This is a genomic window from Telluria mixta, assembly GCF_029223865.1.
Classification (GTDB): Bacteria; Pseudomonadota; Gammaproteobacteria; order Burkholderiales; family Burkholderiaceae_D; genus Telluria; species Telluria mixta.
The window spans coordinates 173,015-229,016 of the sequence record NZ_CP119520.1 but is presented as its reverse complement, the minus strand read 5'-3'; the positions used below and the strand labels follow the sequence as shown (position 1 = coordinate 229,016).

At 66.0% G+C, this 56,002-nt stretch carries 55 protein-coding genes and 1 other RNA gene (2 of these 56 cut by a window edge); 29 read left to right on the top strand and 27 right to left on the bottom strand.

Annotated elements, in window-relative coordinates; all coding sequences use genetic code 11:
- The 13 genes from P0M04_RS01035 to P0M04_RS00975 all read right to left on the bottom strand — a co-directional run.
- Positions 1-87, bottom strand: partial view of a GntR family transcriptional regulator gene (locus tag P0M04_RS01035; protein WP_259452343.1) — the beginning only. 654 nt of this gene lie to the left of the window's left edge; 87 of the gene's 741 nt are visible here — the first part of the coding sequence; its start codon is at positions 85-87; its stop codon lies beyond the left edge, outside the window.
- 55 nt (positions 88-142) lie between these two features.
- Positions 143-1,210 (bottom strand): flavodoxin family protein, encoded by a 1,068-nt coding sequence (locus P0M04_RS01030; protein ID WP_259452344.1) that lies wholly within the window; start codon positions 1,208-1,210, stop codon positions 143-145.
- Positions 1,211-1,347: 137 nt separating this feature from the next.
- Positions 1,348-2,646, bottom strand: coding sequence for a tetratricopeptide repeat protein (locus P0M04_RS01025; RefSeq protein WP_259452345.1), 1,299 nt, complete (start codon positions 2,644-2,646; stop codon positions 1,348-1,350).
- A gap of 185 nt (positions 2,647-2,831) precedes the next feature.
- Positions 2,832-4,316 carry a glycoside hydrolase family 3 protein gene (locus P0M04_RS01020; protein ID WP_259452346.1) on the bottom strand — a complete coding sequence of 495 codons (1,485 nt, stop codon included), beginning with the start codon at positions 4,314-4,316 and terminating at the stop codon, positions 2,832-2,834.
- Positions 4,316-5,326 (bottom strand): SIS domain-containing protein, encoded by a 1,011-nt coding sequence (locus P0M04_RS01015; protein ID WP_259452459.1) that lies wholly within the window; start codon positions 5,324-5,326, stop codon positions 4,316-4,318. Before P0M04_RS01015 ends, P0M04_RS01020 begins: the two co-directional genes overlap by 1 nt.
- Positions 5,319-6,428: an N-acetylglucosamine-6-phosphate deacetylase gene (nagA, locus tag P0M04_RS01010; protein WP_371877390.1), complete on the bottom strand. Its 1,110-nt coding sequence runs from the start codon at positions 6,426-6,428 to the stop codon at positions 5,319-5,321. The genes P0M04_RS01015 and nagA overlap by 8 nt, the downstream gene beginning before the upstream one ends.
- Before the next feature lie 11 nt (positions 6,429-6,439).
- A complete protein-coding gene (locus P0M04_RS01005; protein ID WP_259452348.1) occupies positions 6,440-7,330 on the bottom strand; it encodes a glucosamine kinase nucleotide-binding domain-containing protein in 891 nt (296 codons plus the stop codon).
- Between the two features lie 64 nt (positions 7,331-7,394).
- The gene (locus P0M04_RS01000) at positions 7,395-8,513 is read right to left on the bottom strand and encodes an AI-2E family transporter (RefSeq protein ID WP_259452349.1); all 1,119 of its coding nucleotides are present in this window, start codon (positions 8,511-8,513) and stop codon (positions 7,395-7,397) included.
- Positions 8,510-9,379, bottom strand: a complete 870-nt coding sequence (gene htpX, locus P0M04_RS00995; protein ID WP_259452350.1) for a protease HtpX — start codon at positions 9,377-9,379, stop codon at positions 8,510-8,512. Before htpX ends, P0M04_RS01000 begins: the two co-directional genes overlap by 4 nt.
- Before the next feature lie 122 nt (positions 9,380-9,501).
- The gene (locus P0M04_RS00990; RefSeq protein ID WP_259452351.1) at positions 9,502-9,912 is read right to left on the bottom strand and encodes a GFA family protein; all 411 of its coding nucleotides are present in this window, start codon (positions 9,910-9,912) and stop codon (positions 9,502-9,504) included.
- Positions 9,909-11,837 carry a CocE/NonD family hydrolase gene (locus P0M04_RS00985; protein ID WP_259452352.1) on the bottom strand — a complete coding sequence of 643 codons (1,929 nt, stop codon included), beginning with the start codon at positions 11,835-11,837 and terminating at the stop codon, positions 9,909-9,911. The genes P0M04_RS00990 and P0M04_RS00985 overlap by 4 nt, the downstream gene beginning before the upstream one ends.
- Positions 11,838-11,893: 56 nt before the next feature.
- Positions 11,894-12,280, bottom strand: a complete 387-nt coding sequence (locus P0M04_RS00980; protein WP_259452353.1) for a hypothetical protein — start codon at positions 12,278-12,280, stop codon at positions 11,894-11,896.
- Between the two features lie 10 nt (positions 12,281-12,290).
- Entirely contained in the window at positions 12,291-13,658 is a 1,368-nt protein-coding gene (locus P0M04_RS00975; protein ID WP_259452354.1) for a GIN domain-containing protein, read from the bottom strand.
- Between the two features lie 218 nt (positions 13,659-13,876).
- On the opposite strand from P0M04_RS00975, the gene P0M04_RS00970 reads away from it, so the two are divergent.
- The 9 genes from P0M04_RS00970 (at position 13,877) to bufB (ending at position 20,651) form a co-directional block, all read left to right on the top strand.
- Positions 13,877-14,695: a metal-dependent hydrolase gene (locus P0M04_RS00970; RefSeq protein WP_259452355.1), complete on the top strand. Its 819-nt coding sequence runs from the start codon at positions 13,877-13,879 to the stop codon at positions 14,693-14,695.
- Positions 14,696-14,768: 73 nt separating this feature from the next.
- Positions 14,769-14,954 (top strand): hypothetical protein, encoded by a 186-nt coding sequence (locus tag P0M04_RS00965; protein WP_036238481.1) that lies wholly within the window; start codon positions 14,769-14,771, stop codon positions 14,952-14,954.
- The gene (locus P0M04_RS00960; protein ID WP_259452356.1) at positions 14,936-15,421 is read left to right on the top strand and encodes a hypothetical protein; all 486 of its coding nucleotides are present in this window, start codon (positions 14,936-14,938) and stop codon (positions 15,419-15,421) included. Before P0M04_RS00965 ends, P0M04_RS00960 begins: the two co-directional genes overlap by 19 nt.
- Before the next feature lie 15 nt (positions 15,422-15,436).
- Complete coding sequence (locus P0M04_RS00955; RefSeq protein WP_259452357.1) at positions 15,437-17,026, top strand: ExeA family protein; 1,590 nt, start codon at positions 15,437-15,439, stop codon at positions 17,024-17,026.
- A 1-nt stretch (position 17,027) separates the two neighbouring features.
- A complete protein-coding gene (locus tag P0M04_RS00950) occupies positions 17,028-17,666 on the top strand; it encodes a general secretion pathway protein GspB (RefSeq protein ID WP_281042296.1) in 639 nt (212 codons plus the stop codon).
- The gene (mobB, locus tag P0M04_RS00945; RefSeq protein ID WP_259452358.1) at positions 17,653-18,189 is read left to right on the top strand and encodes a molybdopterin-guanine dinucleotide biosynthesis protein B; all 537 of its coding nucleotides are present in this window, start codon (positions 17,653-17,655) and stop codon (positions 18,187-18,189) included. Before P0M04_RS00950 ends, mobB begins: the two co-directional genes overlap by 14 nt.
- A 95-nt stretch (positions 18,190-18,284) precedes the next feature.
- A complete protein-coding gene (locus tag P0M04_RS00940) occupies positions 18,285-18,485 on the top strand; it encodes a YjfB family protein (protein WP_036238469.1) in 201 nt (66 codons plus the stop codon).
- Positions 18,486-18,732: 247 nt separating this feature from the next.
- Positions 18,733-19,002 (top strand): BufA1 family periplasmic bufferin-type metallophore, encoded by a 270-nt coding sequence (locus P0M04_RS00935; RefSeq protein ID WP_259452359.1) that lies wholly within the window; start codon positions 18,733-18,735, stop codon positions 19,000-19,002.
- 20 nt (positions 19,003-19,022) lie between these two features.
- Positions 19,023-20,651 carry an MNIO family bufferin maturase gene (gene bufB / locus P0M04_RS00930; RefSeq protein WP_259452360.1) on the top strand — a complete coding sequence of 543 codons (1,629 nt, stop codon included), beginning with the start codon at positions 19,023-19,025 and terminating at the stop codon, positions 20,649-20,651.
- Positions 20,652-20,668: 17 nt separating this feature from the next.
- Here bufB and P0M04_RS00925 read toward each other — a convergent pair whose 3' ends face one another.
- The 3 genes from P0M04_RS00925 to fumC all read right to left on the bottom strand — a co-directional run bounded on the left by P0M04_RS00925 (position 20,669) and on the right by fumC (position 22,817).
- Positions 20,669-20,956: a DUF883 domain-containing protein gene (locus tag P0M04_RS00925; RefSeq protein WP_259452361.1), complete on the bottom strand. Its 288-nt coding sequence runs from the start codon at positions 20,954-20,956 to the stop codon at positions 20,669-20,671.
- A 135-nt stretch (positions 20,957-21,091) separates the two neighbouring features.
- Positions 21,092-21,304, bottom strand: coding sequence for an RNA-binding S4 domain-containing protein (locus P0M04_RS00920; protein WP_259452362.1), 213 nt, complete (start codon positions 21,302-21,304; stop codon positions 21,092-21,094).
- A 118-nt stretch (positions 21,305-21,422) separates the two neighbouring features.
- Entirely contained in the window at positions 21,423-22,817 is a 1,395-nt protein-coding gene (gene fumC, locus P0M04_RS00915; RefSeq protein ID WP_259452363.1) for a class II fumarate hydratase, read from the bottom strand.
- Between the two features lie 87 nt (positions 22,818-22,904).
- Between fumC and P0M04_RS00910 the strand changes: the two genes are divergently transcribed.
- Both P0M04_RS00910 and P0M04_RS00905 read left to right on the top strand, forming a co-directional pair.
- Positions 22,905-24,053, top strand: a complete 1,149-nt coding sequence (locus tag P0M04_RS00910; RefSeq protein ID WP_259452364.1) for a type IV pilus assembly protein FimV — start codon at positions 22,905-22,907, stop codon at positions 24,051-24,053.
- Positions 24,054-24,411: 358 nt separating this feature from the next.
- Positions 24,412-24,828, top strand: coding sequence for a winged helix-turn-helix transcriptional regulator (locus P0M04_RS00905; protein ID WP_259452365.1), 417 nt, complete (start codon positions 24,412-24,414; stop codon positions 24,826-24,828).
- Positions 24,829-24,834: 6 nt separating this feature from the next.
- Here the strand turns inward: P0M04_RS00905 and P0M04_RS00900 are convergent, their stop codons facing one another.
- A complete protein-coding gene (locus tag P0M04_RS00900; protein ID WP_091659394.1) occupies positions 24,835-25,119 on the bottom strand; it encodes a flagellar protein FliT in 285 nt (94 codons plus the stop codon).
- A 124-nt stretch (positions 25,120-25,243) separates the two neighbouring features.
- Here P0M04_RS00900 and P0M04_RS00895 point away from each other — a divergent pair, with 124 nt between their 5' ends.
- The 3 genes from P0M04_RS00895 to P0M04_RS00885 all read left to right on the top strand — a co-directional run bounded on the left by P0M04_RS00895 (position 25,244) and on the right by P0M04_RS00885 (position 28,350).
- Complete coding sequence (locus P0M04_RS00895; protein WP_259452366.1) at positions 25,244-27,325, top strand: M13 family metallopeptidase; 2,082 nt, start codon at positions 25,244-25,246, stop codon at positions 27,323-27,325.
- A gap of 121 nt (positions 27,326-27,446) precedes the next feature.
- Entirely contained in the window at positions 27,447-28,094 is a 648-nt protein-coding gene (locus P0M04_RS00890; RefSeq protein WP_259452461.1) for a class I SAM-dependent methyltransferase, read from the top strand.
- Positions 28,095-28,170: 76 nt separating this feature from the next.
- On the top strand, positions 28,171-28,350 hold the full coding sequence (locus P0M04_RS00885; protein ID WP_091659400.1) for a CsbD family protein: 180 nt from the start codon (positions 28,171-28,173) through the stop codon (positions 28,348-28,350).
- A 46-nt stretch (positions 28,351-28,396) separates the two neighbouring features.
- Here the strand turns inward: P0M04_RS00885 and P0M04_RS00880 are convergent, their stop codons facing one another.
- Complete coding sequence (locus P0M04_RS00880) at positions 28,397-29,467, bottom strand: AI-2E family transporter (RefSeq protein WP_259452367.1); 1,071 nt, start codon at positions 29,465-29,467, stop codon at positions 28,397-28,399.
- A gap of 121 nt (positions 29,468-29,588) precedes the next feature.
- Here P0M04_RS00880 and P0M04_RS00875 point away from each other — a divergent pair, with 121 nt between their 5' ends.
- Positions 29,589-29,768 (top strand): CsbD family protein, encoded by a 180-nt coding sequence (locus tag P0M04_RS00875; RefSeq protein ID WP_036237358.1) that lies wholly within the window; start codon positions 29,589-29,591, stop codon positions 29,766-29,768.
- A gap of 64 nt (positions 29,769-29,832) precedes the next feature.
- Here P0M04_RS00875 and P0M04_RS00870 read toward each other — a convergent pair whose 3' ends face one another.
- The 4 genes from P0M04_RS00870 to P0M04_RS00855 all read right to left on the bottom strand — a co-directional run bounded on the left by P0M04_RS00870 (position 29,833) and on the right by P0M04_RS00855 (position 35,678).
- Positions 29,833-32,055, bottom strand: a complete 2,223-nt coding sequence (locus tag P0M04_RS00870) for a S9 family peptidase (protein ID WP_259452368.1) — start codon at positions 32,053-32,055, stop codon at positions 29,833-29,835.
- Positions 32,056-32,295: 240 nt separating this feature from the next.
- A complete protein-coding gene (locus P0M04_RS00865; protein WP_259452369.1) occupies positions 32,296-33,702 on the bottom strand; it encodes an MATE family efflux transporter in 1,407 nt (468 codons plus the stop codon).
- A 64-nt stretch (positions 33,703-33,766) separates the two neighbouring features.
- Positions 33,767-34,672 (bottom strand): c-type cytochrome, encoded by a 906-nt coding sequence (locus P0M04_RS00860; RefSeq protein WP_259452370.1) that lies wholly within the window; start codon positions 34,670-34,672, stop codon positions 33,767-33,769.
- Between the two features lie 130 nt (positions 34,673-34,802).
- Complete coding sequence (locus tag P0M04_RS00855) at positions 34,803-35,678, bottom strand: hypothetical protein (protein ID WP_259452371.1); 876 nt, start codon at positions 35,676-35,678, stop codon at positions 34,803-34,805.
- 198 nt (positions 35,679-35,876) lie between these two features.
- Here P0M04_RS00855 and P0M04_RS00850 point away from each other — a divergent pair, with 198 nt between their 5' ends.
- The 8 genes from P0M04_RS00850 to P0M04_RS00815 all read left to right on the top strand — a co-directional run bounded on the left by P0M04_RS00850 (position 35,877) and on the right by P0M04_RS00815 (position 44,752).
- The gene (locus P0M04_RS00850; protein ID WP_259452372.1) at positions 35,877-36,824 is read left to right on the top strand and encodes a DnaJ C-terminal domain-containing protein; all 948 of its coding nucleotides are present in this window, start codon (positions 35,877-35,879) and stop codon (positions 36,822-36,824) included.
- A gap of 3 nt (positions 36,825-36,827) precedes the next feature.
- Positions 36,828-37,136, top strand: a complete 309-nt coding sequence (locus P0M04_RS00845) for a chaperone modulator CbpM (RefSeq protein ID WP_056129143.1) — start codon at positions 36,828-36,830, stop codon at positions 37,134-37,136.
- Between the two features lie 88 nt (positions 37,137-37,224).
- Entirely contained in the window at positions 37,225-38,556 is a 1,332-nt protein-coding gene (locus tag P0M04_RS00840) for an Nramp family divalent metal transporter (protein ID WP_259452373.1), read from the top strand.
- A gap of 101 nt (positions 38,557-38,657) precedes the next feature.
- Complete coding sequence (locus P0M04_RS00835; RefSeq protein ID WP_259452374.1) at positions 38,658-39,245, top strand: type 1 glutamine amidotransferase domain-containing protein; 588 nt, start codon at positions 38,658-38,660, stop codon at positions 39,243-39,245.
- Positions 39,246-39,322: 77 nt separating this feature from the next.
- Positions 39,323-39,901, top strand: a complete 579-nt coding sequence (locus P0M04_RS00830; RefSeq protein ID WP_259452375.1) for a helix-turn-helix domain-containing protein — start codon at positions 39,323-39,325, stop codon at positions 39,899-39,901.
- A 2-nt stretch (positions 39,902-39,903) separates the two neighbouring features.
- A complete protein-coding gene (locus tag P0M04_RS00825; RefSeq protein ID WP_259452376.1) occupies positions 39,904-40,419 on the top strand; it encodes a GNAT family N-acetyltransferase in 516 nt (171 codons plus the stop codon).
- A 338-nt stretch (positions 40,420-40,757) separates the two neighbouring features.
- Positions 40,758-42,629 (top strand): PAS domain-containing protein, encoded by a 1,872-nt coding sequence (locus P0M04_RS00820; RefSeq protein WP_281042286.1) that lies wholly within the window; start codon positions 40,758-40,760, stop codon positions 42,627-42,629.
- Positions 42,614-44,752 carry an EAL domain-containing protein gene (locus P0M04_RS00815; RefSeq protein WP_281042285.1) on the top strand — a complete coding sequence of 713 codons (2,139 nt, stop codon included), beginning with the start codon at positions 42,614-42,616 and terminating at the stop codon, positions 44,750-44,752. The genes P0M04_RS00820 and P0M04_RS00815 overlap by 16 nt, the downstream gene beginning before the upstream one ends.
- Before the next feature lie 67 nt (positions 44,753-44,819).
- Here P0M04_RS00815 and ssrA read toward each other — a convergent pair.
- The 5 genes from ssrA to ompA form a co-directional block, all read right to left on the bottom strand.
- Positions 44,820-45,178: a transfer-messenger RNA gene (ssrA, locus tag P0M04_RS00810) on the bottom strand.
- Between the two features lie 105 nt (positions 45,179-45,283).
- Positions 45,284-45,886 carry a glycine zipper 2TM domain-containing protein gene (locus P0M04_RS00805; RefSeq protein ID WP_281042283.1) on the bottom strand — a complete coding sequence of 201 codons (603 nt, stop codon included), beginning with the start codon at positions 45,884-45,886 and terminating at the stop codon, positions 45,284-45,286.
- Positions 45,887-46,130: 244 nt separating this feature from the next.
- Positions 46,131-46,829, bottom strand: coding sequence for an HAD family hydrolase (locus P0M04_RS00800; protein ID WP_259452378.1), 699 nt, complete (start codon positions 46,827-46,829; stop codon positions 46,131-46,133).
- A 10-nt stretch (positions 46,830-46,839) separates the two neighbouring features.
- Positions 46,840-47,547, bottom strand: a complete 708-nt coding sequence (gene ubiG / locus P0M04_RS00795) for a bifunctional 2-polyprenyl-6-hydroxyphenol methylase/3-demethylubiquinol 3-O-methyltransferase UbiG (protein WP_259452379.1) — start codon at positions 47,545-47,547, stop codon at positions 46,840-46,842.
- Positions 47,548-47,653: 106 nt separating this feature from the next.
- Positions 47,654-48,367 (bottom strand): outer membrane protein OmpA, encoded by a 714-nt coding sequence (ompA, locus tag P0M04_RS00790; RefSeq protein WP_281042281.1) that lies wholly within the window; start codon positions 48,365-48,367, stop codon positions 47,654-47,656.
- Positions 48,368-48,762: 395 nt separating this feature from the next.
- Between ompA and gyrA the strand changes: the two genes are divergently transcribed.
- From gyrA to P0M04_RS00760, 6 genes are all read left to right on the top strand, one after another.
- Complete coding sequence (gene gyrA / locus P0M04_RS00785) at positions 48,763-51,378, top strand: DNA gyrase subunit A (protein ID WP_259452380.1); 2,616 nt, start codon at positions 48,763-48,765, stop codon at positions 51,376-51,378.
- A 302-nt stretch (positions 51,379-51,680) separates the two neighbouring features.
- A complete protein-coding gene (locus tag P0M04_RS00780; RefSeq protein ID WP_259452381.1) occupies positions 51,681-52,235 on the top strand; it encodes a DUF2059 domain-containing protein in 555 nt (184 codons plus the stop codon).
- Between the two features lie 12 nt (positions 52,236-52,247).
- Complete coding sequence (gene serC / locus P0M04_RS00775; RefSeq protein ID WP_259452382.1) at positions 52,248-53,336, top strand: 3-phosphoserine/phosphohydroxythreonine transaminase; 1,089 nt, start codon at positions 52,248-52,250, stop codon at positions 53,334-53,336.
- A 155-nt stretch (positions 53,337-53,491) separates the two neighbouring features.
- The gene (pheA, locus tag P0M04_RS00770; RefSeq protein WP_259452383.1) at positions 53,492-54,562 is read left to right on the top strand and encodes a prephenate dehydratase; all 1,071 of its coding nucleotides are present in this window, start codon (positions 53,492-53,494) and stop codon (positions 54,560-54,562) included.
- 36 nt (positions 54,563-54,598) lie between these two features.
- Entirely contained in the window at positions 54,599-55,702 is a 1,104-nt protein-coding gene (gene hisC / locus P0M04_RS00765; protein ID WP_259452384.1) for a histidinol-phosphate transaminase, read from the top strand.
- On the top strand, positions 55,702-56,002 hold the beginning of the coding sequence (locus tag P0M04_RS00760) for a prephenate dehydrogenase (protein ID WP_259452385.1). It continues 608 nt past the right edge of the window; only the first 301 of its 909 coding nucleotides appear in the window; its start codon is at positions 55,702-55,704; its stop codon lies beyond the right edge, outside the window. Before hisC ends, P0M04_RS00760 begins: the two co-directional genes overlap by 1 nt.

The following is a 56,002-nucleotide window of genomic DNA, read 5'->3' as shown; positions in this document are numbered from 1 at the left end:
GTCGCGCAGGGCGCGCTGCAATTGCTGGTAGAGCGGCAGGTTGCTGGTGGCGGAAAGCTGATGCATCAGCTGCGCGAGGTGGGACATGCGGCGGGGGTCATTGGCAAGCGATCCCCGGATGATACCAAAAAAAGACCGCCTGTCACTTCGGCCGGGGATTGGCCAGCTTCCGGTCCGGCTGCAGCAGCTTGCCCGAGCGCACCGCCGCGACGGCCGCGGACACGGAGCGCGCCACGTTGCGCACTTCTTCCTGGAATGCCGTGTCCTTGTCCAGCGTGTCGTGGCTCCCGGCATACGATTCGTAATAGCCGACGTAGCGGTCGAGCAGGGCGGTCGGGCCCGCGTCGATGAGGCCCATCCAGTCGAGCCAGTCGGACAGCGAGCGCCGCGTCGATTCGATGCCGGCCACGTCGCCATGCACGACGAGCCCGTAGACGCGGCCCGCGAGATGCTTCGGATAGTCCCAGTCCTTCTCCAGCGCCTTCGCTTTTTCCGCGTCCTTGCCGTGCGTGGCGCTGGGATCGGGATTGCCGCCGTCGGCGCACACGAGCCGGTCGATCATCAGCTTCAGCACGGAGGGCGACTGGTACCAGTACGTCGGCGTGAGGATGATGACTCCGTGCGCGGCCACCCAGCGCTCGTAGATCTCGTTCATCCAGTCGTTTTCCTGGTTCAGCGAGTGGTTCGGGTAGCAGCTGCATGGCCAGTGGCACATCGGCATCGCCGTCGACACGCAGGCTTTACAAGGGTGGATGTGGCGGTCGTAGTCGGAAATGATGCGCGACAGGTCGAGCAGATCCGTCTCCACGCCCTCGGCCGCGATGGTCGCTTCGCACAGCTTCGCGAGGCGCCACGTCTTCGAGATTTCGCTCGGACAGCTGCCGTCGTTGCGCGCCGCGCCATTGATCAGGAGGACGCGGCTCGGCGTCGCCGGATCTTTCTGGCGGGCTTCGGCGGCCAGCAGGCGGTCGTGCGCCTCCTTCCATTCGACGGATAAATCGTAGTCCGGATCGGCGAAGCCGGGCCCGGCCTTCACCGTGATCGGGGCCTTGTGCGAATCGACGTAGGCCTTCCACGCGACCTCTTCGACGGCCGCCAGTTCCTTTGCGACGGCCTGGTAGGCCGGATCGTAGAAGTCGCGCGAAAAGACGACGTGGAATTCGTCGCGATTCAGCTTCGCGGGCGCCTGGCCCTTGCGTACGGTCGTCATGGCCGGCCTTTCCAGAAGAGGTGGACCGATTATCGGACGCCATGCCGAGCTTGCCCGTACGCTGATTCACACAGACGAAAAAAAAGCGGCGCGAACCGTGGTCCGCGCCGCTTCGTTCGCCGGAGGATCCGGCGGAATTACTTGGCTGCCACCGCACCCGCCGGGTGGTTCAGCAGCAGGATCCAGTACTTGGCCGTGTCGGACAGGCCGCCGCCGGCTTTCACTTCCTGGAAGGTCTGGATGGCTTTGTCCTTCTGGCCGGCTTTGGCGTAGGCCATGCCCAGGCGCAGCTTGGCTTCGTCAGGCGACTTCAGGCCGCCCTTCGCGATACCTTGCTGGATGAAGGGGATGCCCTTGTCGAACTGGTCCATCGTGACGTAGGCCCAGCCCAGGTTGACGAGGCCGGCGCCGGTCTTGGCCTTGCTGGCGCCCGCTTCGCCCGCGGCGATGTTTTTCGCATCGCTTGCAGCTTCCTTGGTGGCGCGGTCGCGCAGCTGGCGGTCCTTGGCGGCGCCGCTGCCCGTGCCCAGCACGCCGGCCGCGAAGCCCGCGTCGACGACTTTCTTCGCTTCGGTCGGGAAGCCGTCCTTCAGGGCCAGCTCGGCCAGTTCCGTGTAGGCGTCCGACGACATCGCCTTGACGGCCGCGAATTCGAGGCGCAGCACGTCCGGGATGTTGGCGTCCTGGAAGCCCGGCTTGCGCACGATGCCGCGGCTGATCAGGTCCATCCAGAAATCGTCGGTCGGGTAGTAGGCGGCCAGTTTTTCCAGGCCGCGCAGGTAGGCGGCGTCATCCTTGACCTTGTTCGCGGCCGACGCGTACAGGCGCAGGTCTTCCTGGGTCGGCGTCTTGCCGGCCTGTTCCGCCGCCTGCAGCACCGGTTCCTGGGCTTTCAGCGCCGACGCGAAGTCGCCGCTCAGGTAGTACGAGCGGATCAGCGCCGAATTGATCTGGTCCGTCGACTTGCCCGATGCCTGGATCTGCTTGTACAGCTCGATCGCCTTCGGATAGTTCTTGGCGTTGTAGTACATCGTGGCCAGCGCCTGCGTGAAGTTCCCCTTGTCCGCGTCCGGCAACTTGCCCGATGCCAGGATCGCTTCCAGGGCGCCGATCGCCATCTGGTCGTCACCCGTCGACGTGCCCAGCGACAACTTCATACGATTCAGCACATAGGTCTCGTACGGCGTCTTGTCCGGGAACGCTTCGGCTTGGGTGATGCGGTTCTTCACCTCGCCATAGTTCTTCGCGTCCATCAGCGGCTTGATCTGGGCCGGGTCGAGCAGCTTGTACAGATCCGGGCGGACCGTATCCGGCTTCGGCGCGGCGGCCTCGGCTTTCTTGTCCTGCGCCGACGCGCTGTGCATCAGGGCCGGCGCGGCGTTCAGGCCAAGGGCGGCCAGCATCATGGCAAGGCGGGCGAAACGGAATTGGGACATTGAAAAATCCTCTCTTAATGACGATAAAGTTGCACCGCTCAGTCGCTGCAAATACATACGCCGACGGTGCCGGAGCCGATCTCGGACAAAGCGTGCATTGTCCCACAAACTGCTGACGGGCGTGGCAATTGTGCCCCAGCCGTGCGACGTCGGTATGCGTCGTTACAATGCGTTACCGCCTGAGGTCAAAAGCCGGGCACCGGGCAGCGTCCTTCCGCGTCGATCCCGCCCGCCAGCCACGCCCGGACCGCGTCCAGCGCGGGCGGTGCGAAGCCATAGGTCATCAGCGCGGGCGCCGCGAAGTCGAGGGCCTGGTACGGGTTCCACAGCGCGAGGTGCAGGTCCGGCGTCCACGTGCCGCGTGCGTGCGGGCCGTAGCGGCGGCGCGAGGTCGACGCGAGGATCGTGAAGCGGCCGTCGTGCGGCAGCGCGGACCAGTCGAACGTCTCGGCATCCGCGAACGTGACGAGGTCGACGTCGAACAGGGATTGCAGCATTGCCGCGATGGCGCTGGCGGGCACGCCCGCTTCCGACACGCCATCGCTGACGACGTCCTGGCGCGCGACGAGGCGCAGCTTGCTGCCAGGCGCAGGCCGCTGCGGATTGCCGCGTGCCGTGAGCGCCCGGCGCCACGCGTCCGCCATCAGCGCCCGGTCCGCGTCTTCCGTCGCATACGGCGTGGCGCCGGCCGGATGTGCACGCGCGAGGCGGTCCAGGCGTTCCAGGCGCGCCTGCACCTCGGCCAGCGGCAGGCGGCCGTCGTCGATGGCGGAGGCGATCGCGGCAATGGTGCGTTCCTGTGTGTCGCGGCTGCCGATCGCCATCACCATGTCCGCGCCGGCCATCAGCGCGTTCACGGCGGCGTCGCCGGCGTCGTACCGGTGCGCGATCGCGTGCATGTCCATGCCGTCCGTGATGATCACGCCGTCGTAGCCCCATTGCCTGCGCAGCAGATCGTGCAGGATCGCGCGCGACATCGTGGCCGGATTGTCGGCGTCCAGGGCAGGGTAGACGATGTGCGCCGTCATCACGGCCGGCGCGTGCGGCGCGGCCGTGCGGAATGGCGCGAATTCGAAGCGCTCCAGTTCCGGCAAGGGTTTGTCGACCGTGGGCAGGTCGCGGTGCGAATCGACGTGCGTGTCGCCGTGGCCGGGGAAGTGCTTGACGCAGCACGCCACGCCTTCGCTGTCGCTCCCGGCCATCCACGCGAGCGCCAGCCGCGTCGCCGTGTCCGGATCGGCGCCGAACGAGCGCTCGGCGATGACGGGATTGCGCGGGTTGTTGTTCAGGTCGAGCACGGGCGCGAAGTTCCAGTTGAAGCCCATGGCGAGGATCGCACGCGCGACGGCCGCGCCCACGTTGCGGGCCAGCGTCTCGTCGCCCGCCGCGCCGAGCGCCATCGCGGACGGCGGCGGCGGCACCCACAGCGCGCGCACGACGGCGCCGCCTTCCTGGTCGAGCGCGATCAGGGAGTCTCCGCCCATCGCATCCTTCAAATCGCCCGTGAAGCGCGTCAGCTGCGCGGCATCGAGCATGTTCTGGCGGAACAGGCACGCGCCGCGGATGCGGTTGGCGCGGATGAAGTCGGCCGTGTCGGCGTCGAGTTCCGTGCCGAACAGCCGGATCATGATCAGGCGGCCGGCCAGTTGGAGAAGGTCGTTCGTGTGCATCAATGAGTCTTCGTGACTTTGTTCAGGTGGCGCGGCTTGTCGGGATCGAGCCCGCGCGCTTTCGACAGGTGCGCCGCCATCACGTAGAACGCGTTGATCGCGACGATCGGGTCCAGGTCAGCGCAGCTCGATACGGGCAGGTCGAGGTCGCGCGAGGCGATGTCCGTCGGCGCCGCGAGCAGCACGCGCGCGCCGCGGCCGCGCATCTCGTCGGCCAGCGCGACGAGGCCCGCCTGCGCAGGGCCGCGCGTGGCGAAGATCAGCAGGGGATAGCCCTCGTCGATCAGCGCCATCGGGCCGTGCTTGATCTCGGCGCCGGAAAACGCCTCGGCCTGCAGCGCCGACGTCTCCTTGAATTTCAGCGCCGCTTCCAGCGCGATGGGGAAGCTGATGCCGCGGCCGACGACCATGATGTTGCGCGCCGGCGCCAGCACGTCCAGCGCGGCCGACCAGTCGGCCTGTGCGGCCCGGCGCAGCGCGTCCGGCAGGGCGGCGAGGCCGTCCTTCAGTTCCGCGTCCTGCTGCCATTCCGCGACGAGGCGGGCGCCGGCCGTCAGGCTCGTAATGAAACTCTTCGTCGCGGCCACGCTCTGTTCCATCCCGGCGCGCAGCGGCAGCGCCCATTCGGCTTCGCGCGCGAGCGGCGAATCGATGTCGTTCACGAGCGCGACGGTGGTCGCGCCGCCCTGGCGGAAGTAGCGGATCGGTTCGACGACGTCCGGACTCTGGCCCGACTGCGAGATCGATACGGCAAGCGTGCCCGCGGCCTGCAGCGGCGCCTTGTACAGCGTGAGGAGCGACATCGGCAGCGACGTCACGAGACGGCCCATGCGCGCCATGATCAGGTAGGCGAGGTAGCTGGATGCGTGGTCCGAACTGCCGCGCGCCACCGTCACCGCGTTGTGGAAGGAGGCGTTGCGCAGGTGGTGGCCCAGCGCGGCGTAGCGGTCGGCGTCGTGCGCCAGCTGCAGGGCGACGCAGTCGGCCGCGGACACGGCTTCTTCAAGCATCAGCGAGGTCACACTGTTCTCCTTCGATATAAACGGTTTTCAGGTTCAGGTCGCGGTCGAGGACGACGAGGTCGGCGAAGCAGCCCGGCGCGATGCGGCCGCGGCGCGTCTCGCCCAGGTAGTCGGCGGCGTTGGTCGATACGCGCCGCGCGGCGTCGGCGAGGTCGAGGCCGATCGAGACGAGGTTGCGCAGCGCCTGGTCCATCGTCAGCGTGCTGCCGGCCAAGGTGCCGTCCGCGAGGCGCACGCCGCCCATGCATTTGTGGACGACCTGGCGGCCCAGCATGTACTGGCCGTCCGGCATGCCGGCGGCGGCCGTGGAATCCGTCACGCAGTACAGGTGCGGGATGCAGCGCAGCGCCGTCTTGATGGCGCCCGGATGCACGTGCAGCAGGTCGGGGATGATCTCCGCGTACTGCGCATGCGCAAGCGCCGCGCCGACCATGCCGGGATCGCGGTGGTGCAGGCCCGGCATCGCGTTGAACAGGTGCGTGAAACCGGCCGCGCCGTGTTCCAGCGCGCGCACGCCGTCGTCGTAATTGCCGTTCGTGTGGCCGATCTGCACGCGGATGCCGGCGTCGGCCAGCTGGCGCACGAGCGCGAGGTGGCCGTCGATCTCGGGCGCGACGGTGATCAGGCGCATCGGTGCCTGCGCGTTGAAACGCTCGACCTCTGTCATCGTCGCCTCGCGCGCGAACGGCGGCTGCGCGCCCAGCTTGCCCGAGTTGATGTACGGGCCTTCCAGGTGCACGCCGAGGATGCGCGCTTCGCCCTTGCCGCGCTCCGCGCACGCGGTGCCGATGGCGGTGAGCGCCCGGTCGATGTCGTCCAGCGGCGCCGTCATCGTCGTGGCCAGCAGGCTCGTCGTGCCGTGCTTCGCATGCAGGCGCGCGATGACGTGCGGCGCGTCGCCGCCTTCCATCATGTCGCGTCCCGCGCCGCCGTGCACGTGCAGGTCGATGAAGCCGGGCAGGATGTAGTCGTCGGCATTGGCGCCCGGATCGGCCGCGTCGCCTTCGATGGCGGCGATGGTCGTGGCGCCGTCTTCGATGACGATGCGCCCGCGGATCCAGCCGTCCGGGGTCAGGATGTTGCCTTGCATGGTAGATCCTTTCATGCCGCGAGGTGCAGCTCGCGCAGGTAAAGCTCAATCAAGCGGAGTGCCCCGCGCGCGGAATCGCCTTCCGGCGCGCGGGCGCGGGCCGCGAGTGCGGGCGGAAGCCAATCGCGCAGGGCGCTGCCCAGGCCGCCGCACAGCGCGAGCGGCAGGCTGCCGTCCGGGTCGAGCGCGCGGGCGATGGCGGCCGCTTCTTCGCCGGCCTTCGTCAGGATGGTGTGCGCGACCGGGTCGTCCGCATGCTGCAGCACGAGGGGTGCGAGCGCGGCGTACGTCGTCTGCGTGGCCTGGCCCAGCCAGACCTGGATCGCGGCGCGGTTGCCGCCGCAGGCATCGATGACGGCATCGGCGAACGCGCTGCCTGGGCGGCGTCCGTCGAGCACCTGTTCGATGTGGTTGATGGCGGCGAGGCCGATCCAGCCGCCGCTCGCTTCGTCGCCGGCCGGGAAGCCCCAGCCGCCCACTTCGCGCCGCGTGCCGTCCGGCAGCAGCACTTCGCCGACGCTGCCGGTGCCGATGGCGACGATGGCGCCGGGGTTGCCGCTGTGCGCACCGAGCAGGGTCGTAAACGCATCCGTTTCGAGGCGCAGCGCGGCGTAGCCGGGATCGGCGTCCACGAACGCCTGCGCCCATTGGCCGTTGTGCACGCCGGCGAGGCCCAGGCCGATGGCGATGCGGTCAAGCGTGGGTTGTTCGATGCCGGCCGTGGCGAAGGCCTGGGCGACGGCATCCTGGACGGCCGCCCAGGCGCGGGCGATGCCGAGCCCCAGGCCGGACGGGCCGCTGCTGCCCTGGGCCAGTTCGACGAAACCTTGGGGAGAAAACCGTGCGAGGCGCACGCGGGTGCCGGTGCCGCCGCCGTCGACGCCGATGAGATAGTCGATCATATGAGTGCTGTGCCGGAAAGGTCAGGGCACTATAGGCAGCACTGATAGGCTTGTCAACAGGTATTTAATTGGTATTGTCGCGCTGCCCGGTAGGTGCAGAATTGGTCTCGTTCGCTCTGCTTGAGCTGTCCGGTTCGAGCGGGGAATTGGTATTAAAAGCGGTATTGTCGCGCAGCCATTCGAACAGAATCGCCATCATGAACGGACCCACGAACAGGCCAATGACGCCCAGGGTCGAGACGCCGCCGAGGAGGCCGAACAGCACGGCGAGGAACGGCAGGTTCACGCGCCGGCCGATCAGCTTCGGGCGGATGAATTTATCGACGAGGAACAGCTCGAACGCGCCCCAGCAGAACAGGCCGAGCGCGGCGCCGGAATGGCCCTGGCCCAGGAGCAGCAGCGAGACGAGCGAGAACGACAGCGGCGCGCCGCCCGGCACGAGCGCGAAATACCCCGTGAGCACGCCCAGCAGCGCCGGCGCCGGCGCGCCCGCGATGGCGTAGGCGGCGCCGAGCACGCAGCCTTCCAGGATGGCGACGGAGACGAGGCCCAGCGCCGTGCCGCGCACGGACAGGGGGAACACGCGGCGCAGCATCGGATACTGGCGCGGCAGCGCACGCATGCCGGCCGTGTCGACGTGGCGGATGGCGGCGGGGCCGTGCAGGTACAGCACGAACAGGGTGAGCAGGGCGAGGAACAGGTACAGCGCGTTCGCGAGGATCGTCGAGCCCCACAGGCGCGCGGCGCCCGTCAGGTGCGGGGCGACGTCGCCGGCCGCGCTGCCGACGAGGCGATTCAGGCCGCCGGGCTGGGCAAGGTGCTCGTTCCACCACTGGACCGCGTGTTCGGCCACCATCGGCAGGTGCGCGATCCAGGCGGGGACGGGGATGCCCGTCTCGTTGGCGCGAGCAAGGAGGCGCTGCACGCCGGCCAGTTCGCCGCCCAGCGTATTCAGCAACAGGATACCCGGACCGACGAAACCGAGGATCAGCAGGCCCACGAGGAAGGCCGCGCTGGCGGAAGGCGGCCAGCCGCGGCGCTGCAGGTGGACGTGCGCGGGCCAGGTGATCACGGCGAGCAGGCCGGCCCAGGCCAGCGCGCCGAGGAAGTGCTGCAGGAGGACGGCCAGCGCCAGCGCGAACAGCGCCGGCACGAGAAGCCTGGACGCGCGCCGGTCCGTCATGCCTGCTGCAAGGCCGCGATGCGGTCCTCGCACGACGGGTGGCTGCTGAACAGGGCCAGCACGCCGCCGCCGGCGATGCCCGATGCGGCCAGGTTCTTCGGCAGGTCGGCGTGATCCAGGCCGCCCAGGCGACGGAGCGCGGCGATCATCGGACGGGGCGTGCCCATGATCTGGGCGGCGCCGCGGTCGGCACGGTATTCGCGCTGGCGCGAGAACCAGGCCACGATGATGCTGGCCACGAGGCCGAACAGCAGGTCGCACACGACCGACGTGATCGTGAACGCGATGCCGGGGCCGCGCTCCTCGCCGTCGCGGCGCAGGAACTGGTCCACAAAGTAGGCGACGACGCGCGCCAGGAAGATCACGAACGTGTTCACCACGCCCTGGATCAAGGTGAGCGTCACCATGTCGCCGTTCGCGACGTGCGCCACTTCGTGCGCCAGCACCGCTTCCACTTCATCGTGCGTCATCGACGTCAGCAGGCCCGTCGACACGGCGACGAGCGACGCGTTCTTCGTCGCGCCGGTGGCGAACGCGTTCGGCGCGCCTTCGTAGATCGCGACTTCCGGCATCGCGATGCCGGCCTTCTGCGCCTGGCGCGCGACGGTGTCGAGCAGCCAGCGCTCGGTGGGGTTCGAGGGTTGCGCGATCACGCGCGCACCCGTGGTCCATTTCGCGATGGGCTTCGACATCCACAGCGAAATGAAGGCACCGCCGAAGCCCATCAGGCCGGCGAAGACGAGCAGGGCGCCGAAGTTCAGGCCCTTCGCCGTCAGGTATTGGTTAACGCCCAGCAGGCTCGCCGTAATGCCAAGCACGAGCATGATGGCGAGGTTAGTGGCAAGGAAAAGCAGGATGCGTTTCATGGTCGTCTCTCATCAATAACAAGAATCGCGGCCGGGACGGCCGTTGTCAAGGCAAGAGAATAGGTCAATGACAGATCTTGAAAAAGCGAAGTAAACAGAAGGATTTCTTCGAAAAAATGGAATTATATATTGCGCACGTCGGCCGGGGGGTGATTCCAGTCGTCGTCGCGCCCGTTCAGGTATGTGACGGGCAGTGCCGCGCGTGCGTCGGCCGGCAGGTCGTCCAGGCAGTGTACGCTGACGGCGACGTAATCGCCCCAGCGCGGCGACGTCCCCGTGCCGAACGGCCGGATGCCGCACGCGCCGCAGAACAGGTGGCGCTCCGTACGGGTGTTGCAGCGGTATTCCGTCAGCGCGCCGTTGCCCTGCAGGAGGCGGAATGCAGCCGCGGGCACGATCGCGGCCCAGTTTCTCTGCTTGGTGCACAGCGAGCAGTTGCAGCGGATCGTACCGCGCGTGAAGTCGATATCCGCCGCGAAGCGCACGGCGCCGCAATGGCAGCTGCCGTGCCAGGTGCGCAGGCCGTCCGTCATGGCGCGGCTTTCACGAGGGGCAGTTCGACGTAGCTGCTGTGGTAGATGCGCTGCGTGGCCTTCCTGTAGTCGCCCGGCTGGGCAAAGAAGATGTTCGGTACGAAGGTCTGCGGATTGCGGTCGTACAGCGGGAACCAGCTCGACTGCACCTGCACCATGATGCGGTGGCCGGGCAGGAACACGTGGTTCGCCGTCGGCAGGCCAAAGCGGTACGCCAATGCCTTGTTCGGCGCCAGCGCCTTCGGATTGTCGAACCCTTCGCGGTAGCGGCCGCGGAAGATGTCGCCCGCCACCATCAGCTGGTAGCCGCCCAGCGCCGGCTGCGATCCCACCTGGTCCGGGTACACGTCGATCAGCTTCACGACCCAGTCCGAATCGGTGCCGCTCGTCGACGCGACGAGGTGCGCGACCGGCTCGCCGCTGATTTTCACGGGCGCCGTCAGCACGTCGGACACGAACGTCGCGACGTCCGTGCGGCCCGACGCCTCGCGCTGGTCGTCGACGAGCCAGCGCGGCCACGTCTGGCCCTTCGCTTCGTCGTAGCCGTACGGCGGGATCGGGCGCTGGCGGAACGGCACCGGCTTGGCCGGATCGGACACGTATTCGTCGTAGCCTTTCGCATCGGCCGCGCCGCCGAGCACGGCCTTCTGGTTGGCGGCCAGGCGCAGCGCGACAGGTTCGATGGCGCCGCCGGGCCACGCCGTGAGGTTGCGCCACTTGTTCGTGCCCGTCTCGAACGCGGTGACCGTCGGAATCGCGGGCACGCCGGCATCGCCCTTCAGGTAGCGCGCGAGGAACGGCCTCAAGACCTGCTGGCGCCAGTACAGCGCCGTGTCGCTGCCGAATTTCAAAGTGCCGAGCGTGGCGCCGTCGCCGATCGCGCCGCCATGCGACCACGGGCCCAGCGACAGGAACACGTTGTTTCCCGTATCGTGCGGCTTGATAGCCTTCCACACGGCGATGGCGCCATAGATGTCTTCCGCGTCCCAATAACTGTGCACCAGGAGGGTCGGCACCGTGACGGGTCGACTCGCCAGGATCCTGTCCATCGCCTGCTGCTGCCAGAAAGCGTCGTACGCCGGATGCGCGACGACCTTATTCCAGAAGCCGCTCTGTTCCAGGCCCCGTTCGCGGCCCAGTGCGCCCGCCGAGCCGGCCCGCAGGTACATGTCGTAGTCGTCGTAGTGCGTGATGGGCCACTTGGCCGTGTTGGCGCGCGTGACGACCTGTTCGAGCATGTACGACATATTGATCTGCCGGAAGGCGCCGTTGTGGAACCAGTCGTCGCCCATCCAGTCGTCCACCATCGGGTTCATCGGCACCGCGACCTTCAGCGCCGGGTGCGGATTCACGAGCGCCATCAGCGGCAGGAAGCCGTCGTACGAAATGCCGATGATGCCCACGCGGCCGTTCGTCTCCGGGACGTTCTTCGTCAGCCAGTCGATCGTGTCGTACGTGTCGGTCGAATGGTCGACGGGCGTCGGGTTCAGCGGGCCATGCAGCGGGCGGTTCATCACGTAGTCGCCCTCGGAGCCGTACTTGCCGCGCACGTCCTGCACGACGCGGATATAGCCTTCCCCGGCGATGACGTCGGCCGCGTTGTCGTAGCCCGTCAGGATCGTCTCCAGGTCCGAACTGTCCGAGTGGTTCACGAGGCTGGACGCATCGTACGGCGTACGCGTGAGCAGGATGGGCGCGTTCTGCACACCCTTCGGCACGATGATGATGGTGTTCAGCTTCGTCCCGTCGCGCATCGGGATCATCACCGTTTGCTTCACGTAGTTGAAGCCGGCGTCGGGCGCCTTGAATTCGGCCGGGGTCTCGGAAGGAAGTTCGGAATATTGCGGGGCCGTCTGCGCGTGGGCGAACCCGGCGAGCGCCAGGGCGCTGACGAGGGGAGCGAGGCGAACCAGGTGTGACGTCATCGGGATCCTTGGCGTGTCGTAGGCGGCGCCGCTACATTAGCACAAGGACCAGGCGTTCAGCCGTGGGCGGTACGGGGCGCAGAATGAGGACGGTCGAGATGGACTTCGCGCAGCGCGGCTTCGAACAGCACCACGCGGCGCGTGCGCGGCAGCGCTTCCCACCACGCGAGCGGGAAGGTCAACCGGCGGTCGGCCATGCGCACGAAAGCGTCGAAGCCGGGCTGCGTCTCGGCCAGCACGATGGCCTCCTCGAGATGTGCGGCACGCACCTCGATGCGCATGCCGTCCTCGTTCGCATAGGCCAGCACGCGGCTCACGTCGTCCCACGGCACGACGGTGTCGTCGGCGGCGAAGCAGTCCGGGAATACGCGGACAGCGGGCGCGGACGCCGGCGCGAGGCGGCGTTTCAGGCGGGCGAATATCGGCAACATCGTGGACAGCATGGCGACCTCCTTACCGGGTCGTGTGCGAACCGCTGCGGTCGACGAGCAGCAGCTGGCCGCGCGCGACAGTCTTCGTGTCCGCGCGGTCGTTCCTGTCGACGACGTTGACCGATGCGGTGCCCGGTCCGTGCACGACGATGTCCGCGTGACCTGCCGTCAGGCCGTGGCCATCGAGGCTGCCCGAGCCCGCGATCTGCGCATCGACCTGCGCGACGTTCCCGTCGATGCGGGCATCGCCCGGCCCGTTCATGCGCAGCAGCAGGCGCTTGCCGGACATGCTGGCCTTCAGGCCGCCGGAGCCGGACAGGGCCGCGTCCAGCGTGTCGCCGACGTTCGCCAGGGTGACGCCGCCGGGGCCGCGGGCGCGCACGGTCGCCTTGCCCGCCTTGAGACCGGCCGCATCGAGGTCGCCCGAGCCGGCCAGTTCCACGTTCAGGTCGCCCACCGTGCCGGCCAGCGCGACGTTGCCCGGCCCGTTCATGCGCAGCTGGGCCGTCCCGGCCTGCAGGCCGCGCACGGCCAGTTCGCCCGAGCCGTCCACTTCGGCGTCGAACTTGCGGATCGCGCCCGTGAGGCACGCGTTGCCCGGTCCGCGCTGCACGCTGCGCGCGCCGCCGTCGATGCGCAGGTCGCAGCCTTCGAAGTCGCCCGAGCCGGACATCTCCAGGTCCAGTTCGCGCGCGCTGCCGGCCAGCTTGACGCTGCCCGGCCCGCGCATGCGTGCCGTCACCTTGCTCGCGCGCAGGCCGTCCGCTTCCAGGTCGCCGGAGCCGCCCGCCTGCACGGCCAGCGTGCCGCTCACGTCGGCCAGCTCCACGTCGCCCGGCCCGTTCAGGGTCAGGTCGACGTCGGTGGCTTTCAGGTGCTGCAGTTCCAGGTCGCCGCTGCCGCTTGAGGTCACGGTCAGCTGGCGCACGGCGCCGCTCGCGTGGACGTCGCCCGGGCCGTTGCCGGCCAGGGTGAAGCGGTCGGCGCCGATGCGGTCGATTTCGACGTCGCCGCTGCCCGCCACCGTCAGGCGTTTCAGCGCGGCCGCGCCGATGCGGACGGTGACCGTCTCGCGGCGCTTGCCGAAGTTGAAGAAGAAGCCGTTGCGCTGCACGGGCCGCACGACGAGCGTGTCACCGCGCACGACGGTCTCGATCTCGGCCAGCTGCTTGCGCTCGCCGCTCAGTTCCAGCGACGGCTTCGCCTGGGCATCGATCACGACGTGGTACGGGCCCGCCAGCTCGATCGCGCTGAACGCCGATACGGCACGCTGTTCCGTGGCGACGGCATTGCCCGCTTCCTGCGGCTGGGCGAACGAGGCGGGCGTCATGACGAGGGCGCCGGCCGCGAGCGCGGCGGCCAGGACGGTGAGCTTGAGGGCGGTTTTCATGGTGTCGTCGTTGTTGTCTGCGGCAGCGCCGGGAGACTGCACGATACGGCAGGCAAGGCACCGGCGCAGCCGCCATTCGACGAATGCGCGAAAACGGGGAACAGGCTGCGAAAAACAGGGGGTGGAACGGATGCCAGTTATTTTCGAAGACATCCTCGATTGCGCGCACCCGGTTCGTGATAGTGTGACATGATCCAATGTCTATTTTGGAGGCTCCCATGCTCACTGTCCGCAAGCTGAACGTCGACCTGTCGCGCGGTTTTAGCCGCTTGTGGCTGGGCGGCGATGCCTGGCGCACCGCGTTCATGAATGCCCTGTCGATGAGTTTCCCGCTGGGCGAGCAGATGTTCATCGACAGCGTACGCGCCGTGCCGCCGGAGACCATCCGGGATCCCGCCTTGCGCGCCGAAGTGAAGGGCTTCATCGGCCAGGAAGCGAGCCACCGCTTCGTGCACGAGCAATACAACGCCGAACTGGCGCGGCAGGGGTATCCGTACACGCTCGAACCGCGCACGCGGCGCCGGGTCGGGTTCGCGGCGCGGCTGGCCGTCGCGGACCGCCTGGCCATCACGTGCGCGCTGGAGCACTACACGGCGATGCTGGCCGACTATGTGCTGCGCAACCCGGCGTGGCTGGAAGACGCGGAACCGCAGCTGCGCGTGCTGTGGTCGTGGCATGCGGCGGAAGAGACGGAGCACAAGGCGGTCGCCTACGACGTCTATCGCGCGGCCGGCGGCGGCTATGCGAAACGCGTGCTGTGGTACTTGCACGTGAGCGTCGTGTTCTGGCTCGACACGTTCCAGCAGACGGCCCACAACCTGCACCGCGACGGCCAGCTGTTCGCCCTGCGCACGTGGGCCAGCGCCGCGCGCAGCTGGTTCGGCCGGCGCGGCTTGGCGTGGGCGCTGGTCCGGCCGGCGCTGCACTACCTGTCGCCGCGCTTTCACCCTTGGCAGCATGACAACCGCGAGCTGCTGCAGATGTGGCTGGAGCGCAACGACGGGGCTTACCGGGCCATTACCAGCACCCCATCCTGACGCACGGCTGCGCCCGGCCGTGGCCGGAACGGAGGGCGAATGTCATAATGGGCGCCACGTCAAGGAGATCATCGTGATTCGCTACATGGGCACCCGCAAGAATGCGGAAGGTGCCTCCGTCTATATATTCATCGTCAACGGCATGGAAAAGGAAGTGCGCGAGCACGCGCTCAAGCAGCATCCGGGCTGTTACGAGGCGCTGCCGGCCTCGGTGAAGGCGAAGATCGCCGCCAACCGCGCATGGTTGGGAAAATTGTAGGGCTGCTGGCCCTCGCGCTGGCGCTCGCGACCCCGGCGCGTGCGCAGACGCAGGACAAGCAGCCGTCCACGTTCGGCCCCGTCATCGGCGCGGCGCTGCTGTGCCACGACCATCTCGACAACAAGTATTTCTATGGCTGGCTGAAGACCCATTTCGGCCCGGCCTACAAGCACGAGGGCGGCGCATACTGGTTCCGCACCGGCGAGACGAGCTTGTGGGGCGCGCCCGTCACCGAGGTGATGGTCAGCGACGACACGAGCGAATGGGTATTCGTGGGCGCCGTCGCCGAAGTGGCGCCGGACGAACTGGAACAGGCCATCCGCAAGGCGGCCGGCGTGCGCCACCAGGCCGCCGATGCGTCGCCTTACCCTTTGCGCGTATCCGTCCCCGGCAGCACGATCGCTTACTACAATGCCAAAAGCAAAATATACTGCGCGAAGTTCAAACCGCTGCCGCCGCGCCGGTAAGCTTTTGGTATTGGCATGTACACAAACTATTTCCATTTAAAGCAGGCGCCGTTCTCGATCGCGCCCGATCCGCGTTACCTGTTCATGAGCGAACGCCATCGCGAGGCGCTCGCCCACCTGCTGTACGGGGTCAAGAGCGGGGGCGGGTTCGTGCTGCTCACGGGCGAGATCGGCGCCGGCAAGACGACCGTGTGCCGCTGCTTCATCGAGCAGGTGCCGGACGACTGCCGCCTGGCCTATATCTTCAACCCGAAGCTGACGGTCGAGGAGCTGCTGCAGACGATCTGCGACGAATTCCGCATCGCCGTGTCGTCCGCGGCCGGGGTGAAAGCCTATGTGGATGCGATCAACGCCTATTTGCTCGACAGCCACGCGCAAGGCCACAACAACGTGCTCGTGATCGACGAGGCGCAGAACCTGTCGGCCCAGGTGCTGGAGCAGTTGCGCCTCCTGACGAACCTCGAGACGAGCGAGCGCAAGCTCCTGCAGATCATCCTGATCGGCCAGCCGGAACTGCGCACGATGCTCGCGCGGCCGGAGCTGGAGCAACTGGCCCAGCGCGTCATCGCCCGCTACCACCTGGGCCCCCTGTCCGCCGCGGAGACGGGCGCGTATGTCGCGCACCGCCTGGCCGTCGCGGGCGTGCAGGACTCGGGGCCGATTCCCGCCGCGCTGGCGCCGCAGATCCACCGCCTGACGGACGGCGTCCCGCGCCGCATCAACCTGTTGTGCGACCGTGCGCTGCTCGGCGCCTATGTCGAGAACAGCCGCGACGTCACGCCGGCGATCCTGCGCCGTGCCGCGCGCGAAGTGTTCGCGGGCGACGATGCGACGGCCGGCGGGCCGCGCAAGCCGCTGCGCTGGCCGTTGGTGGCCGGCGGCGTGCTGGCCGGTGCGGCGATCAGCGCGGCGGCGTGGCAGGCGGTGCCGCACCGTGCGGCGCCCGCGCCGGCGCCGGCGGCTGTCGCGATGAAGGCGCAGGCTGCGCCCGCCAAGGCGACCATGCAGCCAAAGCCGCTGGCGCTGGCCACGCAGGACGACGCGCTGCGCGAACTGGGCGCGCTGTGGGGCCGGCAACTGCCGCCCGCGGCCGCGTGCGACGCCGCGCCGCGCCTCGGCCTGCGCTGCTACCAGGGCCGCGGCGGCCTGTACGAACTGCGCCTGCTCGACCGGCCGGCCATCGTCGGCCTGCACGACGGCGCCCGGGTCGGCTATGCCGTGCTGACCGCTATGGACGACGACACGGCCACGCTGGCGATCAACGGCCAGCGCCACACGGTGAGCCTGGGACTGCTCGCGACCCGCATCGACGGCGAGTACACGACCATGTGGACGGTGCCGCGCGGTTTCCGCGACCAGGTGGGGGCGGGCGACAGCGGGCCGGACGTCGACTGGATCGGCGCCCGCCTCGCGGAACTGGACGGCAAGCGCGCGGCGCCGCCGGCCGGGCAGGTCCTGGACGAGCCCACGCGGCGCCTGCTCCGCGCGTTCCAGGTCAGGCAGAACCTGAAGGCGGACGGCCTGGCCGGTCCGCGCACCTACATGCGCCTGAACCAGCTGTCGGGCGTCGACGAACCGCGCCTGCTGGCAGCCACCGGGAAGTGATATGTCGTACATCCTCGAAGCTTTGAAGAAGGCCCAGGCCGAACGCCAGCTCGGCAACGCGCCGACGATCCATGCGCCGCCGGCCGTCACGCCAGCGCCGGCCGCCGCCGCCGCGAGCCGCAGGCCGCTGTTCATCGGCCTCGGCGCCGGGGCGCTCGTCGTCGTCGCGGGGGCGCTGGTGCTGTGGCGGCCCGCGCCCGCGCCGGCGCCTGCACCGCAGGCCGTCACGCAGCGTGCGCCCGCGCCGGCCGCGCCTGCGCCGGAGCCGCTGGTGGTGAGCGCGCCGCCCGCGCCCGCACCTGTGCCCGCGCCTGTGCCCACATCGGCGCCCGTGCGCGAACGCGCGCCCGCACCGCCGGTCGCGGTGGCCGCGCCGGCCCCCGCGCCCGTCGCCAAAGCAGCCCCGGAAGACAACCTGCCGTTCCTGCAGCAACTGCCTGACGCCCAGCAGCGCGACATTCCGCGCGTCACGTTCGGCGGCTATATGTATTCGGCCAATGCCGCCGACCGCCTGCTGATCGTCGACAAGGCGCTGCGCCACGAAGGCGAGGAGGTCGCGCCGGGCCTCGTGCTGGAAAAGCTGCTGCCCAAGACGGCCGTCATGAATTTCCGGGGAATCCGCTACCGTGTCGCCTACTGATTTCGCCGGGCGCGGGCCGGTGCTGGGCGTGATCGGCTGGTCCGGCAGCGGCAAGACGACGCTGCTGGAACTCATCGTCGCGCGGCTGGCGGCGTCCGGGCTGCGCGTCAACGTCGTCAAGCACAGCCACCACGACATCATGCTGGAGCCCCCGCACAAGGACAGCGCCCGCATGCGCGCGGCCGGCGCGGCCGAGGTCATGATCGCGTCGCCGTACCGCGTGGCCATCATGCGCGAGCTGCGCGGCGCCGCGGAGCCGTCGCTGGCCGAGCACCTGGCACGCCTTGCGCCGGCCGACCTGACCCTGGTGGAAGGCTATAAATGGGAAGCGCTGCCCAAGCTGGAGGTGTACCGGCCGGACGTCGGCAAGCCGCCGATGTTCCCGGGCGATCCGCATATCGCGGCGGTCGCGTCCACGATGGCACGTCCGGAAGGGCTGGCGCCGCACGTCGCGTGGCTGGACCTGCTCGACCCCGACGCGGTCTTGCGCTGGGTCAGGCAATTCAATGGATTGCCCGCCTAAAGTTCCTGCGCGCGCTGTCGTTAACCCGGGATAAGCGGTAGTGCGGGCCAACCCCGCCTGCCGGCCGACCGCCGACACACCCACCAGGAGCGCACATGGACGCCTTAGGTATCGCCAAACTTGCCACCAGCATCGCCGACACCGGTACCCGCCAGGACGTCGCCGTGGCCGTACTGAAAAAGACGCAGGACATCCAGGCCGCCGCGGCCACCCAGCTGCTGGAAGCGGTGCAATCGGCCGCGCCGGCGCCGAACCTGCCGCCGCACCTGGGCAACCACATCAACACGACCGCCTGACGCGCGCGCACCAGCAGCGGAAGTCAACGGAACCGCCGCCGCCCGCGTTATCGGCCCAGTACCCGGCGCGACGGGGGCGGCCACACAATACCATCCGCTCAGCCGCCACCATCGGGCTGCCGCCAGCGACGACAACGTCCGGCGCGCAGCCGACAACGGCCGCCCCGGCCGGCGTACTTTTCCCCTCAGCACGTTCCGGCCGGGATAGAATGCCTGCCGTGTACGTACCTGCATTCCGGAGATACCAATGAACAAACGACAAGCCCTGATCGCCGCCGCGCTCGCAAGCGTCTGCGCCACCCAGGCCACGGCCGGCGGCCAGATGGATGCGCAATCCGGCAACGACGAAAAATGCTACGGCGTCGCCAAGGCCGGCCAGAACGACTGCGGCACCGCCACCCACGGCTGCGCCGGCATGGCGACGGCCGACAAGGACCCGGCCGAATGGAAATTCGTCCCGAAGGGCACCTGCGAAAAAGCCGGCGGCAAACTCAATCCGCCGAAACAGGGTAAATAACAGGGTAAATAAGCACCACGATGTCCGCCGCTGTCCGTGCCGGCCTTGGGCTGCGCGCGCCGCATTACCGTGATTTCCTCGATCGCCGGCCCGCTGTCGGCTGGGTCGAGGTCCACACGGAAAACTTTCTCGCACTGGCGGGGCATGACTGGCGTGTGCTGTCCGCGGTGCGCCGCGACTATCCCGTCAGCCTGCACGGCGTGGGCCTCGGCCTTGGGTCCGTGCACGGCTTTTCCGACGATCACCTGGCGCGCGTCGCTGCGCTCGTGCGTGCGCTCGAACCGGTCCTCGTCTCCGAACACCTGTCCTGGGGCGCGCTGCGCGACCGCCAGCTGAACGACCTGCTGCCGCTGCGGCTGGACCATGAAGCGCTCGCCCTCGTCGCCGCACGCATCCAGCGCGTGCAGGATGTGCTGGGACGGCGCATCCTCGTCGAAAACGTCTCCACGTACGTGCGCTTCGCGGGCGACGCGATGAGCGAGGCGGACTTCCTCGCCGAACTCGCGCGCCGCACGGGCTGCGGCGTGCTGCTGGACGTGAACAACCTGTACGTCAACGAGCGCAATCACGGCGAGGACCCGCATGCCGCCATCGCCGCGCTGCCGCCCAGCTGCGTAGGCGAGATCCACCTGGGCGGCCATCTCGTCACGGACGACGGCCTGATCGACCACCACGGCGCCCGGGTCGCGCCGCCCGTGTGGGATCTGTACCGCGCGGCGCTGGCGCGCTTCGGCGCCGTGCCCACGCTCGTCGAATGGGACACGGATTTGCCGCCGCTCGACGTGCTGCTCGACGAGGCGGCGCAGGCGGATGCGATTGCCGCGACGGCGGGGCAGGGCGTCGTCGCCGACATCGCCGCCGCGCCCATCGACCCGGCACCCGCTGCCGATCTTGACGTCCTCCAGCAAACCTTCGGCGCCGCCCTGTTCGACAGCGCGCACGACGCCGCCCTGGCCCCGCTGCTGAAAGGCGATCCGCGCCGCGTCGGCATCTACCGCGGCAACCTGCACGCGCACTGGACGCGCGCGCTGGCGTCGGCGTACCCCGTATTGCGCCAGCTCGTGGGCGGCGAATTCTTCGACGCGCTGGCGCGGGTCTACGGCCGCGAACATCCGGCGGTCGATCCGGACCTCAATCGCTTCGGCGCCGTGCTGCCCGACTTCCTTGCCGGTTTCACGCCGGCTGCCGATCATCCTTACCTGCCCGACGTCGCGCGCCTCGAATGGTGTGTGCACGAAGCCTGGTTCGCGTCCAGCGTTGATGCGCCCCTCGCGACGCTGGCCGGCCTCGCGCCCGACGCATTCGAAGCGGCACGCGCCGTGTTGCATCCGTCGCTGCGCCTCCACGCGTCGCCGTGGGCCACGGTGGCGCTGTGGCGCGCGCACCAGGCGGACGGTCCGGACTTTCCGGATGACCTCCAGGCGCAGACGCACGCGCTGGTGCTGCGGCCGCGGTTCGACGTGGAAGTGGAAGTCATCGGAGAAGCGGAATTCGCGGCGCTGGCGTGCCTGGTGCGCGGCGACACCTTCGGCGCGGCGCTCGATGCGGCATTCGATGTGGACGGGGACGTCGACGTGGCCGCGCACCTGCGGCGCTGGATCGAGGGAGGAATCGTGGTGGGGTATGAAGAGGCAAAGGCGGCGCCGTAGACGGTGGCGCCGCGCAATCAGTGGTAGAAGGCGCGCAGGATGCGTGCTTCGCCGGTCTTGTCGTGGTGCAGCTCGTTTGCCGCACGCGTCGCTTCCATCATCCGGTTCAGCTGGTCCTCTTCGAAGCGGGCCAGTTCCTCGTTGGCGGCATTGAGCGCGACGGCCAGCTTGGCACGGGCGTTCTGGTACACGACACCGGTGTAGTGATCGGTATTCTTGAGCAGTTCTTCCGCGTTTTCGATGACGAGACGCAGGTCGCCGATCAAGCGCTGCTGCGTCATGGAGCTTGGTTCTGGGGTTTCCATCTTCCTCACCTTTAGCCGAATGTTACGACTTCAATATAGAGAACGAGGACTGCCCAAGTTTGTCAGCGCGCAAACGTCAACCCTACCGTCGGGGACGGCTCGCGCGGTGCAACCGCGGGGTGCGCCGGGCGCGCCTCAGCGTACCTGAATACGGATATCGCCCAGCGTAACGACCTGGCCGGCGCGGATCTTGGCCGTCTTGCGCAGTTCCTTCTTCCCATCGACCGACACGTCGCCGCTCGCCACCACGTGCTTGCCGGCGCCGCCGCTGTCCACCACGCCGACCAGTTTCAGGAGCTGGTTCAGTTCGATGAACTCCGAAGTCAGTTCAAAAGTTGTTGATTGCATTTTATCCTCTGTTAAAAATGGACGGCGTACTGTTGTGTTCGTTTAGACAACACTTTTCAAAAAAACAACGTCGCCCCCACGCGGGCAGGGGCGACGTCGTGAATTCCATGCGGTATCGTCAGGCCGGGCTGGGCCGCGTCATCTCGATCGGCACGATCCACTGGTCGAACTGCGTCTCGTCGACGAAGCCCGATTGCAGGGCTGCCTGGCGCAAGGTCAGGCCGTCGTGCTGGGCCGTCTTGGCGATCTGCGCGGCGCGATCATACCCGATATGCGGGGCCAGCGCGGTCACCAGCATCAGCGACTGCTCCATCAGTTCGCCGATGCGCTTGCGGTTCGGCTCGATGCCCTGGGCGCAATGCTCGTCGAACGAGCGCATGCCGTCCGCCAGCAGGCGCGCGCTCTGCAGGAAGTTGTGGGCGATCATCGGCTTGAAGACGTTCAGCTCGAAATTGCCCTGCGCGCCGCCGACCGTGATCGCGACGTCGTTGCCGAACACCTGGCAACACAGCATCGTCAGCGCCTCGCACTGCGTCGGGTTCACCTTGCCCGGCATGATCGAGCTGCCCGGCTCGTTTTCCGGGATCGTGATCTCGCCCAGGCCGGAGCGGGGGCCGGACGCCATCCAGCGCACGTCGTTGGCGATCTTCATCAGCGCCGTGGCCAAGGTCTTGAATGCGCCGTGCGCCAGCACCATCGCGTCGTGGCCGGCCAGCGCCATGAACTTGTTCGGCGCCGACTTGAATTGCAGGCCGGTGCGCGACGAGATCTCGGCCGCGATGCGGTTGGCGAATTCCGGATGCGCGTTCAGGCCCGTGCCGACCGCGGTGCCGCCGGCCGCGAGCAGCAGCAGGCCTGGCAGCGTATTCTTGATCGCGTGCTCGGCGAATTCGAGCTGCGCCACGTAGCCGGAGAATTCCTGGCCCAGCGTGAGCGGCGTCGCATCCTGCAGGTGGGTGCGGCCGATCTTGACGATGTCGACGAAGTCGCGCGACTTCACTTCCAGCGTGCCGCGCAGCTTCGCCAGCGCTGGCAGCACGTCCCTGGCGACGGCCAGCGCGGCCGCCACGTGCATCGCGGTGGGGAACATGTCGTTCGACGACTGGCCCATGTTGACGTGGTCGTTCGGATGCAGCAGGCGCGCCTCGCCCCGTTCGCCGCCCAGCAGTTCGGAGGCGCGGTTCGCGAGCACCTCGTTCATGTTCATGTTGCTCTGGGTGCCGGAGCCGGTCTGCCACACGGACAGCGGGAATTCGGATGGATGACGGCCTTCCAGCACTTCGTCGGCCGCGCGGATGATCGCATCGGCCTTGTCTTGCGGGAGCTTGCCGAGCGAGCGGTTGACCGCGGCAGCCGCGCGCTTCACCTGTGCCAGCGCCGCGACCAGTTCCGGCGCCATCTTCTCGCTCGAAATGTGGAAATGGTGCAGCGAACGCTGGGTCTGCGCACCCCATAACTGGTCGTTCGGTACGTCGATCGGGCCGAAGCTGTCCTTCTCAATCCGGTTTTCCATGGATGGATCCTGTTGGTTTGACAATGGAATTAAAGAGTGTACCGCAACGGCCGTTAACCACGTTGAAGCCCCCATTTTTCCCATGCCATGGCCCGCCGCACCCGCCTTTTATTCTCCAGCCTTGCCCTTGCCGCGTTTGCATCCGTCCACGCGGCCGAGCTGGGCGACCCGCGCGTGTCGTCGCACATCGGCCAGCCGCTCGTGGCCGACGTCGAGCTGACGATGCTCGACGACGCCGCCACCCCTGTGCAGGTACGCGTCGCCAGCCCGGAGGTCTATAACGGCGCGGGCATCGCCGCGCCGCCCGTGCTGTCCAGCCTGAACCTGTCGGTGATGCGGCGCGACGGCCGTCAGTTCCTGCACGTGACGTCGCTGCGTCCCGTCGATGCGGACCACGTGCACCTGTACCTGGAACTCGTCGACAGGGGACAGCGCACCGTGCGCCTGGCCACGCTGTGGCTGACGCCGGACCCGAATCCCGCGCCGCCGCCCGTGCGCGCGGTCGCGCCGACGCCGGCGCCTGTGGCAGATGCGGCATTGCTCGCGCAGGTCGAACGTGCGCGGACCGCCCGCGCCGCGCCGGTGCCCAGGCCAGAAGCAGCAAAACCGGTACCGCCGCCGCCCAGGCCTGTGGTCAAGCGTCCGAAGCCGGTGCCCGTCGCCACGCCGGAGGCCCCTCCGCCCGCCTGCGCGCGTCCGGCCGGGGAAGTGCAGGCCTGCGCGGCCCTCGGCGCGAAGAACGACGAGTTGCGCGCCCGGCTCGGCCAGGTCGAGGACCGGATGAAGAAGCTGCAGGTAGCGCTGGTTGCACCGGTCGCGGCGCACGAGGTGGCCAAGCCGGAAGCTAGGCCTGAGGCCAAGCCGGAGACGCCGAAGGAAGCCGTGGCCAAGGCCGAGCCGCCGAAGGAGGAGCCGCCGAAGGAGGCGGACAAGCCCGCCGCGCCCCCGCCTCCGAAGCCCGTCGGCCCGCGTCCGATCCATTCCATCAAGCCGCTCGTGCCGCACAAGCCGAAGGCGCCGCCGCCGGACGAGGGCTTGCCGTGGGGCTGGATCGGCGCCGCCATCGGCGTGCTGGTGCTGGGCGGGGCAGGGGCGTACGCTGTCGTCCGCCGCCGCAAGGCGCCGCCGGCGGCTTCCGAAACTCCTGGACTGTTCGAGGCATTGAAGGCCCGTTTCGCGGCACGCACGAAAGCCCCGAAGGCGAAAGATGGGGCCGCCGAGCCGACGCTCGAATAATGTTCAAGATCAGCGCGCGAGTCGTCTACACAAGTCGATTTTTTGCGTTATACTAAGACAACGGCTCAGGGTCCGCCGCAGCCACCACCGATAGCGTGGCGCGGGTTAGGACGGTCGCTGATGAAGCGCCTGAAACCGGAAGCGGTCCGCTTGCCGACAGTGGCAGGTGGACGCCGGATGCAACCGGCAAGAGGCGACACCAGGGGATGCCTGGTGCTCGCGCTCCCAATTCGTGAAAACCGCTGGAACCGCGCAGATGACGCAAGTCGCTGCGCGGTTTTTGTTTGTGCGGCGCGCGTTGGCCTCCCGCTCGGGTTATCGCTACCATATGGCCAGACCATCGATCGGGGAGGGGGACATGAACGACCTCGTGCGCGCGGACTTATTCTCAGAATACTGCCCGTCGCGTGAAGTGCTGAAACATGTGACGAGCCGCTGGGGCGTGCTGCTGCTCGTCGCGTTGATGGACGGCACGCATCGCTTCGGCGAACTGCGCCGCAAGGTGGGCGGCATCAGCGAAAAGATGCTGGCCCAGACCCTGCAATGGCTCGAGCAGGACGGTTTCGTGCAGCGCATCGCCCATCCCGTCGTCCCGCCCCACGTGGAATACCGGCTGACGCCGCTCGGCGAGCAGATCGGGCACAAGCTCGGCGACCTGGCCGCGTGGATCGAAGGGAACCTCGACGGCATCCTGGCCGCGCAGAGAAAGGCACGCATCGACCAGGAAGCAAAAAGCCCCTTGGACGGGAAGTCGAAGGGGCTTGTGGCGGAGTGAAGCGGATCAGTGGGCCGGGCTCAGCGCGCGGTCCAGCTGGCCCATCCACGGCTCGGTGATGTCGCGCACGGCGCGGTCGTTGGCCATGATCTGCTTGAGCAGGTCGATCTTGCGCTTGCGGGCGGCACCGTCCAGCGGCGGGACGCCGCTCTTCGCCGCGCTCGACTGCAGGGCGCACTGCGTTTCCAGGCGGGCCAGGCCGTCCCAATCCCCTTCGCGCGCAGCCACAGCCATGCGGCTGCTCAGGGCGGCGATGTTTTCATACATTGCGAGGACTTCGTTGGACGTCATGACTGCGCTCCACCAATTGAGGCAAACTCCGGCCGGATTGCCGGTTGTCTGCCTTTTACGGCAGCGTTTTGGAGAACTTTAGGGTTTTCGAAAGATTTTTTTGAAATTTTTTCAGGAGGGGATCATGAACATCAGTTGGAAGCCGATCAAGACCGCCATCGCCCTCGCGGTGTGCGGCACTGCGCTCGTTACCAATGGCGCGGTTGCATCCGGGCAGACCCCGCCCGCGGCCAAGGAGGATGTAAATGCGGCCGGGCCATCGGCCCAGGCCACGTTGCGGCCGGGCGACGATTTTTTTGCCTGGGCCAACAAGGACTGGCTTGCCAAAACGGCCATCCCCGAGGACCGCAGCCGCTGGGGCGCGATGGACAACCTGGCGGAAGATACCAACCAGCGCATCGTCAAGCTGATCGAAGGTGCAGGCAACGACAAGAAAGCCGGTCCGGAAGCGCGCAAGGTCGCGGACTATTACAACGCCTACATGGACGAGTCCGCCATCGAAGCGCGCGGCGCCGCGCCGCTGAAGCCGCTGCTGGCGCAGATCGGTGCCATCAAGGACAAGGCCGGCCTCGTGCGCGCGCTGGGCGCGTCCGTGCGGGCCGACGTCGACCCGCTGAACAATACGCATTTTGCGACCGAAAACATCTTCGGCGTGTGGATCTCGCCCGGCCTGCACGACCCGGCCCACAACTGGCCGTACCTGTTGCAGGGCGGCCTCGGCATGCCGGACCGCGCCTATTATCTGGACAATAGCGAGCGCATGGCCGGCCTGCGCACGCAGTACCAGAAGCATATCGCCGCGATGCTGAAGCTCGCGGGCTATACGCAGAACGATGCGGACGCCGACGCCCGCGCCGCGAAAATCTTTGCGCTGGAAGTCGACATCGCCAACACCCACGGCACCCGCGCCGACTCGGCCGACGTGCTGAAGGCCGACAACACATGGACCCGCAAGGAGTTCGCCGCCAACGCGCCGGGCCTCGACTGGGACGCGTTCTTCAAGGCCGCGCGCCTGGGCGACCAGGACAAGTTCATCGTCTGGCATCCGTCCGCCGTAAAAGGCGAGGCGGCGCTGGTCGACAAGATCGACCTGGCCACGTGGAAGGATTACCTCGCCTTCCATACCATCAACCGCATGGCCAACGTGCTGCCGAAGGCCTTCGTCGACCAGCGCTTCGCGTTCTACGGCAAGGCGCTGTCCGGCACGCCGCAGCAATCGATGCGCTGGAAGCGGGCGCTGGGCGCGACGAACGAGGCGATGGACGAGGCGGTCGGCAAGCTGTACGTCGCGAAATACTTCCCGGCCGAGAACAAGGCGCAGTTGCAGAAGATGGTCGCGAACATCGTCGCGGCGTTCGGCAAGCGTGTCGACAAGCTCGACTGGATGGCGCCCGCCACCCGCGCCCAGGCGAAGGAAAAGCTCAAGACCTTGTACGTGGGCGTCGGCTATCCGGACCGGTGGAAATCGTATGCCGGCCTGAAAGTCGATCCGAAGGATGCGTTCGGCAACGCGCTGCGCGCCGAGGCGTTCCACACGGACCAGGAATTCGCGAAACTGCATGCGAAGCCGGACCGCACGGACTGGTCGATGCCGCCGCAGCTCGTCAACGCCGTCAACCTGCCGCTGCAGAACGCGTTGAACTTCCCGGCCGCGATCCTGCAGCCGCCGTTCTTCGACCCGAAGGCGCCGGATGCCGTCAACTACGGCGCGATCGGCGCCATCATCGGCCACGAGATCAGCCACAGCTTCGACGACCAGGGCTCGCAGTTCGATGCCCAGGGCCGCCTGCGCGACTGGTGGACGAAGGAAGACATGGAACATTTCAAGGCCGCGTCGCAGAAGCTCGTCGAGCAGTACAACGCCTATAAGCCGTACCCGGACCTCGCCGTGAACGGCCAGCTGACCCTGTCCGAAAACCTGGCCGACCTGGCCGGCCTGGAAGCGGCCTACGATGCCTACCGCGTTGCCGGCGGCAAGAACGCGACGGCGGAGAGCGACCGCCAGTTCTTCACCGGCTATGCGCAGAGCTGGCGCACGAAGGCACGCGAGGCGGCGGAGCGGCGCGGCATCCTGACGGACGGCCACGCGCCGCCGCAATACCGCACGGCCACCGTGCGCAACCTGGACGCGTGGTACAAGGCGTTCGACGTGCAGCCTGGCCAGGCCCTGTACCTGCCGCCGGACGAGCGCGTACGCGTCTGGTAACCGGGCGCCGGTCGGAAAGAGGCCCGGACTAGAATGGGGCGGGCTTCTTTCATCGTGGTTTTTGCTTATGAAACAGCACTATCTCGACGTCGACCGGCGCATCTTCCATTACTATTCACACATGATCGAAGACGACGACTACGAAGACATCACCCGGCGCACGTTGCATCACTACGACGACAATGCGCGCCGGTTCTTTGCCGGCACCATCGACCACGACGTCAGGCAGAACATCGATGCGCTCCTGGGCGCGATCGAGGCGCCGGTGCCATACAGCATCCTCGACTTCGGCTGCGGCCCCGGCCGCGACCTCAAGACGTTCACGGCGCTGGGCCACCACGCCATCGGCCTGGACGGCAGCGAACGATTCGTCGAGATGGCGCGCGACTACAGCGGCTGCGAGGTGTGGCACCAGAACTTCATCGACCTGCATTTGCCGGACGCGACGTTCGACGGCATCTTCGCGAACGCCTCGCTGTTCCACGTGCCGCGCGACGTGCTGCCGAAAGTGTTGAGCGAGCTGCACGCTACGTTGAAACCGGGCGGCGTGCTGTTCAGCTCGAATCCGCGCGGTCATAACGAGGAAGGGTGGAACGGGCCGCGCTACGGCTGCTTCCATGATTACTCTGCGTGGGAGCGCTACGTGACCGCGGCCGGTTTCGAACCGCTGCGCCACTATTACCGTCCGGAAGGCTTGCCGCGCGACCAACAGCCCTGGCTGGCCAGCGTCTGGCGCAAGCCGCGTACTGTTAGTTTGCGTACAGAATGAAGGTCGACATGTCACTATTCTGGATGCATGCCGTTTGATGTAACGAGCGGTACCATTCACTTAGGAGGATTCCGACATGAACGACGACCAAATCAAAGGTAAAGCCAAGGATATCGGCGGTAAGGTTCAGGAGGAAGTCGGCAAAGTTGTCGGCAGCAGCGAACAGCAGGCCAAGGGCCTGTCCAAGCAGGTCGAAGGCAAAGTGCAGGAAAAAGCCGGCGATCTGCGTGACGCCATCAACAAGGGCAACCGCTGATACGCACCTGACCATGTGACGAACGGCCGCCTCGTGCGGCCGTTTTTTATTCACCTGTGGGACGATCCCCGAGGATGTCTTCCACGTACAGCTTGTCGATGAGCACCATCAGCATCGCCGTCAACGGCGTCGCCAGTGCGATCCCCGCGAAGCCGAACAGGCTGCCGAACACAAGCTGCATGACGATGGTGAGCGCCGGCGGGATCTCGACCGCGCGCGCCTCCACGAGCGGCTGCAGCACATAGCCTTCGAGCGTCTGGATGCCGAGGAACAGCAGCACCGTGTACAGGGCCAGGTCCGGACTGATCGACAGCGCGATCAATACCGCCGGCACGCCCGCCATGATCGGGCCGATGTAGGGAATGAAGTCGAGCAGCCCGGCGATGATGCCGAGGATGAGTCCCAGCGGCACGCCCAGCAGCGTGAGCCCGCCCGCCGTCGCGACGCCGACGATGAGCATCGACAGCGACTTGCCGATCAGCCAGCGCGCCAGGGTGTCGCCGATGTCGTCCAGCACTTGCACGGCGCGCTCGCGCTTGTCCTGCGGTACGAGTTTCACGATGCCCCGCTTGTACTGGCGCGGCGACAGCGCGAAATAAATGCCCACGAACAGGATGATGGCGACATTGCCGATCGCGCCGAGCACGCCGCCGAAGAATATCCCGGCATTCGGCACGAACTGCTGCATCGACTGGATGAGCTGTTTCGCATCCGGCAGCTCGGCCGCGATGCGCGCGAGCAGCGGCCGGCTCTCGACCATCTCGCGCAGGCGCTGCAGCGACTGCGGAATCTGCTTCGCCAGCTCGGTCGACTGCTCCGCGATCTGCGGCGCCATCGCCCAGCCGCCGAGCCCGATGACGAGCAGCAGCCCCAGCACGACGACGACGAGCGCGAGCTTGCGGTTCCAGCCGAAGCGCCGGCACAGGATCGCGCTCAGTTCGTACAACAGCACGGCGAACAGGACGCAGGCAAAGAGCAGCAGCAGCGCATCGATGGCGAGCACGACGGCCGCGACGAGCGCGAGGAACAGCACGGCGATGCCGTCGACGAGGACGAAGCGGCGCATCAGTTTGCGCTGGGCCGGCTTGACGGCGGGGGAGGTGGACTGGTCGTTCATGACAGAATGCTATCAGCCGCGCCGCTGGGCCGTCGCGCGCGTGGCAATGTGCGTGCGCTAACTGAGCCATATGGCATGCGGCGTTACGATGGTGTCGAACTTTGAACGAAAGGAGAGCACCATGAATTCGGACCAGATCAACGGCAAACTGCAAGATATCGGCGGCAAGATCCAGGAGGAGGCCGGCAAGATCGTCGGCAGCCCGGAGCAGCAGGTGAAAGGCTTGCAGAACCAGGTCGAAGGCAAGACCCAGGAAAAGCTGGGGGATCTCAAGGAAAAGATCCACGACGCCACCAAGTAACGGCCGCGGGCTGTGAATTCGGGGTCAGGGCCCAAAAAAGCAAGTTCGGGCCCTGACCCCTTCCTTATTTCGGCTCGGTCCCGCCCAGGTGCTTCTTGAAGAACGCCTCGATCAGGCCATACACGTGACGCTGCCCCGCACGCGACGAAATGCCGTGCTTGGCGCCGGGATACGTCATCAGCTCGAAGCGCACGTTGCGGTTGACGAGCGCGTCGATCAGGCGCGTCGAGTTCGTGAACAGCACGTTGTCGTCGGCCATGCCGTGCACCAGCAGCAGCGGCGACTTCAGGCCGTCCAGGTGCGTGAACACGCCGCTGCGCTCGTATGCGGCCGGATCCGACTGCGGCGTCGCGCCCACGAACTGCTCCGTGTAGTGCGTGTCGTACAGCGCCCAGTCCGTCACGGGCGCCACCGACACACCCATCGCAATCTTGTCCGACCCCGCTTCCAGCAGGCGCAGGGTCATGAAGCCGCCATAGCTCCAGCCGAACACGCCCACGCGCTTCGGATCCACGAAGCTCTGTTGCGCCAGCCAGTCGACGCCTGTCAGCTGGTCCTCGACTTCATGCGCGCCGAGGTTGCCGTAGATGACGTCGGTGAACGCGCGCTCGCGCCGGTATGAGCCGCGGTTGTCCAGCACGAACACGACGAAACCCTGCTGCGCCATGTACTGGTTGAACAGGGAGGCGCCCCACTGGCGCGTCACGCGCTGCGAGTGCGGGCCGCCGTACGTGAACAGGAACACCGGGTAGCGCTTGGAGGCGTCGAAGTTGGCCGGCTTGATCATCGAGTAGTACAGCGTCTGGCCGTCGTGCGCCTTGATGCTGCCGTATTCCGTCGGCAGGTGGTCCTTCGCGTAGCTGGCGTACGGGTGCTGGGCGTTCAGTTCGTTATGTTCGAGCCACTCGACCATGCTGCCGTCCGCGCGGCGGATCGACACTTGGGGCGGCGTGTCCGGATCGGAGAACGTGTCGACGAAGATCTTGCCGTTGCGGGCGAACACGTCTTCGTGCCAGCCGTCCTGCTTCGTCAGCCGGACCGGCTTGCCCGCATTGCTGCCGTCCAGGTTCAGCACGTAGGTCTGCTTGTCGATGATGGCATCCTTGTTCGACGCGATATAGACCTTGCCGGCCTGCTCGTCGACGGCGAGGATATTGTCGACGCCCCATTCGCCGCTGGAGATCGGGTGCAGCAGCTTGCCGGACACGTCGTACAGGTACAGGTGCTTGCGGCCGCTGCGCTCCGAGGCCCAGATGAAGGCCTTCTGGCGGCCGAGGAAGCGCAGGTCGTCGTGGATGCTGACCCAGGTCTTCGATGTCTCGCTCAGGAGAGGACGCTGGGCCAGCGTGGCCGCGTCGACGGCGACGAGGTCCAGGCGCTTCTGGTCGCGCGACTGGCGCTGGTAGACGAGCGTCCTGCCGTCCGCGCTCCAGTCCGCGCGTACGAGGTAGATGTCCTTCTCGGGACCGAGGTCGACCTTCTTCTGCGCCCCCGTCGCCGGGTTCACGATCATCAGGTCGATCTCGACGTTCTTCGCGCCTGCGGCGGGGTAGCGCTGGTCGATGACTTCCGTGCGGTCGGCAAAGATCTCGAAGCGGCGCGCGACGGGCACCTGAGCCTCGTCGTAGCGGCGGTAGGCGATGGCCGAATCGTCCGGGGCCCAGTAATAGCCCGTGTGCTGGTCCATCTCTTCCTGCGCGACGAATTCCGCTTCGCCGTTGTGCACGGTGTCCTTGCCGTTCGTCGTCAGCTGGCGTTCCTGGCCCGTCGCCAGGTCGATGACGAACAGGTTCTGGTCGCGCACGTACGACACGTAGCGGCCCTTCGGCGAAATTTTCGGATCGCCGACATTGCCCGACGCGACCTTGCGCGCGGCTTCCGGCTGGTTCACGTCGACGAGGTACAGGTCGCCCGCGATCGGCACGAGCAGCTGCTTGCCGTCTGGCGACCAGCTATAGCTCAGGATGCCGGACAGGCTGGCCGTGCGGGCGCGCTCGCGCCGCGCCTTCTCTTCCAGCGACAGGTTCTCGTTCGGGACCAGCTGCTTGGAATCGACCAGGCGGTGCGTGGTCTTGTCCTTCATGTTGAATTCCCACAGGTCCAGCTGGAACTGGTTGTCGGCGCGTCCGCGCAGGAACGTGACGCGTTCGCCGTCGGGCGAGACGCGCAGGCTGCGGACGCCCGGACCGCCCAACGCCGGGTCGGCGTGGATACGGTCCAGCGTCAGCCGTTCCGCCGATGCGGGAACGGCCGACAATGCGGCTAAAAAGCAGAGAAGAAGGCGCATGGAGGCTCTTGGGTAAAGATTTAGAAATTTATGATGTGCAACGGCGGAACGATACCAGAGTCGTCCGGCAAAAGCTGTAAAGATGGCGGGGAGGGAGGAAGGAATGATGGATGAACTGTAATGTTGCCCTTCGCTGCGATGCACTATGATCGTTTCGTCGGCCCCCAATGCCGGCAATAGGATGAAACTCTCTCCTAGGGTTACGCCGATGGATTCCCCGTCCATCGGCTTTTTTTTGCTTCAGACGATATCGCGGATGCGCAGTTTCGACAGCCGGTTCAGCGACCACGCCAGCAGCACGGCGGCCACGGTCAGGCCCAGCACGAGGCCGATCCAGAAGCCGGTGGCGGCCATCGGCTTGCCCGGCGACCACGGGAACCAGTCCGGCGCCAGCCCGAGGATCCAGCCGACGGGCAGCGCCACGCCCCAGAACGCGATCATCTGGATCACCATCGGCGAACGCGTCACCTTGTAACCGCGGATGGCCGAGGCGGCCGCCACCTGCGTGGAATCGGACAACTGGAACAGCGCGGCGAACAGCAGCAGCATCACGCACGTGGCCTGCACGGCCGCGTCGGACGTGTACATGGCCGCGATCTGCCAGCGGAAGAGGGCGATGCCGATGGCCGACAGCAGGCCGAACGCGATGCACATGCCCGTGCCCACCCACGCGACAAAGCGCGCGCGCACCGGATTGCCTTCGCCCATCGCCTGGCCCACGCGCGTAAGCGCGCCAATGCCGAAGCTCAGCGGCACCATGAACACGAGCGAGACGAAGTTCAGCGCGATCTGGTGCGCCGATACCTCGATCACGCCGAAACGCGCCACGAGCAGGCTGATGATGCCGAACGCGCTGACCTCGGCGAAATGCGTGACGCCGATCGGCAGGCCCAGGCGCAGCATGCTGCCGATCTCTTTCCAGTTCGGACCTTCCCAATGCGTGAACGGATACGTCTGGCGGTAGGCAGTGGACAACCTGATCCACACGACCATCGCGCCCAGCATCAACCACATGCCGCTGGCCGTCGACACGGCACAGCCGAGCGCGCCCAGTTTCGGCAGGCCGAATTCGCCGAAGATGAACAGCCAGTTCATGCCGATGTTGTACAGCAGGCCGCAGATCGCGATGATCATGATCGGCTTGGTCTGGTTGATGCTCGTCGTGTAGCCGTACAGCGCGCGGTAGCAGGCGAACGCGGGCATGCCGAGGCTGATGATGTGCAGGAACGCCGACGCGCGGTCCGCCACGGCCTGGTCCAGGCCGATATGGTCGAACAGGAGCGTGCACAGGTTCGCCGCGAGACAGCCCGCGACGCCGACACCCAGGCCCATCCACAGCGATTCGCGCACGGAATGGGAGATGCGGTCGAAGCGGGCGGCGCCCATCTCGTGCGACACGACCGAGTTCACGGCCATCATGATGCCCATGACGGTCACGAGGATGATCGACCACACGGACGTGCCGAGCGACACGGCCGCGAGCTCTTCCGCGCTGACGTGGCCCGTCATGGCGACGTCCGCCACGCCCATGCCGACCGTCGCGAGCTGGCCCACGAGCATGGGCCACGAGAGCCGCCACAAGGTGGCGATCTCGGTGCGGACGGGATGCGCCGCAAGGGCGCCGGTGCTGGACAGGTTGGACGTCATGGATCGGTTTGCTGGGGAAACCGATCATTTTACTGAGGAATGGCCGACACCGCGCGACGCGTGCTCACCGCTGCGCCAAGGTCGTCCCCGGCACCGCTTTGAGGTAGGCATACAGCGCCCGCAGGTCCGTCTCGTTCATCTGCCGGAACGACCCGAACGGCATCACGGCACTGATCGCACTGCCGTCCGGCCGGTGGCCCGTCCGCAGCATGGCCATGAACGCGTCTGCCGTCGGATAGCGGTTCATCGCACTGCCCTTGCCGGGTGCCAGCCGCGCGGCGGGCGGCCAGGACGGCGGGGCGCCGGGGACGCGGCCGCCGGCCAGGTCCGCGCCATGGCAGCCGATGCACGTCGCGGCGACGTACGCGCCATATGCCGGCGTGACGGCGGCCGGCATCGCTTGCGGCGGCGCCACCGTGTGGTCGATCTTTTCGGAGGCATCCTTGATGACGCCGAACGCATACAGCGCCTTCACGGGCACCGGCACGTCGATGACGGCCTTCACGCCGGACACGGGCCGCATCTGCTCGAGCCAGGCGACGAGGGCGGCCATGTCCTCGTCGCTGAGGCGGCTGTAGTCCTCGCTGGGCATGATCATGACAGGATTGCCGTTCGGCTTGACGCCGTGGCGCACGGTGCGCACCCAGTCGATCACGCGGTAGTGCGCCGTGGTGCCGTTCGGGCCTGCCGTGATGTTGGGGGCGACGACGAGCATGCCGCCGTCGCTCACGACCGTCCTGCCCGCACCGTTCGCGCCATGGCACTCGGCGCAGCCGCGCGTGTTGTACAGGTAGCGGCCGTGGTCGACGCGGGCGACGTCGGGCACGATGTCGAGGGGACGCACGTCGAGCGCGATGCTGCGCGCCATCTTGCGTTCCCCCAGCACCTTGCCGACGCCGGCCGTGGCGACCCCCAGCAGGGCGAGTGCCGCCAATGCGATGCTCGTGCGCTTGACCCATTTGCTCACCATGACTCCCTCCTTGTTGGACGAACGGCAACACGAGGAATCTAGCACTGCCGTTCATGGCCGGATACTGGTTGAAATGCTAATGACGGCCAAAGAGACACGATGAGGCATGCATCAAGCATGCGTCATTGATTTATTTGGTTGTGAAGTTGGTGAGCCACTGGAGATTGGCCTCCTTGCTCCAGTTTGCCGTGCCGTTGTTCCAGTTGCCGTCCAGGCTGTTCTGGCTGCCGAAGCAGTCGCCGGACGCGCGCATGTAGCAGTGATCGGCCGAGCCGTCCGCGACCTGGTTGTTCTTGACGATGATCCAGCCGCTGCCGTTGGCGTTCATGCAGGCGGTGGAGCCGGCCGCGCATGTCAACCCCGTCACGTTCTGCAGCGAGGACTGGACGGCGGACTGCGTCCCGCCCGCGAAATTATCCCGTTCGCCGTCGACCGCGCGCAGCCGGTCGCTGGGCAGCGATCGATTGCCGTTCGAGACGCAGGTCGACAGGTCGTACGTCGAATACACATTGCTCATGCCGATGCCGTAGGCCGCCTGCACGCGCGCGTCGTAGTTCTTCGCGAGCAGCGCGAGGATGGAACCCTGGCTGAACCCGCCGACCACGATGCCCTTGCTGCAATCGGCCTTCGCGCGCGAGCACAACTGCGACACGGCGCTCAGCGTGCTGTTCGGATTGAACACGCAGCTCGACTTGCCGCTCAACACGGAGCAGGTACCGAACTGGGATTCCGCGTAATCGACGGTGGCGGCCACATAGCCTTTGCTCGCCATGGCATTCACGGCCGCCATCGCCGCCGCGTTGTTGTAGGTCTCGCTGGTGCCGACCAGGTAGATGAACACGGGGAACGGACCGGTGCCGGACGGCTCGACGCCCGAGATGCTGTAGCTCATCGAACACGAACCGCCGGACGTGCCGGCGCCGTTGTAGGTGCCGGCGAAGTTCGTCTGGGCGGAGGCGGTTGCTGCTGACAATATCGTGGCGGCGAGCAGGAAGGTGCGGTGCATGGTCTGTCTCCTTGTTTGAGTGATTGCTGCTGGGTTCATCTTGACGGGCAGCATCGGATGCCTCAAGCGGCACACCATGGCGTCGGGAGACAAGCTCATGGTTTCCGGGGCCGGACCAAATGGGTAGTAATTGAAAAGCAAGCCCCCCGCCACAACATACCGGTCAACCAACCATCCCACCGATCCAGGAGCAAGCTCGTGGAATACAAGGACTATTACCAGACGCTTGGTGTCGAGAAGACCGCGACCCAGGACGACATCAAGAAGGCTTACCGCAAACTGGTGCGGCAGTACCACCCCGACGTCAGCAAGCACAAGGACGCGGACGCGAAAACCAAGGAAATCAACGAAGCCTACGACGTGCTGGGCGACGCCGAAAAGCGCGCCGCCTACGACGAACTGGGCCGCGGACACCGCCCGGGCCAGGGCTTCCAGCCGCCGCCGGACTGGGGCACGCAGTTCGATTTCGGCGGTGCCGGCGCGGACGATTTCTTCAACGACCTGTTCGCCCACGTGGGCCGGCGCTCACGTGCGGGTGCGGGTGCGGGCGGCGCGCATGCCGGTGGCGGCGGGTTCCAGATGCCCGGCGAGGACATCCACGCCGCGATCACCGTCGATTTGCGCGACGCCTACCAGGGCGCCACGCGTACGATCAGCCTGCGCGTCCCGCAACACGATGCGCAGGGACGCACGACCATGCAGGACAAGACCCTCAGCGTGAACATCCCGAAAGGCGTCACGCCGGGCCAGCAGCTGCGCATGCGGGGGCAGGGGCATCCGGGATTCGGCGGCGGGCCGGCCGGCGACCTGTATCTTGAAATCCAGCTGAACCCAGACCCGCGCTATCGCGTCGAAGGGACACACGTGTACCAGGATGTACCCGTGGCGCCGTGGGAAGCGGCGCTGGGTGCGAGCATCTCGGTGTCCACGCCGTCCGGTACGGTCGAGGTGACGGTGCCGCCGGGGTCGCAGAGCGGACGCAAGCTGCGCCTGAAGGGACGCGGCATTCCGGCGAAGACGCCGGGCGATTTGTACCTGATGCTGAACGTGGTGCTGCCGCCCGCCACCAGCGACCGTGCGCGCGAGCTGTACGAGGCGATGGCGCGCGACCTTGCCTTCAATCCACGCGAACGCATAGGAGCCTGAACGATGCATGACGATATTCTCACCGGCGTGCTGCTGGACGACGTGGCGCTGACCCTCGACGAACTGGCGCGCGCCTGCAACGTGGAGACCGAGTGGGTCGTGCGCCACGTGCAGGCGGGTGTGCTGGGCGGCGAGACCAGCGTGCAGGTGACGAGCTGGCGTTTCCGCAGCGGCGACCTGGCCCGGGCCCGGCGCCTGCTGCGCGTCGAACGCGACTTCGACGCCAACGAGGACCTCGCCGCGCTCGTCGTCGACATGGCCGACGAGATCCGCCGCCTGCGCGCCCGCATGCGCGTGCTCGGCATCGACTGAGATCCCGCCGGCGCCTGCGGGCGCCGGTCTTTTGGCGGGCGCGGCGGCACACGGAGTGCGTTACCATCCCCGTGCTATCGTGCCGCCTATGCTCAAACTACCGACCAACGCCACCGCGCCGTTCTGTCCATCGGAGGTCTCCGGCACCGTGAATGTGCCGGAGAACGATCCGCTGTGGAAAAAGATTCTGCGCTATGCGGGCCCCGGCCTGCTGGTGTCGGTCGGCTACATGGATCCGGGCAATTGGGCGACCGCCATCCAGGGCGGCTCCCGGTTCGGCTATGACCTGCTGTTCGTCGTCGTGCTGTCCAGCCTGGCGGCCATCGTGCTGCAATGCCTGAGCATGCGGCTCGGCATCGTCACGGGCAAGGACCTTGCCGTACATTGCCGCGAACAATATTCGCCCGTGCATGCGAAAGGGTTGTGGGCGTTCGCCGAGCTGTCGATCATCGCCTGCGACCTGGCCGAAGTGCTCGGCTGCGCGCTCGCGTTCCATCTGCTGCTGGGCGTGTCGCTGCCCGTCGGCGTCGCCCTGACGGCCCTCGACACCATCATCGTGCTGAGCCTGAAAGGGAAGGGCTTCCGGCAACTGGAGGCCATCGTGCTCGGCCTCATCGCGACGATCGCCATCTGCCTGTTCACGGAATTATTTCTCGTCGATCCGGACCCGCGCGCCGTCCTGGCGGGCCTCGTGCCGTCGCTGGAAAAGGTGGGCCAGCGCGACGCCCTGTACCTCGCCATCGGCATCCTCGGCGCCACCGTCATGCCGCACAACCTGTACCTGCACTCGTCCGTCGTGCAGACGCGTGTGCTGCGCCACGACATCAACGAGGACGGCGCAAGCCTGGCCGAAGCGATCAGGCTGTCGCGCATCGACACCGTCGTGTCGCTGTTCCTGGCGCTGTTCATCAACGGCGCCATCCTCGTGCTGGCCGCGGCCGCGTTTTATAAGCCGGGCGGCGGCAACGTGATGGACATCGACCAGGCCTATTACCTGCTGGCCCCCGTCGCGGGCACGGCGGCCGCGGCGATCCTGTTCGGCCTGGCGCTGCTGGCGTCCGGCCAGAGCTCGACGTTCACGGGCACCATCGCCGGCCAGGTCATCATGGAAGGTTTCCTGAAACTCAGGATTCCGTGCTGGCAGCGCCGTCTGATCACGCGCGGGCTGGCGCTGGGGCCGGCGATGGTCGGCGTGCTCACCCTGGGCGACCACGCGATCGGCAAGATGCTCGTCGGCAGCCAGGTCGTGCTGAGCCTGCAACTGCCGTTCGCCATGTACCCGCTGATCCGGCTGACGGGCCGCGGCGACCTGATGGGGCAGTTCGTCAACAAGTGGTGGACGACGGGGCTGTCCTGGTTCCTGTTCGTCGTGATCGCGTCCGCCAACCTGTGGATGGTGTGGCAGGCGCTGTTCGGCTGACCCGCCCATTTCTTCCGCGTGAGTCGCCGTGTGCGACGCGCCCCGGAAGCCCTGCCTAGAATGGTCGATCGTCTTCATACGTTCGATCACAGGGAGTTTATATGGAACAAGTTGCGAGCAAGCCTTTGCAGGGGATCCGGGTCGCCATGCTCATGACGGATGGCGTGGAACAGATCGAGTACACGAGCCCGCGTTCCTTCCTGGAAGGGCAGGGGGCCACCGTCGTGCTGCTGTCGCCGAAGGCCGCCGGCGACGACGTGCAGGGTTTTCACCACATGCAGCCGGCCGACCGCTTCAAGGTCGAGATGAACGTGCGCGACGCGAAACCGGCCGACTTCGACGGCCTCGTGCTGCCGGGCGGCGTCGCCAATCCGGATCAACTGCGAATGAGCAAGGAAGCCATCGATTTCATCCGCGAGTTCGATGCGGAGGACAAGATGGTCGCGGCCATCTGCCACGGCCCGTGGACGCTGATCGACGCGGGCATCGCCGCCGGCAGGCATCTCACCAGCTGGCCGAGCCTGAAGCGCGACCTGACGAATGCGGGGGCCGAGTGGTCCGATGAGGAAGTCGTGCTCGATGCCCGCCTCATCACGAGCCGCAAGCCGGCTGATCTGCCGGCCTTCAACGAGATGTTGCTGAAGGAATTGCTGGTGGCGCCAGGGACAGATCCGGGGCCCACGTCATGATTGCATCATCCAGCAAACTGGAGAAATAATCCAGGATAGTTGACGAAACATCTTTCATATTGGAGAATGCCTCCATTATGAAAGATGACTCCACTGTTAACGAACGCATTGCCCAGCAGGTGCGTCTTCTGCGCAGCGAGCGCGGGCTGTCGCTGGATGCCCTGTCGACCCAGTGCGGCGTCAGCCGTTCGATGCTGTCGCTGATCGAGCGCGGCGAAACGAGCCCGACCGCCGTCGTGCTCGACAAGCTTGCCGCCGGCCTGGGCGTGCCGCTTGCGTCGCTGTTCGACGACCCGGCGCGCAAGGACGAGCCCGTCTCGCGCCATGCCGATCAGGTCACCTGGCAGGATCCGCATTCCGGCTATCTGCGCCGCAATATCTCACCCGAAGGGTTCCAGTCACCGACGCGCATCGTCGACGTGACGTTTCCAGCGCGTACGCGCGTAACGTACGAGGCCGGCCCCCGCACGCCCGCCGTGCTGCAACAGATCTGGATCCTCGAAGGCCGCATGGAGATCGTCTACGGCAGCGAATCCTGGCTGCTGGAGGCGGGCGACTGCCTCGCCATTCCCCTCGACGCACCGAATTCCTTCCACAACCCCGGGGACGTGCCGGCGCGCTATGCCGTCGTCCTCACCACGCTTGCCAGGAGCTGACCATGAGTTGCCGTGTTCGCCGTATCCACTCGCTGACCGATGCCGACATCGAAGGCCTGGCGGCCGTTCTCTTCGACTGTGTCGAAGGCGGGGCGTCCGTCGGGTTCATGCAGCCGTACACGCTGGGCCAGGCGGTCGCCTGGTGGCGCGCTCTGGCGGGCGACGTCGAGGCTGGCCGGCGCGCGCTGCTCGTCGCCGAGGACGAGCACGGCATCGTGGGCACCGTCCACCTCGTGCTGGCGATGCCGGACAATCAGCCGCATCGGGCCGACCTGTGCAAGATGCTCGTGATGCGGCGGGCGCGCAAGCAGGGCGTCGGCGCGGCGCTGATGGATGCGGCGGAGCGGGAGGCGCGGTCGCTCGGCAAGACGCTGCTGGTGCTGGATACGGCCAGCGCCGAGGCGGAGCGCTTGTACGCGCGCATGGGATGGACGCGGTTGGGTGTCGTGCCCGGTTTTGCGTTGTTGCCGGAAGGCGGGTTGTGCGACACGACGTATTTTTATCGCGAGCTCGTCTGAGTAGGCGGCGTTGGTGGAATATTTGAAATCGATCTGAGTTTGAATCGACAGCGAGGCCCGGCTCACCGTCCCAGCGGTGTCATCCTTTGCAAGAATAACAGTGAGCATAAATGCGACATTTTATTGTTTTGTGGAAATGTATTTATGTTTCCCATGAGAATCAATGTAAAATGTAAGCCGTGATTTTGGCGGACAAAGTGCTGTTGTTGACGATATGGATGTCCCTGGCTGGACTGCGCCGCCGCCGTCCTGGATAGCGCCGGTCCAATCAAAGGCTATCTAACGGTATCGCGCGGTCGTTGCGCCGGCGATGCCCTTCCGGATAAGAAGGTCGCTGAGTGAGCTCCAAATCGATCGGCCTGCCGTTGCAGGGTTTTTTTCGACTTTCGTTGCCGGGACAACTCGTCCTCATTGCGGCAGTTGTCTTGCCTTGCCTGTGGGCCGTCGTGATCGCGTCGTTACACGGTACCTATGAGAAAACCTTGGCCGAGGCCGCCAAGGACAGCAATAACATTGCGCGTGTGTTTGCCGAAGAAGTCAATTCTTCCGTCAATATGATCGACCTGGCGGCGATCGACCTGCGCGAACGATGGCTCGACGACCCGGACAGGTTTGACGATCACGTGCGCAAGCGCCAGGCAATTCTCGACAAGCCTGTGGCATTTCAGGTGAGTATCATCGACGCCACCGGGCACCTGGCATATTCGAGCGTGGACCGCTCGGCGCCGCGGCTCGATTTAAGCGACCGCGAGCACTTTCGCACACATCTCGGCGGGACCGACAAGCTGTTCGTCAGCCGCCCGGTCAAGGGGCGGGTGTCCGGACGGGGAAGTATCCAGTTCACCCGTCCATTGCTGGCCGGTGGGAATCGTTTCGCCGGCGTGATCGTGTTGTCGGTGGTACCGGAGTACTTCACCCGGTTTTCAGGGAAGCTGCAACTTGGCGACCACGGGACAGTCGCCCTTGTTCGCCCGGACGGCGCCATTGTCGCGCGCGAGCCGGCAGTGTCGTCCGAGCCGCACAACGTGCTGAGGACCACGCCGGACTTCGGCGCGATAGGCACGGAAACACTGATGTATTCACGTGCCTCGCAGATCGACGGTGTCGTTCGGCTCTACGCCTGGCGGGTATTGCCGAAGAAGGCCCTGGCCGTGGCGGTCGGCCGTAGCCGCGATGAAATCCTCGAACCGTATGTCCGGCAACGGAACCTGGTGCTGGGCGGCGCCGGTGGACTGTCCATTCTGATTGTCCTGATCGGTTACAGCGTATTAACCGGAATGCGCGACCGTGCCCGTGCCCGGGCCGATCGTGAACTGCGGGAGGAAGCGCTCCATCACATGGAGCAGATGCACGCCGCACAGGCCCTGCTTCAAAGCGAGCAGCGTTTCCACCAGCTTGCCGACGCGATGCCGCAAATCGTGTGGACTGCCGACCCCGATGGTGCGATCGATTACGCCAACAGTTGGGTGCACACCTACACGGGACTGGTCGACAAGATCAATGCCGAAAACTGGGTCACGATACTGCATCCGGATGACGTTGCTCCGACCTTGCGCATCTGGAAGGCATCGCTTGCCTCGGGCGCCATCTTCGAGACCGAATATCGCGTGTTTCGCAGCGCAGACGGGAGCTATCGCTGGCATCAGGCGCGCGCCATACCGATCCGGGACGAACACGGCACGATCGTAAAATGGTACGGTACCACCACCGACAACCATGACACGCGGTTGGCGAACGACGAGATCCGCAGGCTCGCACACCGTCTCGGCACCACGCTCGAAAGTATCACGGAGGCATTCCTCACAGTCGATCTGGACTGGAGATTTACCTATGTCAACAAGGAAACCGAGCGCCTGCTTCAGCGTGATCGCGGGCAAGTGCTTGGACAAGTGTTATGGGCGGAATATCCTGAGCTCGTCGGCGGGATCGCCGATACCGAATTTCGTCGGGCCATGCATGAACATTGCACCGTCGAGTTCGATATTTACTTCCCGCCGCTGAACCGCTGGTTCAAGGTTCGTGCATATCCTTCATCGGAAGGGCTTGCGGTATATTGCCGCGACATCAGCGCAAGCCGGCGCCTGCAGAAGTTCAAGAATGAGCAGATGAAATTGCTCGAACGGATGGCGCTGGGGCGCCGCTGCCCGAGCTCCTGGAACTCGCCACGCACATTGTCGAGTCGTCCGGAAATGCCATGCACTGCGCCGTGATGTTGCTGGGTGCGGACGGCGCCGCCTTCGAACTTGTTGCTGCGCCAAGTCTTCCGGCGTCGCTACGAAACATCCTGGAAGAATTCGACGTCGATGACGTATTGTCGCCGGACCGGCGCGCACGGCTGCAAGCCGGGCCGGTCTTCGTTGCCGACGTGGGGGAAGATCCGAGCTGGACTGGCGCTCACGATGCCGCCGCACTGCATGGGGATCGTGCCTGCTGGTGGTATGGGATTCGCTCCGGGCAAGGCCGGCTGCTCGGTACACTCGCGGTATTCACGGAAGCCGGACGTGTGCCCGATCAAGGCGAAATGGAGATCCTGGGCCTGTGCGTCCACACGGTCAGCATCGCGGTCGAACGGCTTCACATCGAACGCAAGGCACGCGCAAGCGAGGACCAGCTCGCATATCAGTCGAACTACGACACCCTGACGGGACTTGCCAACCGTAATCTTCTTTGCGACAGGACGAGTCAGACGATGGGGCGGGCCGTGAGCCGCGGCGAGCAGGCCTGGCTCGTCTGTATCGATCTCGACCGCTTCGCCTTGGTCAACGAAACGCTGGGCCACGAAGCCGGCGACCTGGTCTTGCAAGAGACAGCAGCCCGCTTGAGGATGGCATTGGGGCCGAACGATACGGCCGCGCGCACCGGTGGCGATGAATTCGTGCTGGTGCTCGCCGATACACCCGACGAGCACGCTGCCATCAATACCGTCCAGCGCATCGTGGCCGCCCTGGGCGATCCGATCAAGGTCGGCGAGCATGAGCATTTCCTGAGCTGCACGTCCGGGTTATCGGTATTTCCCGCCGACGGCGACACGGCGAACGCCTTGATCAAGAATGCCCATATCGCAATGCAGCGCGCCAAGGAAGCGGGCGGTGGCGAGGTGCAGTTCTATACGGCGTCGATGAAAACGCGCGCGATGGAACGCCTGCGGATCGAGGGCGACCTGCGGCATGCCGTCCAGCGGGGCGAATTGCTGTTGCACTACCAGCCCCAAGTCGATGTGCGCACCGGCCGGGTCGTTGGCGTGGAAGCCCTGCTGCGGTGGGCGCATCCCGAACTCGGCATGATGTCGCCCGACCGGTTCATCGACCTGGCCGAACAAACCGGGCTGATCGTCCCGATCGGCACGTGGGTATTGCGGACCGCGTGCGCGGACGCCAAGCGTTGGCATGATGCCGGTTGGGAAGGCCTGCGCGTGGGCGTCAATCTGTCGGGCAAGCAGTTCTACCAGCCGGATCTGATCGAAGTCGTGACAGGGGTCCTGGCGGAATCGGGGCTCGCGGCACGCTACCTGGACATCGAGCTGACGGAAGGCCTGGTCATGACCGACATCGACCGCGCGCTCGCCACCATGAATGCGCTCAAGGGGCTCGGCGTACAGCTGTCGCTGGACGACTTCGGCACCGGCTACTCCAGCCTGTCGTACCTGAAGCGCTTCCCGATCGATGTGCTGAAGATCGACAAGTCGTTCGTCAGGGACATCACCACCGATCCGGACGCGGCGGCGATCGCGCGGTCCATCATTTCGCTTGCCCAGAGCCTGCAATTGCAAGTCATTGCGGAAGGCGTGGAAACGCAGGAGCAGCTGAGCTATCTGACGACCTACCGTTGTGACCAGATTCAGGGCTACTATTTCAGCCGTCCGGTACCGGCCGCGGCATTCGAGCAGCTGCTGGGCGAGGAGCGGGCGCTGCCTGTGGCGTGTCCTGACGAACAGGTGCGGACGTTGCTCCTCGTCGACGACGATCCTGGCGTCAGCGCGGCATTGCGCCGGCTCCTGCGCCGCCAGGGCTATCGGGTACTGTACGCGGCAAGCGGAGAGGAAGGTTTGAGCCTGCTTGCCTTGAACGACGTCCAGGTCGTCATCTCCGACCAGCGCATGCCCGGCATGATGGGTATCGAATTCCTGTCGCGCGTCAAGCATATCCACCCGAAGATTATCCGGATCATGTTGTCGGGCTACACGGCGGTCGACGCGATCATCGAAGCGACCAATAGCGGCGCCGTATTCCGGTTCCACGCGAAGCCTTGGGATGACGAGGCCTTATGTGCGAGTATCGCCGACGCATTCCGTTATCACTGGCTGATGCGCAATGCGGAAACTGCGGAGGCGTGAGCGTCCGGGATGGCCACAAAACAAAAGCCCCACCGGCTTGCGCTGGCGGGGCTCTTATTTTGAATACTGGTGGAGGCGGAGGGAATCGAACCCTCGTCCGCAAGCACTCTACAGACAGTTCTACATACTTAGCACTGTCTTTTAATTTAACCTGGCTGACGGGGACGTGCACCCTGCAACCAAGCGAGTTACCTAAAGTTTCGGAAGCAACCAGGTAACCCGGTTGAGTCCTAGCCTCTGTAAATGACTCTACTTGCCTTGCGGCACACCCCAGAGGCGAGGTGGTGTAGAGCTAGCAGCGATTAGGCTGCGAGTGCGTACGAGTTATCGTTTGCAGTTATTGATTTCTGGATGTATTTACGAGGTAACCAGTCCTCGGTATGCCCTGTTCTGCTTTGCAACCCACGTCGAAACCAGGTCGCCCCCAGATAGGAATGCTCATTGTACCGCAATCGGCCAGTGAGCGGAGAGCCCTGAAGCGCCCTCACACCCGATATGGGTGCGAGGTGCGGAGAATCAAGGCCCGGGCGATCAACGACCCTGGTTCTGGTTGGCGATCTGGTTGCCCAGCATGCCGCCGCCGATGATGCCGGCGACCGTTGCCAGCTTGCGGCCGTTGCCGCTGCCGACCTGGTTGCCCAGCAGGCCGCCCACGACGGCGCCCGTGCCGATGGCGACGTAGTTCGGTTGTGCCGGCTGCGGGGCCGGACGCGGTGCCGGTTCACGATACGACGGCGCATCGTTGTGGGCGTAGCTCGTGTGGTGCGTCGTGTGGCGCGGTGCCGGTTTCGCCGGGACTTCCTTGATGATCGTTTCCTTGATCACCGTCGGTGCCGGGGCCGGCTGGGCGCTCGCGACGGCCGGCTGGGCGTAGGCGACCGGTGCCGGTTGTGCATAGGCGCCCTGGACCGGCTGCAGACCTTGCGGTGCCGTTGCATCCGCTGCCATCGGCAGGGCCGGGGCGGCGGCATAGGCCGGGTTCACCTGGGTCGGAGCAGCCTCGGGAGCGCTGTGCGAGCTCGGCAGAAGGCCGGTGATCGCGGCCGTGCCAGCCAGGCTGACGACGATGACGGACACTGCTGCAGCTGCAACCAGCGGGTGGATACGGGAGGTGGCGGTCTTGATCGTTTCCATTTTGTCTGCTCCTGAGACGTTGTTGTCGTATGGCTGTAGATTACCCAGAGGCATCGTGAAGAGATAGACGCATCCCTGTATCAATCGTAAAGATATGTAAATGACGAGCTGACCGAACAGAGACGCGATCTAACGAAGACCACCATGCTGCCGGCATATCTGCAACTAACCGACGAGCGGGGGCGACCAAAAAACAATGCCGCCAGAGTTGGCGGCACGGTCAGGACAGCGCAAGGAACCCGGATCAGGCGGCCGTTTCGGCAGCGCCCGCCAATTCGCGCAGCATCTGCAACAACTGCTGCGGCGTATCCAGCAGATAGTCCGCACCCCACGTCGCCGGATCGATGGAACCGCAATAGCCCCAGTTACAGGCTACGGTGACCATGCCGGCCGCGCGACCCGCTTCGATGTCGCGCTGGTCGTCGCCCACGTACCAGCAGTGGGCCGGGGCGATGTCCAGGCGGCGCGCCGCTTCCAGCAGCGGGGCGGGGTGGGGTTTGGCGTGCGGCGTCGTGTCGCCCGAGATCACGCAGCCGGCGTGCGCCAGGCCGATTTGCGGGACCAGCGGGTCCGTGAAGCGGGCCGGCTTGTTGGTGACGATGCCCCAGGCCATGCCGGCTGCCGCGAGGCCGTCGAGCAGGTCGGGGATGCCGTCGAACAGCGTGCTGTGCACGGCCATATTGGACTGGTAGCGCTCGAACCACTCCACGCGCAGTTCTTCGTAGCCCGCGTCCCCCGGCGCCAGGCCGAAGGCGGCGCCGATCATGCCGCGGGCGCCGGCCGATGCGGTCGGGCGGAGGATGGCATACGGCGTCGGCTCCAGGCCGCGCTCGGTGCGCATCCAGTTGACGGCCGCCGCGAGGTCGGGCGCGGTGTCGGCCAGGGTGCCGTCGAGGTCGAACAGGACGGCGCGCGGCGCGGACAGGGAAGAAGAAAAGGTCATGGGTCGGTACTTAGAGCGGTTTGCTGCAGGCAACCATGTAGTTGACGTCGGTGTCCTGGTTCAGCGAGTAGATCTTGGTCAGCGGGTTGTAGGTCAAGCCTTTCAGCCCGTCGACGATGAGGCCGGCGTCGCGCACGAAGTTCGACAACTCGGCCGGCGTGATGAACTTGGCGTAGTCGTGGGTGCCGCGCGGCAGCATGCGCAGCACGTATTCCGCGCCGACGACGGCGAACAGATACGATTTGACGTTGCGGTTCAGGGTCGAGAAGAACACGCGGCCGCCCGGTTTGACGAGGGTCGCCGCGGCGCGCACGATGGCGGCCGGGTCCGGGACGTGCTCGAGCATCTCCATGCAGGTGACGACGTCGAACTGGCCCGGCTCTTCCGCGGCCATGTCCTCGGCGGCGATCAGTTTATAGCGCACTTCCACGCCCGATTCCAGGCTGTGCAGGTCGGCGACTTTCAATGCCTTTTTCGACAGGTCGATGCCCGTGACCTTGGCGCCCTTGCGCGCCATCGATTCCGACAGGATGCCGCCGCCGCAGCCGATGTCGATGACGTTTTTACCAGCCAGCGGCACGCGCGCGTTGATCCATTCCAGGCGCAACGGGTTGATGTCGTGCAGCGGACGGAATTCGGACGTCGGGTCCCACCAGCGGTGGGCCAGTTCACTGAACTTCTGGATCTCTAAGGGATCGGCGTTTGTCGTCGTAGTCATAGGACGGAATGATAGCGGAAATGGGTAGCGGGTACGGCTGGGATCGTGAAAAAAACCAGGCATAAAAAAACCCCGCCGCAGCGGGGTTGTTCAGGCGTGAGCCGGATTACTGCTTGTTGCTGCGGGTACCGACGACTTCGATTTCCACGCGGCGGTTCTTCGCACGGCCGGCGGCGGTCTTGTTGTCGGCGACCGGCTGCTTCTCGCCTTTGCCTTCGGTGTAGACGCGGTTCGATTCCACGCCCTTGCTCTGCAGATAGGCCTTGACGGCTTCGGCGCGGCGGACGGACAGCTTCTGGTTGTACTCATCGGTGCCGACCGAGTCGGTGTGGCCGACGGCGATGATGACTTCCAGGTTGATGTCTTTCAGCTTGCCGACCAGGTCGTCCAGCGACGCTTTGCCGGCCGGCTTCAGGACGGCCTTGTCGAAGTCGAAGAAGGCGTCAGCCGAGTAGCTCACTTTTTCCGAGGTCGGGACCGGAGCCGGTGCCGGGGCAGGAGCCGGGGCGGCAGGTGCCGGAGCGGCGACCGGCGGCGGCGGCGGCGCGACGCACTTGCCGTTTTCCAGGCGCTCGGGTTCCACGCACAGCGGTGCGTCGCAGCCCGGGACCGCGTCGGCCGGGGTCCAGTAGCCGGTGCGCCAGCACAGGCCGAAAGGATTGCGGGCGATGACACCACGGGCATCCTGCACGTAAGCGCTGTACGGCGTCGGCGCCTTGATATCGGTGGTCAGCGGCGCATACGGAGGCGCACTTTGCGCGGATGCGCTGCCCGCCATCGCGGCCGTAGCTGCGAATACGAGGGTTGCCAATTTATTCATATTTTTTCTTCCTTTCGGTAAAATCTTCTAGCAGCGAAACTGCCTCAGGGCAATAAGACGTGAGCATAATATTAACACTCGAGACAGCACGTCAGTTCCGCATTGTGAAACAAGCAATTAACGTCTCGGCCATTTTGCCACATACGCCACATCCGCACGACCGGCCGGCGACCAATTGCCGTGCATGCTATTTGTCGCGTTGTTTCTGCGCAACAAGGTGTCGGGAGTCGTGCGCAAGCTTGACGAATGTTTATGACAGGCATGTGTCAAAGGGTTAATTGTGCCCGTTTATCATCGCCGGTGCCTGCCGTTGAAATACGTTATGGATAGGGCTGCCGTGGTAAAATCATGGGCTTGAAATATCACTTATCAGCCTGAAGGCGCCGACCCGCACAATGGATCAATTCGCAAAAGAAACAGTTCCAATTTCCCTGGAAGAAGAGATGCGCAAGAGCTACCTCGATTACGCCATGAGCGTGATCGTGGGCCGTGCTCTGCCGGACGTGCGCGACGGCTTGAAGCCCGTGCACCGCCGCGTGCTCTACGCGATGCACGAGATGAACAACGTGTGGAACCGTCCGTACCTGAAGTGCGCGCGCGTGGTCGGCGACACGATGGGTAAATACCACCCGCACGGCGACGCGTCGATCTACGACACCCTGGTCCGCATGGCCCAGGATTTCTCGCTGCGCTACACGCTCGTGGACGGGCAGGGCAACTTCGGTTCGATCGACGGCGACTCCGCCGCGGCAATGCGTTACACCGAGTGCCGCCTGGACAAGATCTCGAACGAGCTGCTGGCCGACATCGACAAGGACACCGTCGACTTCCAGCCGAACTATGACGGCAAGGAAAAAGAACCGACCGTCCTGCCGACGAAGATCCCGAACCTGCTGATCAACGGCTCGTCCGGCATCGCGGTCGGCATGGCGACGAACATCCCGCCGCACAACCTGTCCGAAGTGATCAACGGCGCGATGCACGTGCTGAGGAATCCGGACTGCACGATCGACGAGCTCATCGAGCTGATCCCGGCGCCGGACTTCCCGACGGCCGGCATCATCTACGGCGTCTCGGGCGTGCGCGACGGCTATCGCACGGGCCGCGGCCGCGTCGTGATGCGCGCCAAGACCCACTTCGAGGAATACGGCAAGGACGGCGGCCGCATCGCGATCATCGTCGACGAGCTGCCGTACCAGGTCAACAAGAAATCGCTGCTGGAGCGCATCGCCGAGAACGTGCGCGACAAGAAGCTGGAAGGCATTTCCGACATCCGCGACGAGTCCGACAAATCGGGCATGCGCGTCGTCATCGAGCTCAAGCGCGGTGAAGTGCCGGAAGTCGTGCTCAACAACCTGTACAAGCAGACCCAGCTGCAGGACACGTTCGGCATGAACATGGTGGCCCTCGTCAATGGCCAGCCGAAGCTGCTGAACCTGAAGCAGATGCTGGAGTGCTTCCTGTCGCACCGCCGCGAAGTGGTCACGCGCCGCACCGTGTTCGAGCTGCGCAAGGCACGCGAACGCGGCCACATGCTGGAAGGCCTGGCCGTCGCACTGGCGAACATCGACGACTTCATCGCGATCATCAAGGCCGCGCCGACGCCGCCGGTCGCGAAGACGGAACTGATGGCGCGCGCGTGGGATTCGTCCCTCGTGCGCGAGATGTTGAACCGTACCGAACTCGGCGCCTCTGGCGGCATCGAGGCATTCCGTCCGGAGCACCTGCCGAAGCACTACGGCATGCAGACCGACGGCCTGTATAAACTGTCGGACGAGCAGGCCCAGGAAATCCTGCAGATGCGCCTGCAGCGCCTGACCGGCCTGGAGCAGGACAAGATCGTCAACGAGTACAAGGAAGTGATGCTGCACATCGCCGACCTGCTCGACATCCTGGCCCGCCCGGAGCGCGTCACGAGCATCATTGTCGACGAGATGGCGCAGATCAAATCGGACTACGCGGATAACGGCAAGGACACGCGCCGTTCCGCCATCGAGCACAACGCGTCCGACCTGGAAACGGAAGACCTGATCACGCCGCAGGACATGGTCGTCACGCTGTCGCACACGGGTTACATGAAATCGCAGCCGATTTCCGAGTACCGCGCGCAGAAACGCGGCGGCCGCGGCAAGCAGGCGATGGCGACGAAGGACGAGGACTGGATCGACCAGCTGTTCATCGCGAACACGCACGACTACATGCTGTGCTTCAGTAACCGCGGCCGGATGTACTGGCTGAAGGTGTGGGAAGTGCCGCAGGGTTCGCGCAACTCGCGCGGCAAGCCGATCGTGAACATGTTCCCGCTGCAGGATGGCGAGAAGATCACGGTGATCCTGCCGCTGTCGGGCGAAAACTCGACGTTCCCGGAAGACCATTACGTGTTCATGTCGACGAGCCTCGGCACCGTCAAGAAGACGCCGCTGCGCGACTTCAGCAATCCGCGCAAGGCCGGCATCATCGCGGTCGACCTGGACGAGGGCGACTTCCTGATCGGCGCCGCGCTCACGGACGGCAAGCACGACGTGATGCTGTTCTCGGACGCCGGCAAGGCCGTGCGCTTCGACGAGAACGACGTGCGCCCGATGGGCCGTACGGCACGCGGCGTGCGCGGCATGAACCTGGAAGAGGGCCAGAACGTGATCGCGCTGCTGGTCGCCGAGAACGAGCAGCAGTCCGTGCTGACCGCGACGGAAAACGGCTTCGGCAAGCGCACCCCGATCACGGAGTACACGCGCCACGGCCGCGGCACGAAGGGCATGATCGCGATCCAGACGTCCGAGCGCAACGGTAAAGTTGTTGCCGCGACGCTGGTCGAGGAGACGGACGAGATCATGTTGATCACGACCGGCGGCGTGCTGATCCGCACCCGCGTGGCCGAGATCCGCGAAATGGGCCGCGCCACCCAGGGTGTCACCCTGATCGCGGTGGAAGACGGCACCAAGCTGTCCGGCCTGCAGCGCGTGGTCGAAACCGACCTCGAAGAAACGGAACTGGAGCCGGCACCGGAATAAGCCGGCAAGCCCAGCGAAAAGCCGCCCCGATGCTTGCATCCCGGCGGCTTTTTTACTGGCCAGTGCCCCCAAAACCGTCATTCCCGCGCAGGCGGGAATCCATACTGAGGCGCAGAATTCGGTATTTCGGAAACACTGCTGCGTGATGAATTAATCGACTTCGGACCTTCAGCATGGGTTCCCGCTTTCGCGGGAATGACGGCGGTTGAGGATTTTTTGCAAGTTTCGTGCGAAAATCGAGGAACCCGCATTGTCATGCCGGGATTGCAAGCCTCCGCACCAGCCATCACTCAAGGACATCCGTGAAGAAATCTCTCGCCGCCATCGCCTCCGCCATCGTCGTCACCTGCTCCTCCGCCGCGTTTGCCGCGACGCCGGTGCCGTCCGCCGACCCGGCTGTCGTCGCCGCCACCAAGCAGATGATGGCGTCGATGAAGATCCGCGACGTGATGCTGGCGTCGCTGAAGCAGGCGGACCAGCAGATGCCGGCCCAGATGGCCGCGTCGATGAATGCGATGATCGACAGCGACGCGACCATGAGCGCAGAGAAAAAGGCCGAGGCGCACAAGAAGCTGCAGGAAGCGCTGCCGACGCTGACCGCGCAGATGCATGGCGTATTCAGCGACCCGACCCTCGTCGACGACATGCTGGCCGAGATGGTGCCGCTGTACGCCGAGACCTATACGCTGGACGAGATCCGCCAGCTGTCCAAGTTCTACGCGTCCCCGCTGGGCCAGAAGATGCTGGCGAACATGCCGACGCTGATGACCCGCAGCATGGAGATCAGCAACCGCGTGATGATGCCGCGTGTGCAGAAGATGATGGCGCAGAGCGCGCAAAGCATCGTCGGCAAGTAAGAAGGAGCGACGATGACCCAGGTGTACAACTTCTCCGCCGGCCCCGCCGTCCTGCCCAAGGAAGTGCTGCGCCAGGCCGCCGAGGAAATGCTCGACTGGCACGGCAGCGGCATGTCCGTGATGGAGATGAGCCATCGCGGCCCCGAATTCATTTCGATCGCGAAGCAGGCCGAAGCCGACCTGCGCGAACTGCTGGCGATACCCGACAATTACAAGGTCCTGTTCCTGCAGGGCGGTGGCCTCGGCCAGAACGCGATCATCCCGTTGAACATGGTCGGTCGTAAGCCACAACCGGCGACGATTGATTTCGTCCACACCGGTTCGTGGTCGGGCAAGTCGATCAAGGAAGCGCAGCGTTATGCGAACGTGAACGTGGCTGCGTCGGGCGAGGCGAGCCGCTTCACGACCGTCCCGCCGCAGGAGACGTGGAAGCTGAGCGCGGACGCGGCCTACCTGCACCTCTGCACGAACGAGACCATCGACGGCGTCGAGATCGGCTTTGTGCCGACCGTGCAGGGCGATACCCCGCTCGTCGTCGACATGTCCTCGCACATCCTGTCGCGCCGGATCGACGTGTCGAAATACGGCGTGATCTTCGCCGGTGCGCAAAAGAACATCGGCCCGGCGGGCCTGACGATCACGATCGTGCGCGAGGACCTGCTCGGCCACGCCTTGCCGATCTGCCCCGGCGTGTTCAACTGGCGCGCGGTGGCCGAGGCGGAGTCGATGCTGAACACGCCGCCGACGTATGGCATCTATATCGCGGGCCTCGTGTTCGCGCATCTGAAAAAACAGGGCGGCGTGGCCGAGATGGAGCGCCGCAACATCGAGAAAGCGCGCCTGCTGTACGCGGCGCTGGACGCCGACGACTTCTACCAGAATCGTGTGGCGCCCGAATATCGCTCGCGCATGAACGTACCGTTCTACCTGCGCGATGAATCCTTGAACGAACAATTCCTGGCCGGCGCCAAAGCGCGCGGCCTGCTGCAACTGAAGGGCCACAAGTCCGTCGGCGGTATGCGGGCATCGATCTACAACGCGATGCCGATCGAGGGTGTGCAAGCCCTGGTCGATTATTTGAACGAGTTCGCGGGGCGCTGAGTCGCCGCATCCTCGTCGTTCCCGCGCAGGCGGGAACCCATGCTGAGCGAACCCTTGTCGGCAACGTGGCCATGCCCATGCCGTGACTCCGGATGATCAGCATGGATCCCCGCGTGCGCGGGGATGACGGGCGAACCGAAACCCATGAGCAGACGATGACAGACAAACTCAAACCCCTGCGCGAACAGATCGATGCGATCGACGCGCAAATCCTCGAACTCCTTTCACGCCGCGGCAAGGTCGCGCAGGAAGTCGGCCACGTGAAGGCCGAGACGAATGCCCCCGTGTTCCGCCCCGAGCGCGAAGCGCAGGTGCTGCGCGGCGTCGCCGAGCGCAATCCCGGCCCGCTGAAGAACCAGGACGTGCAGACCATCTTCCGCGAGATCATGTCGTCCTGCCGCGCGCTGGAAAAGCGCGTGACGGTCGCCTTCCTCGGTCCCACCGGCACGTTCAGCGAACAGGCCGTGTTCCAGCAGTTCGGCAGCGCCGTCGAAGGCCTGCCATGCGTGTCGATCGACGAAGTGTTCCGCGCCACCGAGGCCGGCACCGCCGACTACGGCGTCGTCCCGGTCGAGAACTCGTCCGAGGGCGCCATCAACCGCACGCTCGACCTGATGCTCGCGACGACGACCATCATCAGCGGCGAAGTGTCGATCCCCGTGCACCACAGCCTCATGACGAAGACGGGCAGCATGGACGGCGTGAAGGTCGTGTGCGCGCATTCGCAGGCGCTGGCCCAGTGCCAGGTGTGGCTCAACCTGCATCATCCCGGCATCGAGCGCCGCGCCGTCGCGTCGAACGCGGAAGCGGCCGTGCTGGCGAGCCAGGATCCGACCATCGCCGCGATCGCGAGCGAGATGGCGGGCGAGCAGTACAAGCTGGGCGTCGTGCAGGCGCACATCCAGGACGACCCGCACAACCGCACGCGCTTCCTGATCATCGGCAGCCAGGCCACGGGCCCGTCCGGCAAGGACCGCACGTCGATCGTGCTGGCAGTGCCGAACAAGGCCGGCGCCGTCTACAGCCTGCTCGCGCCGCTGGCGAAGCACGGCGTGTCGATGACGCGCTTCGAATCGCGTCCGGCCCGCATCGGCACGTGGGAGTACTACTTCTACGTCGACGTCGAAGGTCACATCGCCGATGCCGCGGTCGGCCGCGCACTCGAAGAACTCAAGGACAACGCCGCCTTCTTCAAGGTATTGGGATCCTATCCCGTCGGCCTCTGAGTCACAGAATCACCCCACTACAGCCAAGAGAATCCCATGTCGCAATTCGGTCCCGATTACGTCCGCGCCATCGCCCCTTACCAGGCCGGCAAACCCATTTCCGAAGTCGCCCGCGAGTTCGGCCTCGATGAAGCCAATATCGTCAAACTGGCGTCCAACGAGAACCCGTTCGGCATCCCCGAATCGGCCAGGGCCGCGATGGCTGCCGCCGCCGCGGAACTCGGCCGCTACCCGGACGCCAACGGCTTCGAGCTGAAGGCCGCGCTGGCCAAGCGCTACGACGTGCCGGCCGACTGGATCACGCTCGGCAACGGCTCCAACGACATCCTCGAGATCGCGGCCCACGCGTTCGTGCAGAAGGGCCAGGCCGTCGTCTACGCGCAGTATTCGTTCGCCGTGTACGCGCTGGCCACGCAGGGCGTCGGCGCGCGCGGCATCGTCGTCCCCGCGAAAAACTACGGCCACGACCTCGATGCGATGGCGGCCGCCATCGATGCGGATACGCGTCTCGTCTACATCGCCAACCCGAACAACCCGACCGGCACGTTCATCTCCGCACCCGAGATCGAGGCATTCCTCGCCAAGGTGCCGGCATCGGTCGTCGTTGTGCTGGACGAGGCCTATAACGAATACCTCGAGCAGAAGGACCAGTTCGAATCGACGCAGTGGGTGCGCAAATACCCGAACCTGATCGTCTCGCGCACGTTCTCGAAAGCGTACGGCCTCGCAGGCCTGCGCGTCGGCTTCGCCATCGCCCAGCCGGCCGTGACGGACCTGATGAACCGCATCCGCCAGCCGTTCAACGTGAATTCGCTCGCGCAGGCCGCCGCCATCGCCGCGTTGAATGATAAAGAATTCCTGCAGAAGGGTGCCGAGAACAACCGCGCCGGCTACCGGCAGCTGACCGCCGCGTTCGAGGAGCTCGGCCTGGAATATGTCCCGTCCTACGGCAACTTCGTGCTCGTGAAAGTGGGCGAGGACGAGGGCGCCGGCGCGCGCGTGAACCTGGCGCTGCTGAAGCAGGGCGTGATCGTGCGTCCGGTCGGCGCGTACGGCCTGCCGCAGTGGCTGCGCATCTCGATCGGCCTGCCAGAAGAGAATGCGCGCTTCGTGGAAGCATTAAAGAAGGCGCTCGGCTGATGTTCTCTAAAGTCGTCATCGTCGGCGTCGGCCTGATCGGCGGCTCGTTCGCGCTGGGGCTGAAGGCGGCCGGCGCCGCGGGCCACATCGTGGGTCTGGGACGCTCCGCGCAGGCGCTGGCGCGTGCGCGCGAACTCGGCATCATCGACGAAGCCGCGTCCTCGCCGGAAGTGGCGCTGCGCGGTGCGGACCTCGTGCTGCTGGCGGCGCCCGTCGCGCAGACGGGGACTATCCTCGCGTCGCTGCTGCCGTACCTGGAGCCGCAGACGATCGTCACGGACGCGGGCAGCACCAAGTCCG

Excerpts from the sequence above, each read along its gene's own strand:
- P0M04_RS01030 (WP_259452344.1), bottom strand. The coding sequence starts at position 1,210 with ATGACGACCGTACGCAAGGGCCAGGCGCCCGCGAAGCTGAATCGCGAC.
- P0M04_RS01025 (WP_259452345.1), bottom strand. The coding sequence starts at position 2,646 with ATGTCCCAATTCCGTTTCGCCCGCCTTGCCATGATGCTGGCCGCCCTT.
- P0M04_RS01020 (WP_259452346.1), bottom strand. The coding sequence starts at position 4,316 with ATGCACACGAACGACCTTCTCCAACTGGCCGGCCGCCTGATCATGATC.
- P0M04_RS01015 (WP_259452459.1), bottom strand. The coding sequence starts at position 5,326 with ATGCTTGAAGAAGCCGTGTCCGCGGCCGACTGCGTCGCCCTGCAGCTG.
- nagA (WP_371877390.1), bottom strand. The coding sequence starts at position 6,428 with ATGCAAGGCAACATCCTGACCCCGGACGGCTGGATCCGCGGGCGCATC.
- P0M04_RS01005 (WP_259452348.1), bottom strand. The coding sequence starts at position 7,330 with ATGATCGACTATCTCATCGGCGTCGACGGCGGCGGCACCGGCACCCGC.
- P0M04_RS01000 (WP_259452349.1), bottom strand. The coding sequence starts at position 8,513 with ATGACGGACCGGCGCGCGTCCAGGCTTCTCGTGCCGGCGCTGTTCGCG.
- htpX (WP_259452350.1), bottom strand. The coding sequence starts at position 9,379 with ATGAAACGCATCCTGCTTTTCCTTGCCACTAACCTCGCCATCATGCTC.
- P0M04_RS00990 (WP_259452351.1), bottom strand. The coding sequence starts at position 9,912 with ATGACGGACGGCCTGCGCACCTGGCACGGCAGCTGCCATTGCGGCGCC.
- P0M04_RS00985 (WP_259452352.1), bottom strand. The coding sequence starts at position 11,837 with ATGACGTCACACCTGGTTCGCCTCGCTCCCCTCGTCAGCGCCCTGGCG.
- P0M04_RS00980 (WP_259452353.1), bottom strand. The coding sequence starts at position 12,280 with ATGCTGTCCACGATGTTGCCGATATTCGCCCGCCTGAAACGCCGCCTC.
- P0M04_RS00975 (WP_259452354.1), bottom strand. The coding sequence starts at position 13,658 with ATGAAAACCGCCCTCAAGCTCACCGTCCTGGCCGCCGCGCTCGCGGCC.
- P0M04_RS00970 (WP_259452355.1), top strand. The coding sequence starts at position 13,877 with ATGCTCACTGTCCGCAAGCTGAACGTCGACCTGTCGCGCGGTTTTAGC.
- P0M04_RS00960 (WP_259452356.1), top strand. The coding sequence starts at position 14,936 with ATGGTTGGGAAAATTGTAGGGCTGCTGGCCCTCGCGCTGGCGCTCGCG.
- P0M04_RS00955 (WP_259452357.1), top strand. The coding sequence starts at position 15,437 with ATGTACACAAACTATTTCCATTTAAAGCAGGCGCCGTTCTCGATCGCG.
- P0M04_RS00950 (WP_281042296.1), top strand. The coding sequence starts at position 17,028 with ATGTCGTACATCCTCGAAGCTTTGAAGAAGGCCCAGGCCGAACGCCAG.
- P0M04_RS00940 (WP_036238469.1), top strand. The coding sequence starts at position 18,285 with ATGGACGCCTTAGGTATCGCCAAACTTGCCACCAGCATCGCCGACACC.
- P0M04_RS00935 (WP_259452359.1), top strand. The coding sequence starts at position 18,733 with ATGAACAAACGACAAGCCCTGATCGCCGCCGCGCTCGCAAGCGTCTGC.
- bufB (WP_259452360.1), top strand. The coding sequence starts at position 19,023 with ATGTCCGCCGCTGTCCGTGCCGGCCTTGGGCTGCGCGCGCCGCATTAC.
- P0M04_RS00925 (WP_259452361.1), bottom strand. The coding sequence starts at position 20,956 with ATGGAAACCCCAGAACCAAGCTCCATGACGCAGCAGCGCTTGATCGGC.
- P0M04_RS00920 (WP_259452362.1), bottom strand. The coding sequence starts at position 21,304 with ATGCAATCAACAACTTTTGAACTGACTTCGGAGTTCATCGAACTGAAC.
- fumC (WP_259452363.1), bottom strand. The coding sequence starts at position 22,817 with ATGGAAAACCGGATTGAGAAGGACAGCTTCGGCCCGATCGACGTACCG.
- P0M04_RS00910 (WP_259452364.1), top strand. The coding sequence starts at position 22,905 with ATGGCCCGCCGCACCCGCCTTTTATTCTCCAGCCTTGCCCTTGCCGCG.
- P0M04_RS00905 (WP_259452365.1), top strand. The coding sequence starts at position 24,412 with ATGAACGACCTCGTGCGCGCGGACTTATTCTCAGAATACTGCCCGTCG.
- P0M04_RS00900 (WP_091659394.1), bottom strand. The coding sequence starts at position 25,119 with ATGACGTCCAACGAAGTCCTCGCAATGTATGAAAACATCGCCGCCCTG.
- P0M04_RS00895 (WP_259452366.1), top strand. The coding sequence starts at position 25,244 with ATGAACATCAGTTGGAAGCCGATCAAGACCGCCATCGCCCTCGCGGTG.
- P0M04_RS00890 (WP_259452461.1), top strand. The coding sequence starts at position 27,447 with ATGATCGAAGACGACGACTACGAAGACATCACCCGGCGCACGTTGCAT.
- P0M04_RS00885 (WP_091659400.1), top strand. The coding sequence starts at position 28,171 with ATGAACGACGACCAAATCAAAGGTAAAGCCAAGGATATCGGCGGTAAG.
- P0M04_RS00880 (WP_259452367.1), bottom strand. The coding sequence starts at position 29,467 with ATGAACGACCAGTCCACCTCCCCCGCCGTCAAGCCGGCCCAGCGCAAA.
- P0M04_RS00875 (WP_036237358.1), top strand. The coding sequence starts at position 29,589 with ATGAATTCGGACCAGATCAACGGCAAACTGCAAGATATCGGCGGCAAG.
- P0M04_RS00870 (WP_259452368.1), bottom strand. The coding sequence starts at position 32,055 with ATGCGCCTTCTTCTCTGCTTTTTAGCCGCATTGTCGGCCGTTCCCGCA.
- P0M04_RS00865 (WP_259452369.1), bottom strand. The coding sequence starts at position 33,702 with ATGACGTCCAACCTGTCCAGCACCGGCGCCCTTGCGGCGCATCCCGTC.
- P0M04_RS00860 (WP_259452370.1), bottom strand. The coding sequence starts at position 34,672 with ATGGTGAGCAAATGGGTCAAGCGCACGAGCATCGCATTGGCGGCACTC.
- P0M04_RS00855 (WP_259452371.1), bottom strand. The coding sequence starts at position 35,678 with ATGCACCGCACCTTCCTGCTCGCCGCCACGATATTGTCAGCAGCAACC.
- P0M04_RS00845 (WP_056129143.1), top strand. The coding sequence starts at position 36,828 with ATGCATGACGATATTCTCACCGGCGTGCTGCTGGACGACGTGGCGCTG.
- P0M04_RS00840 (WP_259452373.1), top strand. The coding sequence starts at position 37,225 with ATGCTCAAACTACCGACCAACGCCACCGCGCCGTTCTGTCCATCGGAG.
- P0M04_RS00835 (WP_259452374.1), top strand. The coding sequence starts at position 38,658 with ATGGAACAAGTTGCGAGCAAGCCTTTGCAGGGGATCCGGGTCGCCATG.
- P0M04_RS00830 (WP_259452375.1), top strand. The coding sequence starts at position 39,323 with ATGAAAGATGACTCCACTGTTAACGAACGCATTGCCCAGCAGGTGCGT.
- P0M04_RS00825 (WP_259452376.1), top strand. The coding sequence starts at position 39,904 with ATGAGTTGCCGTGTTCGCCGTATCCACTCGCTGACCGATGCCGACATC.
- P0M04_RS00815 (WP_281042285.1), top strand. The coding sequence starts at position 42,614 with ATGCACTGCGCCGTGATGTTGCTGGGTGCGGACGGCGCCGCCTTCGAA.
- P0M04_RS00805 (WP_281042283.1), bottom strand. The coding sequence starts at position 45,886 with ATGGAAACGATCAAGACCGCCACCTCCCGTATCCACCCGCTGGTTGCA.
- P0M04_RS00800 (WP_259452378.1), bottom strand. The coding sequence starts at position 46,829 with ATGACCTTTTCTTCTTCCCTGTCCGCGCCGCGCGCCGTCCTGTTCGAC.
- ubiG (WP_259452379.1), bottom strand. The coding sequence starts at position 47,547 with ATGACTACGACGACAAACGCCGATCCCTTAGAGATCCAGAAGTTCAGT.
- ompA (WP_281042281.1), bottom strand. The coding sequence starts at position 48,367 with ATGAATAAATTGGCAACCCTCGTATTCGCAGCTACGGCCGCGATGGCG.
- gyrA (WP_259452380.1), top strand. The coding sequence starts at position 48,763 with ATGGATCAATTCGCAAAAGAAACAGTTCCAATTTCCCTGGAAGAAGAG.
- serC (WP_259452382.1), top strand. The coding sequence starts at position 52,248 with ATGACCCAGGTGTACAACTTCTCCGCCGGCCCCGCCGTCCTGCCCAAG.
- pheA (WP_259452383.1), top strand. The coding sequence starts at position 53,492 with ATGACAGACAAACTCAAACCCCTGCGCGAACAGATCGATGCGATCGAC.
- hisC (WP_259452384.1), top strand. The coding sequence starts at position 54,599 with ATGTCGCAATTCGGTCCCGATTACGTCCGCGCCATCGCCCCTTACCAG.